This is a genomic window from Pseudomonas sp. B21-023, from assembly GCF_024749165.1.
Taxonomy (GTDB): domain Bacteria; phylum Pseudomonadota; class Gammaproteobacteria; order Pseudomonadales; family Pseudomonadaceae; genus Aquipseudomonas.
Window position 1 is genome coordinate 4,470,777 of the sequence record NZ_CP087190.1, and the last position, 54,465, is coordinate 4,525,241.

Below are 54,465 nucleotides of genomic sequence, written 5' to 3' on the forward strand. Positions count from 1 at the left end.
CGGCACCGACCGCTCCAGCCTTGAGCACCGTCAAACCCGCATTCGCCGACTCCAGAGGCACACGCCCCTGCTCCGCACTGCGCGCCTCGGGCGGATCACCCCGGGCCGGCCGTGGCGCGGTGCTCGTCCCCTCCAGCAAGGCCGCCTTGCGCTGCGCCAACGTCGGAACTGCTGATTCCTTGGCGACGGCCGCACTCGAGGCCACCACCACCGAACGCAGTTCCAACGGTTTGCGTCCAAGTGACAGATACAACCTGCGCAAGCGCTCGACCTCATTCCCCTCACGGCGCAATCGCTCGATCTGCGCCTCATGGGTTCCTGCCTGGTCGTTATCCAGCCGCCTTTCGGCCTGGTCCACCTTGTCCAGTTCGAGCCCCAGGCGGATGACCTCGCCGATCAACCGCCCGAGCCGGGTACCATCCGCTTGCCTGCGCAGGTGCTCGACCTGAACACGCAAGCGCTCGGCGGACCTGCCCAACGCCTGGTTGCTGGTGACGCCGAGGGTGAACAGCTGTGTGTTCGCCATAGGTTCCTCCTTGTCACTCCGCCAGCCACCAGACCATGTCGCTGTACGACATGGACATGATCTCGCTGGCGGAAAAGTTCAGCTCCTTGGCCAGCCGCCTGGCGGCGGCCTTCTGCCGGGCAGGGTCAAACCTCGTCGTCCTGCACCAGGCGAAAATAGCCGGTCTGCAGGCGGCTGTAGTCCTTCAGGGCCAGGCCTTCGAGGTCCTTGATGCCAACTTCGGCGAGCGAGGCGAACAGGTTCAGTTCGCGCTGCTCGTCGTCAACTGCGCCACCGGCCTGGGCATTGCGGATGTCACGCACGGTCGGTGCGCGCAGCGACAGGCTGTCGACCTGCACGCCATTGGCTTCGCTGGGGCGCGACAGGCGCACGGTCACGCGCTCGGCGTTGACGGTCAGCCATTGCGGCAGTTTCTTCGCTTGAGCCATCGAATGTTCTCCTTAAAGACCCAGGGCGGCGCGCTGGGCGGCCAGCTGGTCGACGCCGTCGATCACCCGCTTCATGCCCAGGGCATCGATTTCGTAGACCAGGCGACCATCGACTTCGAGTTTGTAGTAGGTGACGGCGACGCTGTGCTTGATCTCGGCCTTGTCGCCAGACTTCCAGTCGCCCATGTCGATCTCTTTCAGCGAACCGCGCAGGGTGACGATGACCGGGTTGATCTTGCCCTTGAGGCCCTTGAAGGCACCGCGGAAGGTGCCGTTGAAGGCGGTGCCGTCGGCCAGGCCGAAGAACTTCAGCGACTCGCGGCGCACGCCGGTGGTGGTGAAGGCGGCTTCCTGCTTCTCCATGCCCTGGTCCATCTCGACCGGCATGTCCATGCCGCCGGGGCGGTGCTCTTCCATCTTCAGGGTGAGCTTGGGCAGGGTCAGGCTGGGCACGTCGCCCTGGAAGCTGACGCCATCGACGAACAGGTTCAGGTTGGCCAGTGTTTCGGGAATCATTGCCATGTAGGTGCGCTCCTTAAGCGGCGGAATCGAGGACTTCGGTCAGCCACTGGTTGGTGACTTCGACGCGGAAATTGGGGTTTTCGGCAGGCGGTACATCGGTGAAACGGATGTTCCAGTACACCTTGCCCTGCTCCAGTTGGCTGGCGGTGTTCAGCTCCGGATCGGCGAAGACCTCGAAGTTGATGATCGCGCCCTGGTTCTTCAGGTCGCGCATGAAGGCCTGCAGGCCCTCGGTGACGTCCTTGACGTAGGTGGCGGTGATGGAGCGGTCGACGGCCCACTTGTGGCCGTAGAGGATCGCGTCCATGACGATGTCCATGGTCCGCACGCGGGTGACGAAGGCCCATTTCGGGTCGCTCGACAGGGTGCGGTTGCCCCACAGGCGGAAGCCGTCGTCGCGGATGATGGTGGCGATGTTGGCGTTGTTCAGCAGGTTGGCGCGGCAGGTGTCGTCACCATCGAGGAACTCCACGGCGCGGGTGGTGCCGGTGATGCCGACGAACTCCTTGTTCGACGGCGAGGCCCAGAAGCCGTACTCGCGGTCGGTGTAGGCGAACAGGCCGGCAACCCAGGCCGAACCCGGCGCGTCGACGGTGGCCTCTGCGGCGTTGTCCCAGTAGCGCACGCCCGGGTCGACCAGGAAGGCGCGCTTGGCGCCGAAGTTCTTGGCGTAGGCGATGGCCGCTTCGTCGGTGCTGTTGGGGCCGTCGATGATGGCGATGGCGCGCAGCTTGTCGGCCAAGGCCACCAGGGCGGTGCCAACGGCCTGGGTGGCGCTGTGCTTGGGGGTGACCAGCAGGCGCGGCTGGGCGTTGAAACGGCTCTTGCCGTCGAGCAGCGCCTGCAGGCCGGTGCGCTTGCCGTCGGCCAGCACATTGCCGATGATCGCCGAGGTCTGCTCGGCGGCGTCTTCGAGCTTGGCCACGCCGCAAGCGACGATAACCGCCTTGGCGCGGCTGTAGATGGCGCGGCAAGCCTTGGTGATCGCCGCGTCCTGGCCGAACGCCGCGACCGCTTCGCGCTCGCTGGTGATCAGAATCAGGTCATTGGCCTTGGCGGTGACGCCCGGGCCTTCGGTGAAGGTGTCGACCAGGCCGATGATCGAGGACGACGGCAGCGCGATGCTGCGGGCACCGGTGTCTACGTTGGTAACGGTTACGCCGTGGAAAAAACCACTCATAAGTACTCCTGATATGAAAAGCCCCGCTTAGCGGGGCTGAAATAGAGTGCAGCAGATAAGAAAACGCCCTGATTGACAGGGCGTTATGAAAGACCATCAGATAGCCAAGCCGGGGCGGGAGGACGATGCTCGATCAGTGGGAACTGACCAGACTCGGGCCAAGAACGGAGTGTTTTGCGATAAGCTTGCAGTTCGGTGTACTGGGCAGAGGTCACTGTAGTTTCCGTGCCACTCTCCAGTTCATCGCGGTGGCGTGATACCAAACCATCAGTTGCAGCAAGTTGCGCGTCACGCCATTCTCGCTCGGCGGATGCCAAAGCCCCTGAATTTACTCGAGGGGCCGAGATCAACGGTAAACCATTGCTATCAGGAACCAGCACGTTCCCTTCGGCTGCGGCTGATATCAGAGCCAGATACTTCTCTTCACTGATTTCCATCACATCAACCGGCATAGTCGTTCCATTGATGTCATGAACGTAAAGCCCGCCAGTTACAGCTGAATAAAAAAACATTATTCCTCCTATCTTCCGATAGCGAACCAATAAACTGTTTGATACCCGCCGACACCTACCGGCACGGCGCTTTCAACTCGGATCGTGGAAGTATTCAGATATCCAGCACCACACCGACCTGCGGCGCCCCCCAGGCCAAACGTATAGGAGCAAACAACCGTGATCCCTTGATTTGGAAAAGTAACCGGAAGTGTTACATCCAAAGTTCCGACTGCCGGTACCAAGGCAACGCCCCACTGCTGAATCAATCCATTGGGATTTTTTGCCCATCCGTTAGCTGAAAGCTGAGAGCTATAGTCAGCTGTATTTGAAAGGCCGCCAGAAATCACCGCATAGGTATGATCAGCATTACAGATCAGCATCAAGGGGGGTTCGTTGGAACGAATCGTCACAGTGTCATAGGACCTAGAACCTATGGCGATATAACCTCCAGCCACAGCGGGTTTATGAACAGTGATAGTGCCATTCCCAGAACCTACGGAGAGACAGAACACAGACCCCCTTGGGATACCCGAAGATGGAAGTACTACGCTGCCACTCCATGTCTGGGCACCTCCGCCATCCATGTACACCATTCGCCCGACCTCGGCCATGGTCAACGTGGAACCTGATGGGAAAGCGACGGAGCTGGAAGGGAACGTAAAGCCCATTTCTTTAACGAACTGGGTGGTCGCCAACTGGGTCGAGATGTTGCCACGCGCAGGTGTCGGAGCAGTTGGATTTCCGGTGAACACCGGATTATCGGTGGGTGCCAGGATTCGCCATGCGGACCACTTGGATTCATTGGACATGGATCGAATGGCGCGCAATACAGGATCGTCCGCCAGACCTGACTGCCCTGAAGTCAGTGTTTGCGTCAGATAGTTCTTATCGCTGTACCCATCCACGACCAGAGAGTAACGTCGTGATCCGCTTATCCAGCCAGCCGGAAGATTCAGCACGCCCGCCATAGGTGTCAGGAAATTACCAGGCACGGTGTATTTATTTAGGTCCACCTCTGCACTGGCAATGGCCATACCCAGGCCATAGGCACCAGACGTCACCATCCGCCCGGACACTCGGTCCAGCGGCGAATCCATTTTTGGCGTGTTGAGGCCATCCCACAGCTGTCCCCAGGCACTCCATTTACCGTTGAGCAGGCGCGACCGCTTAAAGGTAAGACCACCCGGTGTTTCGCCCACTCCACTGGTAACCGTTTCCCAGAGTTGCAATGCCGACTTCTCTGCATCGCGCTCCAAGTGAAACAGCATGCCGCCCACCAGTGACTCTCCCGCGTACACCGGAAAAGCCCCAGTGGTGACAGTAGTCGATAGGTAGAGTCCTGTTTCGGTAATCTCGTCGATATTCCCTGCCCAGATGGAGGCGACATTAGACGCCAGACCATACCGGGCAAGCACATTGCGTACAAACGCAGTAGTAGCGATAGAGGTATCGCTATCCGTTGTGGCCGGGGTCGGAGCTCGAGGGTCACCGCTAAACGAAGGACTTGCCAGTGGAGCCTTGAGCGCGAGCGCAGTATCCACTTGACCTTTGGTGTACACATCGGTCAATCCGTACCCAGCTACCGTAGTCGGGTTGGTCGCGGCAATCACTCGCCCGTACTTGTCTACCGTGACACTACGATAAGTCCCTGCCGACACTCCGCTACGACCGAAGGCCATTTCATAGTTCTGAGCACTGACACCCAAGGTCGTCGCTCCATCGCTGACCAACTGCCAAGCGCTATCGCCATTAGCCGTGCCCTTCTCGACCAGCACCAGTAGGCCAGGTGTGATCTTGGCATCACTGTCAGCATCGCTGCAGCGCGTCCATGCGCCTGCGCCCGCCAAGTAGAGACCATTGTCCTTGGCCGCCGTCTGATCCTTGACCAGCACCCGGGTGCCCGCCTGCAATGCAACACCATCGATGGTCTGCAACCCGCTCAGGGTAATGGCGGCTGTGGTCGCAACCTGCACCGAATGCTTGAAATCCTGCCGCGCCAACTCCTCGGTGACCCACTCACGAGTAGCCAGGACCACAGCCGGATCGATCTTAAGCTGCACATTGCTGGCACTGCTGACGATCAGGTTCATGCGCACCACTTGGGTACGCCCGGAGCCCTGGCTGAGCAACGGTTTGTAGGTCGGCGCGCAGTTGGCCACGGCAACCATGTCGCCATCGGCGTCGTACAGCGCGATCTCGCGGATCCACTTGCCGCCGACATCCGCCGGGATGACCTGCTCGGCGACGATGATCGCGCTGTTCTTGTCGTCCACCTTCAGCTGGTTCAGCGGCGCCCGGCGCCATTCGTTGATCAGGCTGGTCTGGGTGGCGTTGGGGGTGGGGTCGGCGCCGTTGGCGTCGCCCACGCCCATCTGGGTGATTTTCCACGGGATGCCCAAGGCATCCGCGTTGGCCTGTTTCGCCGCGCCCACGTTGGTGAGGATGGCGTAGAACTGGGAATTCTGGTCAACCATGTGCAATGTCCAAGGTATCGATTGTGTGTTCCCGGCCGCCGCGACCAATGGCGCCACTGACGATCAGGTCAGGAGGTGCCGGCGGGTAGACGTCGAGTTCGTCGCCGTCCTGCAGCGTGCAGCCGAAGTAGAGGGCGCCACGGCTTTCGAGGCTGATCGCCAGCCCCGTCATGTGGCGGCTGACCGGCCGGGCGTCGTCGATCAGCGACGACAGTTCGTTGTAGGTTTCCTCGCTGATGCCGGTGTCGGTCACCCCGACCTTCAGCGCAAAGGTGCCCGGTACTCCGGCCGGCTGGGTCTGCCACCATTCCTGCACCTCGATCAGGTAGCCGAACGGTTCGACCACCCGCCGCAGGGCGCCGAGGGTGCCCTTGTGGGCGTGGACGAAGAACGCCGAGCGGATCACCGAGCGCTTGATCGCCTCGCTCCAGCTGTCGTCCCAGCGGTCCACCGACCAGGCCCAGGCCAACTGGTAGAGCAGGTGCGCCGGGCAGGTGTCGGGGTTGTAGAGGGTGCGCAAGGCGGCCTTGAGGTCTTCGTCGGCGGCCACCTCGATGGCCCGCTCCAGTGGCGTGCGGTTGAGCGGCAGAAGACTCTGCATGTCAGCCACCCCGCCGCAGTTCGATGTCCGTACACCAGGCGGCCTGGGCCTTGCTCGGGCGGATATCGCTCCAACCGACCAGCTCGACGCGGCTCACGCCGTCGATATGCAGTTGCGCGTCGATCCCCGAACGGGCGACCTCGACGCCCAGGCGTCGGCGCGGGTTGACCCAAGCCTGGAGACGGCGTCGGCACTCGCTGAGGATCGCTTCGAACTCCGGGCCGTTATCGGCCATGTGCAGCACCGCCTCGACGCGGTATGGCAACACCTCGGCGCTGCGCACATTGACCCGGTCGGCGACCGGGCGGATATCGTCGTCGTTGAGGTAGGCGTTGACCTGCGCCAGCAGCTCTGGGCTGGCCACGCCGTCGCTGTCCAGGCTCAGCACAGTGACATCCACCACGGCCGGCGACGGGCTTTCGGCGGTCGCGTCGGCGACCCGCCCCGAAGCGTTGCGGGCATGGAGGATGTAGCTGTTGCGCGGGCCGGCGGTGGTCAGGCCTTCGTAGACCAGCTGCACCCGTTCGCGCAGGGCGTCGTCGGATTCGAGCACGGCCTCGGTCGGAGGGATCGTGCTCGGGTTCGCGACCTGGATCACCAGGCGCTGCAGGTTGACGTTGGCCGCCAGTTGGTCGAGGTCGCTGCCTTGGGCGTAGGCCAGCAGCAGCGCCTTGGCCGCGTCGTTGATGCGCGCCCGGTTGAGCAGCTTGCGGTAGGCGCCCACCTCGAGCAGCTTGGTCACCGGGTCGCTTTCCAGGTTGGCGGTCCAGCCTTCACCCATCTGGGTGCGGAAGCTAGTCAGGTCTTCCTGGTAGAGCACCTCGAAATCAAGGTCTTCGAGCAGTTGCGGCGCGGGTAGTTTCGACAGGTCGACCTGGCTCATACGGTCACCTCCACCAGGGCGTCATCGCCCAGATAACGGCCGCTCAGGGCCAGGCTGACCTGGCCGTCGAGCATGGCCACCACCTTGACCCGGTCGAGCTTCAAGCGCGGTTCCCAGCGCCCCAGGGCGCGGGCTACCTCGGCCTGCACCGCGCTCTTCCAGCCCTCGTTGACCGGCAGGTCGATGTAGCGGCGCAGCTGGCTGCCGTAGTCAGGGCGCATGCGACGGCTACCTAATGGTGTGGTGAGGATGTCTTCGATGGATTGACGCAGGTGGGCCACGCCCGACAGGGGTTGGCCGGTGCGGCGATCCATGCCGATCATGACGCACCGTCGGTCACGGGCATGGCCCGTGGAAAGGTAGGCATAGTGTTCTCCTTGATGAGAAGGCCAGTTGCGGCCTTGGGCTGCCCAGAAACCACACGGCCTTCGCGCAACAGCTACCGGATAGCAGAGTCTGGTGCGCGGGCGGCGCATTGACCGCATGTCCGTCCGCGGGGGTCAGTTGGTAATCAGCAGATCCAGGCTGGTGGCGTCACATGCATTGCTGACCTTCCTGTCGATCACCAGGTAGAGCATCGAGGTGGTGGACACCTCGATTTCGCTTGCCTTGATGACAGCACTGCCGCCGTTGGCCAGATTGCCCGACTGCAACACGCTATCCCCGAGGTTGAGTGACCATGTGATGCCATCGCCACATGCGTTGTGCAGGTCGTTCACACGGCCAAGCACGTTGATCTTGCCGGCGATCGGGCTGGCCCAGCGCACGATGCTCTGGCTTTCGGCTCCCGGATGGGTCGCCACCTCGCCTTGCTTGAAGACGAAACTGCCACCAGAGCCTGTGAACGTGAAACTCTTCTTGATAACACTCACGTAGGCACCCGTTGCATCGTCCCGCCAGCAGGTGACGTTGGCGCCGCTGCAGGAGTCTGCAACGAAGGTCGGCATCGGGGTGTAGTTGGCCGCGGCATTGACGGCGGTCTTGTTCTGCATGAACGACCAGGGCGAATCGGGTGCGGCATTCTGCGTCGCGATGTACATGTCCCGGGCCAGGTTCCACGACTGGGCAGTTGCCGCCCAGGCACCGGGGGCCATGACGCTACACAGCAGGGTGAGCGCGACTAGAGTGGGTTTGAATTTTTTCATGGTCTGATCAGATCCTTGTTCAGTGCTTGTGATTGGCGGTGTTGCCGGCCGTATCGATGATCCGGCTACCGCCATTGATATCGCCGCTGACCGTCAGCGGGCCGTTGATGGAGACGTTGCCGGAGAGGGTGATCGACGCGGCTTCGAGGGTGATGAGGTTGTCGCTGACCACCAGGGTGCTGCCGCCGACCTGGACCGTGACCTGGCCGCTGGGCAGCTGGATGTCATAGCGTTTGGCCAGCCAGTCGTAGGCCAGCGAGCCGCCGTCGTCGAAGCGCCAGACCTCGACATGGTCGCGGTTGTCCGGCGCCGTCCCGGCATTGCCGTATAACCCCGGGACGAAGGTGCCCTGGGCCGGTTCGCCGCTGGGGCTGATCAGCACACCCTGCTCGTCCAGGCTCGGTACCCGCCAGTGACGGGCCTTGCCGGCAGCCTGGGCATGCCAGCGCACCCAGGCACTGGTCCAGCCGCCGCCATCGGACACCCGCACCCGGGCTGCGACCAGGTCGACCGCGACCACCCGGCACGGAATCACCAGGCTGGCCAGCATGCGATCGTGCATGGCACTGGCGTAGCTCATGCCAGATCCTCCGGGGCCAGGTACTTGTGCTCGTTGCCGGGACCGGTGTCGGGGTACACGCCTAGCACCAAGCTGCCAGCGGGCTGGTCGGGCCAGGGCCAGCTCGGTTCGCCCAACAGCACCGGCTGCTGCCATTGCACGGCCCAGCTGCCGTCCTGATACTGCGCCCGCACGTCACGGGCGGCTTCGACGAAGTCCAGCCCCCATACCTGCTGACGCAGCAGGTCCATCAGTTGCGCGGCCAACTCGCTGCCCTGCAGGCGGCTATCCGCGCTGCCTGGGCTGGCTGCGATGTCGGCCTCGAAGGTAACTACCAACACCGAGCGGCCATCGCGCGGCGCGGTGTCGGCGATCATGCTGACAATGCCATGGCGCAAGGCCGGCAGCGCCGGTTGGCCAGCGCCCTGCGTATGCGCGGCGACCGTTGCCAGGCCAGGCATCGCCTCGCGAAGGGTCGCCGTCATGGTTGCTTGCAGAATCGACAGCTCGCTCATGCTCGCTCCTTGTCTCGTTGCGGGCCCAAGATGGATGCGGCCAAGGTCGACCGGCGTCGAAACGGCAGCACGGTCGGATCGTGGGTGGCGCTGGCGCGGGGCCAGGCCATAGCGTTTGCGCGGGCAAAAAAATACCGCCGGGTGGCGGTCGGTCGTCGAGCTCATCGGCACTATTGCGGGCGCCGCGGACGGTATTGGCGGCCAGGGAAACCCTCGGCCCCGTCCTTCCAGGCCCGCAGGGCGACCCGATAACCCCGCCAGTCGGCAACCGTAGTGCCGGGCATCGCGGCCGGGTCGTCATCGTCGAGCATCAGGATCTGTTCCGCTGCCTCTCGTAGTTGCGCGGCGACCCACAACCCCTCCTCGCCCTTGCTGACGGTCAGCGCCTGCTGGTCGATGAACTCCTGATACTCGCTGTCACTGATCGCGACCAGCCCGGGTTGCAGGTACTGGTCCACGGTTTCCTCTCTGTACGCATGGATCTGGCCGCTGTCGGGGTCTTTGTAGAACAACATGCTGGCGTTACCTCAACTCGAAGAAATGGACTAGGTTGGCAGCCCCATTGGCGGCGCTGACCGAGTAACTGGCGCCCGGGGGCACCACGGCAGTGGCGGTATTGACGTACACCCCTGCACCGCCTGCGTACTGCCCGTAGAGCCCAAGCCCATTGATGGTCAGGACCGCAGTGACGTTGGCCGCATTCGCCGGGCCGAACAACGCCGACACTTGGATTGGCCGACCGGTGTCGTTGGTGTAGGCGACCCCCGCTGCACGAGCCCCGGTCATGTTCTGCCAGGTCTGGCCCAGCCAGGCAGGCGTGCTGTTGACCCACACCCGCCACACGCCGCCCACAAGGTAACGAACCGCCGCTTCGTAGCCGGTCACCGAGTAGGCCACCTGGATGGCTTCGCTGGCGCCAGCCCGCCCCAGGTGCAGCACCGCGCCATAGGTGATTCCCGGTGGACGGTTGATGGCGTCATTGTTGAACCGGTACACCCCGCCCTTGCCCACCAGCGCGTTGAGGTCGGCTACGCTGAGCGCGTCGGCACCGATGCCATGGTCGCCTACCTTGAGTACTCGCCCCGGCGTGGCGTCCAACGCCGAAGCGGTGAGGCTGGCCGCCGCTGCCGTGCCAAGGTTCGCCGCGTTCGCATGGACGACCCAGGCAGTCCATTGGGCGTTGTTCACGTTGTATGCCCGCGTTGCGGACTTCCCGCTCACCGCCTCGATGGCCAGCTGAGTGACGAACCCGCTGGCGCTCACCGCGGTGTAGATACAGGGATAGGTGATCCCCGGCGGCAGGTTCGCCGCCGTGCCGCCTAGGGCCGACCACCAACCCGGCCCAGAGGCGTGGTTGCAGTCGGATACCTCGCGTGTCGCCGGGAAATGGCCGGTGAAGCCAGTGTTGTCCAATTCGGCGAAGTTGGCGTTGATACGGGTGAATGCGGTGCGGGCATCATCGCCATCGGTGCCGCTCGGCGGTGTGCCCAGTCTGACTGGATCGAGTGTCATGGTTGCTCCGTCGAATGCTGATGACGCGGTGATTTGGGGTACTTGTCCTTCACCCGCTTTACGTCCGAGTAAAAGGGCTCGGCCGCCGGAAGCTGGCCGCGGTGCATGGCATGCCACAACGCATCGAGCTGGTCGGCCAGCGAGGGGTACTCGGCGGCGCGCAGCGTCCTGTGGTCGGCCTTATGCGAAATCTTCATGTTCGAACCTCGCGTCCAGGTAGGGCCAGTGGGAGACAACGATCTGGTAACGCGCCGGGGATTCAAACTCGACCTCGATGGCCGGCGAACCGTCGGCGCGATACTCGACTCCGTCGATGGCGATCGTGGCACCTGCGGGCACGCCAGACAGAAACCGGCCATCGAAGGTGACCGGCATCTCGGGGCGGTCGATCACCGTGCGATCCTTGACATAGCGGCGTATGTCATCGGTATCGGTGTGCTCGGGCAGGTAGAGGCACCCCGGGTAGTACCTGGCCGCCTCCATGGGGTCCGGCCAGGTGATCGCTCGCAGGATCTGGCCGGTCGTCTTGTCGTAGTCGACGATCTTGATGGTGGAAAGCAACATCAGCGTTGGACCTCGAGAACCGTGATGGAGCGGTTGTCGCAACTCATGGACAACCCCGTGATCCCGCTGCCGTTAGGCGCGGAGAACTGCAGGCGCAGCTCGTTGTAGCCGGCATAGCCGGTAAGCAAGGCACTGGTATTGAAACTTGAGTTGGGGGTCATGGCCGGATCGCGCCCCGCCGAGCTGCAACGCCCCTGCAACCAGACCGCACCATTGAGCAGCACCCGCCAGAAACACCAGCCCGTCGACATCATCCCGACCTGGGCAGAGAAGGTGCAGAGTTTCTCCCAACCATTGCTGCTGAACCCCAGGGCCTGGACCTCGACCCAGGTGGGCGCGCCATGGTTGGCTGGGCTGTTGATCTGTGCAGCCGTGTAGGCCGAATAAGGCAAGGTGACCGAACGACCTGCGATCTTCAGGGTGTTGACCGACAGGTCGGTGATCTTCGCGGTATTGACCGACAGGTCGGCAATCTTGGCGTTGCTGACGGACAGGTCGGCGATCTTCGCCTGGGTGATCGCGGCATCGGCAATCTTGGCGCTGCCGATACTGGCGGCGCCGATCACCGAGTTGTCCATGAACACCTGGCCGTTGTTGACTGCGAACACCGACTTGGGCGTGCCACCGACCTGGTGCATCACTGCGAAACGATCAGCGAGGAACAGCACCTGGGACTGCATGCCGCCCGGGGTATTTTCCACGCCGATACCCATGCCGGCGCTGTAGTAGCGACCATTGACGTCGACGCCGACCTTGATGTTGCGGGTCGCCCGGACATCACCATCAAGCTTCACCTGCGCTTCGGAGGTGTCCTCGACCAAGGCCTTGGTCTCACCGACCCGTGCCGTCAGTGTCTGGTTGTCGCGCGCCAGCGCCGAAATGTTGTCAGACAGCGTATCGACGGTGCGCACCACGCGCGACAGGCTGCCGTCGACCTGGGCTTTGACTTCGGTGACCTGCCGGGCAATGGCTCGGTCGCCCTCACTAAAGGCGGCGTAAACCGACCACGCGCCGGCGTAGGAGCCGGTCTCACCTGCACGCCAGCCCGCCGAATCGCCCGCCATGTGCGGCTGCACCGCAGCCTCCACGCCAAGCACGCGGGTGGCCACGGCCGTCAGTTCACCCTCGATGTCCTCGACGCTTGTCTGCACCTTGTCAATGCGCGTGGCCAGGGCAGCCACCAGGTCACCCAGTGACGAGTACACACCCATGTATTCCCAGTAGCCGGCGTTGCTCACCGGCGTGGCGACGGGAACATCGGCCTTGGCCCGGTACAGTTTGCCCGCCTCCTTCACCAGCGACCCGGCGAGGTAGGCCACATCGGCCTTCCAGTCCGGCGCGCCGGCCTGGTCGGCCACCTGCGTCGACAGCGAACTGATCTGGCGCTGCAAGGCGGCGTCCGCGGCCTTGAGGCGCTCATTCACAGAACCCGGACCATCGCCATCAATCTTGCCGATCTCACTCAGCAGTTGCTGGCCAAGATGGGTTTCGCCGATCTTGCCGTCCAGGTACTCGAGAACTGCTGCGGCATCGTCGCTCGACTGGCCATGGACCCACTCGGACCATGGGCCGACGTTGCCGGTGCGATCCACCAGCCGGGCGCGGAAGTAGCGCTCCACTGCCGCCGCCATGCCCGAATGCAGGTACGTCGAGGTCGGATAGGCGAACAGGCCCAGCGCCACCGGGTTCTGCCCGCTGCTTTGCGAGGCCATTTCGATTTGCGTATAGGCCGTATCTTCGGCGCCTTGCGGGTAACCCCACTGCAAGCGAATGGCGAAGATCTCGGACGTGGCGCGCAGGAACGCCACCGCCGGTGGCAGGCCTTCCTTGCCCTTGAGTCCGGTCAGTTCCGAGTTGCGCCAGATCGACGTGATCTCGCCAACGCTGATCGCGCGCACGCGCGCCAAATAGGCGCCGGCATAAATGCCAACCACATCGACACTGGTGGTGCCCGTACGCGGCAGGCTGATCCAGTTGCCGTCGTCCTTGCGCCACTGCACCTCGTAGGCCACCGCCCCCGCCACTGCCGGCCAGGTGATGGTCATGGTGCTGACCGCCAGGCCCTGGCTGACCACATGATGGCTGCTCAGGGTAACGCTGGTCGGCGCCGGCACCAGGTTGATCGGCGTGACACTGATCGGCCGTTCCTCCAGGCGCGCGCCGGTATCGATATGGTCGAACTTGCTCGGTTCGTACTGCACCGCACCGATTTCGTAGATCCCAGGTTCTGGGCACGAAACACTGGTGACGCGGTACAGCGGGATCGCCAGCTCTGGTGCATCCAGTGCCCAGACCAGCTCGGCCCGCGGCTTGCGGGAATACGCGGTGGTGAGGGTTATCCGCCGCCCGACAACCGACTCGATGGTGCGTCCTTCGCAGGTGCCGTCCGGCAGGTTGAGAATCAACCGGTCCCCAGGCTTGGCCTGGGTGTCGCGATCCAGGGTGACCTGCCGGGCAAAGCCGGCGGCGAGGCGCCCGCCCACTGGGCGACCGGCCAGCAGTTCGTCGGCCACCGGGATGACGTAGCCAGGCAAAGGGATACGCCCGTCCATACCGACCCGGAAGCTGATGCCGCGGTCACGCGAGTTGGTCAGCAGCGCCCATTTTCCGCGCCGCTGCGCTTCGGACTCGCGGGTACAGCCAATGGCACTGAGTTCAAGTGGGTTGTCGCCATACCGGCGCAGCAGCTTGTCGTCGGCCACCACGGTGACATCGGTGTCGTAGTTGTTCAGCGGGTTGTCGTAGCTGACCAGCGCACGGCTGTAGCGGCTGCGCTCCGAGCTGCTGGAATAGGAAAACTTGCCGTCGACGACATTGGCCCGGGTGTAGGCAAAATCGAAGTCGGTGGCCCGCGGCATATCGGCCAAGCTGTACAACTGGCCCTGGGCCCAATACGTCATGCCACGGTAGATCCCGGCGATGTCGCGCAGCAGCGACCAGGCCTCGGCCTTGCCCTGCAGGTTGAGGTTGCAGGTGAAGCGCGGCTCTTCGCCACCGCGACCGTCGGGCACCAGTTGGTCGCAATACTGGGCGATGCGGTACAGCTCCCACTTGTCGACCATCCACGGTTTGATGCGCCGGCCGAGACCAAAGCGGTCGTTGGTGGTGATGCCATAGGTGACCCAGGCCGGGTTATCGGTCCAAGCCTGCTTGAAGGTACCGTCCCAGATGCCCAGGTAGCGACGGCTCTCTGGGTCGTAGTTGCTTGGCACTGGCCATTTGCGTCCCTTGCACTCGACCGTCACCGCCGGAATATTGCGAAACTGCTCGGCGGAAAACTCGATGTACAGCAGCGCGGTATTGGGATAGCGCAACTTGGCATCGATCACCTCGGTCAGGCCGGCGATCTGCATGGTGTCGGCGACCTTGTTGGTATTCTGGTTCACCGTCAGGCGCCGCACCCGCAGGCTCCAGCCACGCTCGGCCTTGGGCAGGTCGATACGGCGGGTACGCTCATAGGTGCTGGAGCTCTTGCCATGCACGGCATCCTTGAGCACCTCGACATAGGCCCCGCCGTCGGTGGCCACGTCCACCGCGTACTCGATGCGGTAACCGTTGACGTTACCCGCGCTGTCCATGGCCTGCAGCGCCGGCCAGGCAAAACGCAGGCGTACCGCCGACAGGCGGATATCGTCAAGCGCGCGTACCCAGGGCTTGTCATTGCGCAACTCGATACCTTGGGTGATCTCGTTGTCCACCGAAGGAATACCGGGGATGTGCGCCTGCTCGAGCGAACCCGGCCGCCATTCCCATTTCACCCCGGGGAAGTTGTAGTTGCCGTTGGCGTCCATAAGCGGGGTGCCGTCCAGGAAGATGTCCTGGGCGCCCGGGGTGCCCGCGAATTCACCTTCACCCACGGCGATAAGCATCTTGGCGACTGCGACAGAGCGCAGGCTGTCCGGCGCCTCGACAGGCGCCTTGGGCTGTTTCTGACCACCTTTGCGGCCGGTGATCACAGGTTTGCTGATTGCGCCCATGAGTTCCTCCAGGCGTAAAAAAACCGCCTCCAAGGCGGTTGGCTAGACAGGGCTGGATGGCCAGCGATCACGCCAGGGCGTCGATCTGGTCACGCGCATCGGCGCGCTGGCGGGCAATGTCCTCGGGCATGGCCTTGCCGGTTTCCAACTCGCGGATGACATACCAATCGGTATCGCGCAGCCAGCGGGCCAGCTCGGCACGCCGGCTGTCGTTCGCGGCCTGGCGCTGGTGAGCCTGACGCACCTCGGCACTCAGCGCTTGAGTGAAATCAATGTTCATCGCTGCTGGGCTCCTCGCATTTCGGCAACTCATAGCGTGGCAAGGCCAGCAGGCCATCCGCTTCAACCTGTATTGGCTGGGGGAAGCGCGTGGCGAGCGGTGCGCGCGCCCCGTGGGGCAACATCAGGGTCAGGTGCAGGCGCCCCTCGATGCGCCTTACATCGCCATGGAACCACGACGAGGCAATGGCGGTGCTTGGCAACGAAGCCCCTTCCGCCAGCGGGGTGAAATCGAAGGTCTGACCATTGAGTGTCAACGCGTCACCCTTGACCGCAAGTGTCAACGGCTGATCGTGGCGAATCGGAACCAGGTTGATGATCATCAGCGCCACCTCCCAGTGGCCGTGTAATGGAAGATCACGCCCGCCGTGGTCGCGTGGCGATAGGTCCAGGAGCGAAACGCCATGGAGCTGGCGGTGACCGACATATAGGTGCCGTTCATGTTGATGAGCCCGGCATCGGCTTGCGAGCCGCTGCCAGAGGCCGATACCACCGGATTGGCGACTACCCTGGGCACCTGGGCGAAGGCTGCAGCGAACACCACGTTGACAGCAGCTTCGGCGTTCAGCGGTGCGGCAGGGAGGACGAAGTCGCCCGCACACAATAAGCTGCCATCGGCGAACTTGGTGTAGCTGCCATTGGCGTTGACGCCGGACTCTATGAGGCCACCGGCAGCAATGCCGGACACCGCCCCGAGACTGTTATGGCTGGTGTAGACCCGAGCGAAAGCAGGTGCGGTCGTAGCGTTCTTGCTGATCGAGCGGTAGAACAACTCGTTGGTCGACACCCCCATCGCCAACTGGGTGCTCCATTGCGGGTCGGCATGCCATAGCGTTTCGAGCACGCTCAACGCACCGCCTGGTTCCCCCGGCCCCTGGTAATACCCGTACAAGCCAGAATGTGGCTTGTGCGTGTCGATTCCGAGGCCACCGATGTTGCCCCCGCCTGGCAGCGTCCTGCCGCCCTGGCCCGAGGCACTGATCCAGTGCCCCCAGGTGTTGTTGTTGGGGTTGAAAGTACGCACCGCCTGGTCGCCATGGATGACATCCACCGCCTCCTGGACGATGGCGCCGTAGTCGGTCGTACTGACGCGCAAAAGCACATAGGTCAGCCCTGGCGGCCGGTTGCTGGCAGTGCCGGAAGTCGCCAGCCACAGCCCCGGCGACAATGCCAGGTTGCAGTCCTGGATGGCCCTGTTGCCATCGACCGGGCCACTGACGCCCATACCGTCCAGCGTCTTGAAGTTATCGTTGATGCGGGTGAAGGCCGTGCGTGCACTATCGCCATCGACGGCGCTGGGTGGGGTGCCCAGGTTCACTTGCTGCATGGGCATGTTGCCTCCTGATGCGGAAGGTTCACTGGCGGTCCTCGGCATAGATCGCCGCACTGATGATTGCTCCGCCCCAGCGTCGCTTACCCACGCACAAGGCCACCGGATTGCCGGAGGCCGTGGTGTTGCGAGCGCTGCCAAAGGCATAGCCAGGGGTGTTTTCCGGCCCCGCGCTCATGCTCAACCCTTTGGGCTGTGGGCTGAGCAGTTGCATTACGCCGCCCATGGCCATGGAAAACCCCACGGTGGCCATCGTGCCCCAACCACCGGCAGAGAATGGCAGCGAAGCGCCGTTGGTGGCGATTGCCGCCACGGCGATCAGGACAACACCAATGATGGTCTGCAGACTCCCGGCACGCTTGCTGCCGACAACAACGGGCACAATTCGGATCTCGTCGCGCGCCTGGAAATCCAGTTCGGCCTCACCGACATTGCGCTTGTCGCTGTAGACGGCGAACTCCAGGCCGCGCGAACCGGCATTGGCAAGAAAACGCTCAAACCCCGGCAACTGGACGCACAGCGCCTTGATTGCCTCGCGCGGGGTGCGCACCGCCAGTTCGAAGGTCTTGCCGAACCGACGCAATTGGCCGCTGAGCCGAATGGTGGTCAGCGGTGAAGGGATGATGGCTGCAGCTGACATCGCAACTCCTTGTGCAAGAAGCGGCCGCCTCGAGGCCGCGAAAAATGGACCTGTCGCGCCGTCTCAGTCCGCCGCGGCGGCATCGCGATGACGCAGGACCAGGCGGGTACGGTCGAGCCAAGGGCCACCGAAGACGATGATCTCCGAGGGCCGGCCATAAAGGTGGTGTAGCAGGAACGGGCCCATGCCACATGCTGGCCAGCGCTCATCCGGCAAACGCGTATCGCCGCCCAGGTAGATGCCCGCGTGATTAGGGTGTGCGGTGCGACCGATGGCCATGACGATCAGGTCACCACGCTGCGGTGCCTGGACCCTGACGAAGCCGGCGGCCGCATAGGCCTGCTCGTACAGGCTCGGACCATTGGCATCCTCCCACCAGCCGTCCTCGCGGTCGTAGGCGGGGAAGGTCAACCCCCACTCGCGCCGGTACCAGTCGGCGCAGACCTGCCAGCAGTCCCATAGCCCGTGGACGAACGGGCGCCCGAGCAAAGGTGTTTCGCCCTGGGGCTGCAAGGTACGCAGATCACCCTCGGGCCAGGACAGGATGTGCCACGGCAAGCCAGTGGCTTCGCACATGGCCAGGTCCCGGTTGGAGGGGCGGCTGCTGGCATCGGGATGCGAATGCACCACCGCGACGATCTCGCCCAGGTCTTCCGCCGCCGCATAGTCGCGCGGATCGATGCGGAACTCTTCACCGGGCTCGGCGGCGGTGTTGCGGCAGCGCTGGTAGCATTGCCGTCCAGCCCGCTCCACCACCAGGCCGCAGGCCTCCCTCGGGTAGTCGTCTGCGGCATGCTGGCGGAATGCTTCAAGCAAGTAGCCGTTCATGGCTCAGTTCCGGGCGATCAGCGAGACCGCAGGGAAACCGCCATGGGGCAGCTCGGCGGCCGCGCCGAAGCGCAGCTTGCATGAGGCAAGGCCGCCCTTGCAGCGATCCTTGGCAGGGTCGTCCACCGGCCGGTCCTCATCATCGAACAGACGATTGCCGGTATAACCGCAGTTCGGCCCACGGTAGCCATTGGTCATCGCCCAGTGGCAATAGGCGGTCATCTGCCTGCCGGGCAAGCCGTGGCTGTCGATCTCGCCGGGCGACGAAAGCTCCCACTGCACCCGCTCATCGTCCTCCTCGATTTTCTGGTCGATGAACCAGACTTCAAGTGCTTCCTGGGTCGGATCTGCCTGCGGGTTACCTGCGGCGAAGTTGCGGGCGTCCAGGTACTGGCCAAGGGTTTGGCGCAGGGTCAGTTTGAACTTGAGCAAATCCTCGAAGGCCAGGCACAGCGCGGTGATACGCCCATCGACATTGCCTGCGGTGAATTTTGGTCGGGTCGCCCGACCATTGCTGTTGGCGCCAATGCCGTCGATCTGCACGGGCCAGGCCTTGTACTCCAGGCCTTGCCACCAGATAGAACGGGCCGGCAGCTGGGTGGTGTCGCCCACCGTTGCCAACTCGCCAGGCTCATGGGCGATGGCATGCCCGTGAAAGCGCAACGTGTCGGCATCGAACTCGCTGCCGTCGATCTCGAACAGGACAATCTCCGCGCCGGGTTCGAGGGTCTGGATATCAGTGATCAACGCCATGGCTGAAGCCCTCCTGGATCATGGGTGGAACGCCTGCTCGAAGGTGGCGCTCAGGCTGTACAGGCCACCGCCCTTGGCGGTTGGCTGATAGCCCTTGCAACGGAACAGCGCAGGCTCGCCAAGAGGCGCGGTCCAGCGGAAAGCCCGGCTGCCAGAATGGCGGTCGAGGAAGGCGGCGATGGCGCGGATCTTCGCTTCGTCGCCGGTAAACATCAGTGGCCAGGATTGGCTGCGGTTGTTGATGCCGTCGCTCACCGCCTGTTGATAGCCATCGCCGAACTGCACCGTGCGCACACGGTATTCGACCTGGCCCATCGGTTCGGTCCTGGGGCTCCAGTTGAAGGTTTCCATGTAAGTTCTCCTTGATCAGCGGCCGTGAATCGCGGCCCAGATCTGCCCACCGGGCATCAGCTCGCGGGAAATCTGTTCGCTGGCGCCTTGGCGAGCGGCGCCAGCATAGGCGCTGGCCAGGCGCTGTGCATTAGCCTGGCCGGCCACCGCGCTACCCTCGCCGGCGGCGACGTTGATGGTCTGCTGGATCACCACTTCGCTGCTGTGGCGGGTACCTGCGCCGTCACCCACCGCGCGCACCCCCAAGGCACCATCGGCACCACGGCTCAGGGGCATGATCGCCTCCGGGCCGGCCTCGCCGAACAACGCCATGGGCGCCAGGGTCGGAGTGGTGGCGATGCCGTTGGTGAAGGCGCCGCCCTTGGCAAAGGTGGAAGCCCCGTAGGACAGGCCGGCAGTGTTCAGTTGCGGGTTGAAGACGGTGGTGGTGCCGCCGACGGACATGCTGCTCGCCGCTGGCGCGGCGCCGTTGCCCAGCCAGGCACCGACCAGATTCATACCGAACCCGAACAGGCTGCTCAGTGCCTTGGACGCGGCCGTCTTGGCGGCCAGCGCAGCCATGTCGGCCAGCACCGACCTGGCAAAATCGGAGAACGACAACTTGCCGGTGGTGGCAAAGGTCTGCACCGCGGTGCCCATGCGCTCGAACACACTTGCGAACACCGCCTGCGACTGCCCGGCGACATTGCTGGAAGCATCCAGGTACTCGTCCCACGCGGCCGTCGCGCCGACCGTCCAGTCGCCACGGGCCTGCTCCATCATCTGGTAGTCGTTGAGCACCTGGTTGGTCAGGTCGGCATGACGTGTGCGCAACGCTTCCACTTTCTGCAGATACTCGTCGCTGCCTTGATCCGCCGGGTTGTCTTCCTCGAGCTTGCGCTTGGCGGTGTAGTACGCCTCTTCGTAGCCATTGAGCTTGGCCGCCAGCGCGCCCTTGCGCTGACCCATGCCGAGTTGCGCCACCTGCAAAGCAGCGGCGTTGTGCATCGAACGCAATTCATCGCTGTATGGCCTGACCGGGTCGGGCTGCTGCGCCTGGCTCCAGTCTGGCGGCTTGTAGGCTGCCTTGAAGCGGTCGAGGGCTTTTGTCGAAACGTCCAGGCTCGCGTCGGCGACTCCCGCTGCGTTCTTCAGGTACTGGTTGTTGAACGCCTCGACATTCTTCTGCATCTGGCGCAGGGTGCGGTCACTGAGGGCCGAAGCCCTGGCCAGTGCTCGCTCGAGGCTGGACAGATCGATGGTCGGGCTGAAACTGGCAAGGTTGGTTGCCATGGGCCTACTCCCTGATCATGAAAAAACCCGCCGTGGCGGGTTTCGTGAAGAAGGTGGTGCCGGTCATCAGCACCACTGCTGCATCGCACACTCGAGCGACACCCCCTGGCGTCGCTCGTGCGGCATGAAATCGATCAACTCGGCGGTACCCCCGGCGTGATGGTTGGCCTGCAGCGCCAGCATGGCGATGCAGGCTTCCAGTCGGCGACCGCCGTGCAGTGACCCATGGCGCTGGATGTACAGCGCCCAGTCCCTGGCCTCTGCATAGCTCACCCGCTCCTTGGCCTCGCTGATCGTGCGGCCGCCGATGCCGTTGAGCACCAGTTCGTGCCAGAACTCATCGGCGGCCGTCAGCTCTTTGCCGGGGTGTTACCCGTGCCGTTGACTTCATTGATGGCATTGAGCAGCAGGAACCCCAGCGACGGCTCGAGGTTGAAAGCGTCCTCGACGCTCAGCGACTCCTCGCCGTCCTCGCCAAGACCGATTGACGCAGCCAGGTAATGGGCATTTCGGCTATGGGATGAACCCTGCTCATCAAACAGGCGCTCGATCACCCCGAACGAATGGCGGCGCACGTGCACCACCAGCGTCTGGGCAAGCATCTCGCCGGTCAATGGGTCCGGGCGGCTCCAGGCCACTTCCTTGCGCACGCGCTGGCTATCGACGATGCCGCCCAACGCCTTGAGTTGATGGATGTTCATTCAGTCCTCCGCGCTCAGGCCTTTTTCGCCCAGGTGGAACCGCCGGTACGCTGGATGCTCACCGAGGTGGTGACCACCGAGTTGAGGGCGAAGTTGAACGGGAAGTCGGCGACGTAGCCTTCGAAGGCGAACCAGGTACGGGTGGCCGGCAACTCGAAGCCATCACCTTTGCTGTTGAGGGTGGGCGCGATGTCCTTGCCATCGGACCAACCCACCACCCATTTCACAGTGGTGTTGCCGCTGGCTTCGGACAGCTGGTGCAGGCGCACGTGGCTGGCGTTGGCCGGGTCGGCGTTGAGGCCAAGGGTGGCGGTGCCTGGGGTACGCAGGCCCTTCTTGTAGGTGCGCTCGGCGGCATCGAGGGAGGTGTCCTCGATCTGCTCAGCCGGGGCGCCGCCCGGTTCGAACGAGGTCACATGCTCGACTTCCAGCACGCTGAGCGGGCCAGTGCCGGAGACCGGTGGAACCAGCGCGTAGATCTGGGTGCCTTGGGTAAGAATCGACATAGGGGTGTTCTCCTTGAACATGATGAAAGCCGTCGCGGGGAATCCCGGACGGTCGGTGCTGCAGATGAAGGTGCAGGAAGGGGGTCAGGCTGGGTTGGAACCATCGAGGTAGGGTGGTGCGTCCGGGTCCGGTTCACGGCTCTTCAGGTAGGCCACCAATTGCTCGTTGCTCAACGCCAGGCGCTCAATCGACTGCCCCAGCACGGTCTGCACCGAGGCTTGGTTTGCCAGTGCGGCCAGTAGAGCTTCCAGCTGTGTTTCGTTCATGCAAGGCTCCTTGCTCAGCGCCCGCGCTCATCGGCGTCGGTGCCGGCATCCGGTTGCTCGATGCCCAGGCGGCGGGCCGCCCAGCGTTCATAAAGGCCGATGGCGACATCGGCGCCAGCCATGGCGGTGAGGCAGCCGAAGGCACTGGCGCTCCAAATGGACATGCCGCTGGCATACAGCAGCATCACCGTGGAAACACCGCAGACCATGCACGCGCCGGAGCGCAATGCCAGCCGGCGCAGCAACGCCCAGCCCCGTGCCCCGGCCTTGTCGGCCCGCCACATCTCGCCAGATAGGCCACCCAGCAACGCCAGGACGATCACCAGCCAGAGCGGCATGTCGAGCAATGCCTGTTGTTCACTTGTCAAAGTCCTGTCTCCTTGAAATATGGCCATGTTCAGCCCTCCATTGACTGAATGACCGGCATGTCGGGAAGGTCGGCGACCAAGACATGCAGCATCAGCGTGCTGACCAACCGGTACGGCCGATCATCACGGGTCACGCTCACCAGGAGCTCGCCGGATTCGTCGTACTCGATCGCCACATCGGCCTTGCTATCCATCTGGCTCAGTGAATAGCCCCAGCCCACGCTCACTGGCGGGAATGGCACCAGCCCCTGACTGCCGGTAATCCGGAAAACCCCTTCGCTGACCAGCGCCGATGCGAGGGCGACACCTGGGGGCGTGATGTCGTAAGTGCTGCCGTCATTGAGCAGCGTGATGATTGCGCGCATTCAGGCCACCTTGATCGTGCCGTCGTTGCCGACCTTGCAGTTGGCTGTATTGAGGGTGGTGGTCAGCTTGAACGCCGCCTGGACCAGGGAAGCCGCCGGCGCCGGGGCGTCGAAGGCCACTTCCCAACCGGTTTCCGTACCTGCGGCCATGGGCAACGCCCCGGTATGCAGGCAACTGACTGCCAGGCGGGGGTAATAGACCGCCTTGGGGAACTTGATGTACAGGTTCGCCATCCCGCCTTCGGCATACAGCACCACTTGCAGGGCAGTGGCCGATGCCAGCGTGGCGATCGCTGGCGACGCACTGTCGAGCAGGCCGAACGCCGAATTGACCACACCGTTGTAGAAGTACCAGCTGAGGTCGAGGGTGACCGGCGCGGTGTAGGTGTCCAGGCACCCCTGCAATCTGACCACCGGGGCGATGCCGCTGACCACCGGGACCTGGGTGCGAATGGTCAGGGATGTAACGTTGGCCGACGACGACGCAACGCCGACCTCCCTGTACAGCTGGCCGGCCAGCGCTGAATAGTTTGCTTGCAGCGCTCGATCCTTGATCTGGGCCAGGTTGCGATTGATTTTCTCGAAGGCCGAACGTGCCGTATCGCCGCCCAGCCCGCTGGGCAAGGTGCCCAGACTGATGGTTTCGAAAGCCATTTCACCTCCGTTGCGATGAATTCGCATGAATGATGCCGACGATGACCACAGGCCTTCGCATTTGCCTCGGCATTCCAAAAAGCCCGCTTCGCAGGCTTTTCAGTAATGCGTTGTCGAACCGCCGGCCACGACTGGTGACGCCGCACGGCTCCGCTTCAAATTAGTGACTCCGACCGCGGCCGCCTGCCCGCCGGATAACTGATCGTGGTGCTTTACGCTGCACACCCGGGCCAGTTGCCAACCCTCTGAACAGTCGAGGCCTGTTCATCGCTGCCTGTGTAACAACCGGTTGCTGACCGGCTTGAGACACAGATTATGCATGCATGCATATGCAGTCAATGCATTTTTAGAAATATTTATGCACTGGCATTTGCCGAAATGCATGAAGGCCTTATCGGATGCGGCGTGTAGGGTTTTTCTGAGGACGAAAAAAAACCCGCCGAGGCGGGTTTTTATCGAGGATCGGTATCAACGAGCGTACATGCCCCACCAGAAGACGTGGCCGAGGAGGCTGATCTGCTCTTCCTGCATCTGCTGGAAGCTGTAGTCTTCGTCAGGGTGTTCGTCGCGGTTGAAGCTGCGCAGGCGAATGCCGGTAGGCAGGCGGTACACCTGTTTCACCCGCAGCTGCCCGTTGTGGTTGATGGCATAGAGGTCGCCGTCGATGATGTCACCGATGGTGCATTTGCCGGTGTTGACCCCGACCGTGGCGCCGTCGCGCAGCACCGGCAACATGCTGTTGCCACGCACCGTCACGCACTTGGCATGGTCGAACTGCACGCCATTGTGGCGCAGGCTGCGTTTGCCGAAGCGCAAGCGAGCATTCTCGCTTTCCTCGATGACGAATCTTCCTGATCCTGCTGCCAACTCGACCTCACGAAGAAAAGGCACGGACACCTCGTCGTCCTCGACGGGTGTTTCATCGTCCCACAAGCTGATGTCGCTCAGGGCCGCATGGCCTTGAGTGAGAGGGGCCGCGTCACGCGATTCGCCCAGTTCGACGCGGCCGCGCAACTGGTCGGTGCTCACGCCGAAGTACTCGGCGATCTTCGAGATGTGCTTGTCCGAAGGATCGACGATCTTCTCGCTGAGAATCCGCGACAGGGTGGATTGAGGTACACCCGTGCGCCGATGCAGCTCTGTGGGGGACAGGCCGTGGCGGGCGAGCAGTTCTCTGAGTACGGAGGCTACGTTGCGTTTTTGCATAATACGCATAATGCATCCGTGGCAGCGCAAATGCAATGGCCAGGCAAGCAGAAAACAAAGGTTGCCCCTCCCCCGGGCCATCGCTATCGTCGCGATTTCTCACCATGGATCGGAAAACGGCATGGACCTTTCGCCGCGACGCCGCTGGCCCACCTACCTGTTTGTCGGGTTGATCATTGCGTTGATGGGAGCCCTGAACATACAGGACTGGCCGTCCTTTGAACGGCCACGACGGGTCTTTAGCCGAGGCTTCGTGATGTTCTGCGTACTGGTGGTGATCATGGAACTGCTCCTCCTCAACCAGTTCTTTGGCCACCCGGGCTGAGGCCAACGCCTGACAGCCCGCGCAGATTTGCCCCCCCCATCCAACCTGCGCCCAGCGGAAAAAGCCTGTACCATTGACGGTTTCGAAATTTGCCACCAGACCACCCGCTGTAAGGCCCTGAATGTCTGATCTCTCCGCACACACCCCGATTGTGCTGGAGTATTGACATAGCAAGCGCCCAGCCCCTGTGAACAAAGGGCTGGGCGCCTATTCATACTTGCTGACAGAGCCCGCAAAGGGCATGGGATGGCATAGAACGGCGCTCGGTTTGCCCCATTTTTGCCCCATCCGATCCTGCCACCTCCCCCAAGAAGAATCGACAACAAACCTTACGCCCGATGATGGATTCGTACCCCCTATTTCTTAAAACTCGATGACGACCTAATCACCCGCAGCTTGACAACACCAACATTATTAGGTAAACGAAAATAAAATATCGTTTTGACATCACCCCAATCGCTGGTACGACGTGAGTCTTCGATACTACTTATTCAATTAAGTTTCGAAATGGAACCTCGATGAACGTAAATGATTTGAAAAAGCAAGTCTACGGCCTTATTCAAGCTGGCACCCTTTCCGAAACCGTATTGAAGCTCCTAATACCAGACAATAACGTAACCCCCTTCGAGTGCGAGCTTTGGGACTATAAAGAAGCATATGCAGAAAGCTCCCACGACTACACTAAGACCGCGCGCGCCATAGCAAGCCTATACAATACTTATGGTGGATATTTACTTTATGGAATCAAAGAAACCATAAAAGATACCCAATATGAATTAATAGGTGTCAAGGAAGGCACAATTGACATCCAAAAACTAAAAGGTCAGCTTGATAAATATTTCGGCCATCGCCTCAATATAAATATCATTGAGTTATCTTATGGTTCGCCAGTAGTCACTATAGGTCTCTTGCACGTCCCTAAGCGGCCTGAGCAGCTACACACTATCTCGGCAAATAAAATTGCAAACGATTCAAAAAACAAAGTAATCTTTACCGAAGGAGCGACCTTATATCGCGATGGCGATAAATGCAAGCAAGCAGTAACTCACGCTGACTTTGAGTTTTTGACTAGCAGTCGCGACCTGCTTGCATTACTTGATGGTAAATTCGTAAAAAAAATTAATTTGCTTGATCATAATCTTCCAGACAGGAACTTCATTTGCCCCAACTTCGTAGGTCGCGTCGAAATTATCCAGAAATTGTGGGCATGGCTTTCAGATGAATTCCAGTACGCAAAGGTACTAGCTGGCGAAGGAGGAAAGGGCAAGACGTCAATCGCGTATGAATTCTGTCAACTTATAACTTCAACCGGCGCCCCCATATTTGACCAAATCATCTGGCTGACTGCGAAAACGCAGCAATTCAAAGCCGGAGCAGACGATTTTATAAACACCCCCGAAACTCATTACAATGACCTTGAGTCTCTCCTCATAACAATATGCCAAAAAACCGGCACCTTGGATGCCGAACTTGATGACCTTGGAATCACACAACTAAAGAGACTGGCTAGGCAAAATTTAGAGAACTACCCTTCGTTCATAGTAATTGATGACGTCGACTCGACCGATGTCGATGAACAAAAGCGCATCATGGAGACTGCACGGGAGATCGGCGGCAGCAAATCAAAAATACTTTTAACAACACGATCAAACGTAAGCTACTCTTCCGATACTGCTATCGAAGTGCCTGGCTTAGCCGGCGAGGAGTACGAGCAATATATTGACGAACTCAAATCGTCGATGCGCTTCGATGATATAACCTCGAAAACCGTCCGAAAACTTGAAAAAGCCTCTGAAGGTTCACCTCTTTTCACGGAGTCCATATTGAGGCTCTGTCGTGTTGGGTACTCGATTGATGATGCTATATCTGAATGGCACGGTAAAAAAGGCGAGGCTGTTAGAAGTGCCGCACTTAGACGTGAAATACACCAACTCAGCCCAGAAGCGCGAAGAGTACTTTTAACCATTGCCTTCATCGGCTCTTGCTCACTATCTGAACTTAGGCATTATACAGAGCTCGAGCAGCCATTGATCGAAGATGCCATTCCAGAACTAGGAAGGCTTTTCCTATTACAGTCTGCCTCTTTCATCGAGAGCGAGCCTCGATTTAAATGCTCGCAATCAATTTCCAACCTTACGATTTCTTTAAAGGATGAGATCGTACCTAACGCCGAAAGATATCTAGGGACCTTAAAAGGTCGAGCGCAAGCTTTAAAAGCTAACTCATCGAGAAACAATCAAGTATCTGTAGGCGAGGCCATACGTCAATCAGTTGCACTACTCAAAGAGAAAGAATACAGCAAGGCTAGAGCAACGATTAAATCAGTCCTCAAGAAGCAGCAATACAAAAACAACCCAGACCTTCTTTTAGCATACGCTCAAATTGAGTCAATGGACCCACTCGCAGATATAAATTCAGTCCGAAGCTCCTTCAGAGATGCTTATACACACGGGCAACGGAAAGAGCTCCTCTTTGATCTTTGGTTCCAAGTGGAAGCAAGGACAGGCAGCAAATCCGAATTAGTTGACGTTTGCCGCTCTGCTGTTATTGATGCCAAACTACAAACTCCGAAATGGCTAAATAGATCCGCAGAAGCTAAATTTCTGCTCGCTCATAAAATGGGCTCTGCTGCTCGAAAACACGAACTTCTTGCTAGCTCCTATGATGACATATCGCAAGCAATTAAGAAAAGCCATGGTGAGCTCAAACATCAACTGAAAGATCTTTCTATAAAAATCCTCGACGCTTTATGGGGATCACTACAAATAGATCGCGAAGACTTTAAAGCCTTTAAAGCCATGCACAAAGCTATACGCGCCGGAGACATCCGGAGTATAAATTATTACAGATTATCGGAAGCTGCCTGCGCGATCCATACGATTTATCACTCCGAAAACACGACAGCTAGGCGTAAGAAAGAAATTCTTCCAGATTATCTGGAATGCCAGCGAGCCATTGCTGACGTCATTGAATTAATAGATGATACCCGATATGACGTTCTAAATACTTTAGGAGATACCAAAAATCGATTCATACTCTCCGCCTAGCTCTAAACACACCCCTTGTGCTGGAGAGCTGACGAAAATAGTGCCCAAGCCCCATGCATAATGGGCTTGGGCGCTTTTCTGTACCTACTGGCGATGAGCAGAAAGGGCATAAAGGGGCATGGAGTGGCGCTCGGCTCTCCCATTTTTGTCCAATAATCCGGACCGCCTTTCTATCGGACTCGCCATAATTGATCGATCCGCGTGGTATACGAACGACTCATCATCTCGCGCCGCATCGCCCAGTCAGGGGTGCCGGGGACGCTGGCCGTACGCATCGTCCCTCGGCCATACTTGCCATTGATTTCGTCCAGCGTCGACATCAGCCGATCGCAAGCCGCCGGCTGCGTCACGGCGAACAGATCATCGCTGAACTCCCCCGGCTGCCGCAGATCCATCAACAGAACCTCGGCTTTGCTGTAACGGAAGCCCGAGCGGTAGACCTGCCCCACTGCTTCGGTAGCTGCTCTGGTGAGTAGTAGCGTATCGTTGGTTGGGTATGGCAGCTCGACCAGGGCGCCCTTGGCATACTTCGCTTCGTCCGGATTGAACATCCCGGTACGGATGCTGACCCGCATGCGCTTGCATACCGATCCCTGGGCGCGCAGCTTCTCCGCCGCTCGCGCAGTGTAGGTGGCCACCGCCTGCTTGATCGGTGCCAGCTCCGTCAGCCGCTTGCCAAACATCCGACTGCAGCAGATCTCCTGCTTCGGCGGGTCCGCCTCATCCAGCTCGAGGCACGGTGTGCCGGCAAGCTCGCGCGCGGTCTTCTCCACCACCACGCTGAATTTGTCGCGCAACATCCGCGGATCTGCCTTCGCCAGGTCCATGGCTGTGCGGATGCCCATTGCCTCGAGGTGCGCCGTCATCCGCCGGCCGATGCCCCACACCTCTTTCACCTCCGTGTTGCGTAATACCCAGTCGCGTTTGAAGTCATCGGTGATATCGACCACCCCACCCGTATGCGCCTGCAGGCGCTTGGCAGTGTGGTTGGCGAGCTTTGCCAGAGTCTTGGTGCGGGCGATCCCCACACCCACAGGGATGCCGGTACAGCGCAGCACCTTGGCGCGCACATCCCGGCCGAACTTGGTCAGGCTCCCCTGCACGCCCGTGAGGTCAGCGAAGCATTCGTCGATCGAATAGACCTCGGCCGCCGGCACCATCGACTCGATCAGCGACATAACCCGCTCGCTCATGTCGCCATACAGCGCATAGTTGGATGAGAACGCCACGATGCCATGCCGACGGAGCTTCTCCTTGGCCTGGAAATAGGGCTCGCCCATCTTCACGTGCGGCTTGGCATCGTATGACCTGGCGATCACACAACCATCGTTGTTGCTCAGCACCACGATAGGCGTCTTGGCCAGATCTGGCCGGAACACGCGCTCGCAGCTCGCGTAAAACGAGTTGCAGTCGATCAGCGCGAACACCTGGTCACTGGGCATGATCGCGCACGCTGTAGCGAACCACACCCCAGATGACCAGGTCGTCGCCTTCCATGACATGCCGCAGCGGGTAGGCGGGGTTCTCCGACTGCAAGACCAGCACGCCGTCGCGCCGATACAGGCGCTTGCAGACGGGCTCGGCGTTGATCGCGGCGATCACGATGTCGCCGTGCTCGGCCTCCTTGCTGCGGTCTACGATAAGAAGGTCGCCCGAGAAGATCCCGGCGCCCTGCATGCTGTCGCCCTCCACCTGTACCAGGTACACGTGCGGGGCACGCAGGTCGAACAGCTCGTCGAGGGAGATATGCCGCTCCAGATGATCCGCCGCCGGCGAAGGGAATCCGGCCGGCACACGGAACGAATACACCGGCAGCAGCGCAGGGCCGCCCGTCGGCGCGCCCAGGAAGGTGATGGTCATGGCAGATCAACTCAAATGAATGACTGTATATTCATACAGTAAACTATCAGACCGTTCCTACGTCAATGCGCGGACGCGAGGCAGCCGACAAACGAGCGAGGTGTAGTATGTGCGGGAGGTACTCGATCTACGAGAGCATGGACGACTACCTGAGGCAGTTGGCCCTCGATCTGGTGGTCATCAATGGGTACGACCATGAGCGGATCAACCGGTACAACGTTGCGCCCTCTACCCGTGTAGAGCTGATAAGGCCAGTGCCTGGAGGGTTGAGCGTCGATCGAGTGAAGTGGGGATGGTCGCCATTCTGGGCGAAGGGGAAGCGGCCCGACCCGATCAATGCGCGGGCCGAGACGGTGATGACGGGGAAGTTCTTCAAGTCGCTTTGGCCGAATGGCCGAGCCTTGGCGCCGGCGAATGGCTGGTTCGAGTGGATACCCGATCCTGCGGACCCGAAGCGCAAGCAACCCTACTACATCCATGCAGCGGACGAGGCCCCGCTGTTCTTTGCTGCGCTGGCTGAAGTCCACCCCGGTATCGGGACAGACGAGCGCGATGGTTTCGTGATCATCACCGCAGCAGCTGACCAAGGCCTCGTCGATATACACGACCGCAAACCGCTTGTGCTCACGCCCGAGGTTGCCTGTGAGTGGATCTCGCCAGACACCTCGATTGAGCACGCAGAAGAGATAGTGCGAACCGGTTGCCGAGCCGCCGGTGATTTCAAGTGGCATGCAGTTCGTAAGGAGGTGGGCAATGTCCGTAACCAAGGACCTGAATTGATACTACCTACGGATTTAAAAAGCCGCAGCTAGTATTCGGGCAAGCAATTTTAGTGGCTAAAAACCATGAACCCTCCTACCTTCTAGCGAAGTGTTTAGCTAAAGAAATCTTCAGATGTAGAAATCTACATATCTACCAATGTTCAAATGAACAAAACCGCTTTTGCGCTAAAACGCTAAAACGCTAAAACGCTAAAACGCTAAAACGCTAAAACGTACGCAGCCCTTGGGCTGGGGGCCACCTCAAGCCCCCGAATTAATGCCACAAAAAGAACTATTGACAAGATTTTAAAAACTCATATTAAATTCACCACCAACGTAGGACAAAAGCCAACTCACACAACCGCCGAGCGCTTGAGCTCATCTCGGAGAAAGTATGTCGACCTTCAATTTGTTTCTTATTCTCTGTATTGAAGTTGTGCGATGGATTCACCTACTACAACTAGAAAAGTTGCTCCAGTACTGAAGGCCGCCAATTCATGATCACCAGCTCGCCGGTCACATCAGCTTTGCCCTGCCGCTGGTTGGTGTTGCTGTAGCGGATGTCCAGGGACTCGAAGTGGAAGCCGTCGAAGACTCGCCGGATGTCAGGGTGATCGTTGATGCTGACCATCACCCTGCCTTTGCAGCGGCGCATGAAGTCGGCCATACGCTCGTACTCCTCGAACGGGAAGTCGACGCCGTAGCCGGCGGTCTGCCAGTAAGGCGGGTCCATGTAGAAGAACGTGTGCGCCCGATCATATCGCTCGGCGCAATCGAGCCAGGACAGGTTCTCGACGTATGTGCCGGCCAGGCGCTGCCATGCGGCCGAGAGGTTCTCCTCGATGCGCAGCAGGTTAATGGCCGGTCCGGTGGTGGCGGTACCGAACGTCTGCCCGGTGACCTTGCCACCGAAGGCGTGCTGCTGCAGGTAGAAGAAACGGGCTGCACGCTGGATGTCGGTCAGCGTCTCGGGGCGGGTCATCTTCTGCCACTCGAAGATCTGGCGTGAACTGAGCGCCCACTTGAACTGGCGAACGAACTCCTCGAGGTGGTTCTGCACCACCCGGTACAGCGTCACCAGGTCGCCGTTGAGGTCGTTGAGCACCTCCACGGGAGCGGCCTGGGGACGCATGAAGTACAACGCGGCACCGCCAGCGAAGACTTCGACATAGCATTCATGAGGGGGAAAGAGGGGGATCAAGCGGTCGGCCAGGCGGCGTTTGCCGCCCATCCAGGGGATGATGGGAGAGGTCATAGGTTTGCAAGTCTTTACTGTATGAATAAACAGGTGTTAGGCTCGCCGGGCTTTGTGCACAAGGCAGGGGCCACGGCTGGACTTGCAGGAAGGGTCTGCGGGTCCGGCGGGCCGGGCTGGATGTTGACGCATCCGCCCGGCTCGCCTCTTTACTACTTCGTGACTTCGCGCACGTAGGCCTGGCAGGCCTTGAGCGCGATCAATCCTCGATCGCCTTCGTCGGTGATGGCGATAATTCGTCGAGCATGCGCTGGGTCAAGTTGGGCGCGTAGGGCTCCATCCACCACGCCTCCGGTGCCGGCGGGCGCTCGCACCCCACCGCCACAACCCTGGGCGGCAAAGGATCCGGCGTCGACCAGGACTGACAGCCGCAGATCAGCAGTAGCAAGCCGATCGCGCAGGCGAGCCTGAGCTTGTTGAGCATCGTTCATCTCCTTCCAGTGGGTTTGGTCCTGAACCTGCAGGCGATCTTCCAACTCGCGCCTTGCTGCCTGCAGCTGCTCAAGCTGGCCGAGCGCCGCCACCGCAGCACCCTCCCGCTCTCGGCTGTGCTCCAGTTCCTTTGCCGCAAGCTGCTGCTCATAGCCTGCCGCCTGCGTGGCCAGCTCGTTGGCCTGCCACAACCAGGCAAGCCGCGCGCCGACCACCGCCCCGAACACCAGGGCCAGCAGCGCAAGCCGCGACTCCAGGCCCATCAGATCAGCACCTCTTCGGCACGCTCATAGATCTCCAAGCGATCGGCCTGCCCATTGAGCCCGCCATTAATGCGGCGCGTGATGGCTTCGAACGCCGACGGCCCCTTGTCGGCCAGCGAGTTAAGGCCCGCCTGGTGCCAGAACCACCCGGCCGAGTCAGCAGCATGCTCGGGGCGCTCGAGGAGTTCCGGGTGGGCCAGCAGGTTCAGGCCCAGGGCCTCGCCGCAGCGCTTGTAGTTGTCGTGGCCAGTGATCTGAATCAGGCCTCGGCCGCGGTACTTCTGGCCGTCACCGTCGGCCTCGGGCGTGTTGCCCAAGCGGGCGGCGAGCTTGCCGGTGTCGTACCTGCTCAGGTACTGATCGCTGCCCAGCTCGCGGACGTAACGCAGCTGGCCAGATTCGTGGCCGACCTGGGCGAGCCAAGCACGCTTGCGAAAGGGAGTGACGATCCCCCACTTCACCATCGCCGCGTTCAAGACAGGAAGAAAAACGCCGGCTTGGGTACCGGCGTTGGGAAGGATCTGCTGCAGCTGCTTGAGGGTGACTGTCATCTTGAATCTCCTGTTGTGGCCGCTCAGGCCGGGTTCACCGCGACCACCTTCAGTGGCTTGTCGGATTTGGTTTTTTTGCCCCTGCCCTTGCCTTTGGCCTTGGCCTTGCCCTTCTTCCCGCCGTTGCACTCCACCGCGGTCGACCAGCCAGAGGCATCGAACGTCTGCTCGACGCTGTCCACCAGGTACTGGCCATCCAGCCCATCCTTGAAGCCCTGGGCGTTCATGACCCGTTCAGCGAAGAGGTCGGTTCGACCGGCCATCTGCAGGCGCACGCCGGCCGTGCTGCGGTTGAATGCGGCGAGCTTGGCTTTGGCGGCCTGCTGGGCGGCCGACTTGTTCGGGTAGATGTGTCGATCGGTATGCACACCCGGCAGGCCGGTGGGTGCGTCCTCGTTGCCCAGCTCGATGACAGCCAGCGCTCCAGTCTTCTTGTTCTGGTGCGTGGTCTTCACCGCCGCCTGCGCGTTGCGATCGCCTAGTCGGAACTGCCATCGGCTCACATCCGCCGGGGTGATCGTTACCGTGCCAAAGGCCTTGCCGCTGGCACTCAAGCTGGCTTCACGCGGCATGACCAGCAACTTGCCGTCGGCCACCTTCGCCGTGCAGTCGTACTGCTTGGCCTGGCGGGTGATGAAGTTGAAGTCGGATTCGTTGCGTTGGTCGACGCGATCGACCTTCGTCTGCACCGGACAGACCGGCGTCCAGCCATTACGCGCGGCGATGTCGCTGACGATCTGCGACAGCGGCACGCCTTCCCAACTGCCATTGCGCGTGGTCTTGCCGGTGCCGCGCATGTCGCTGGCCTTGCCCCTGATCACCATGGTGCGGGGCGGCGCCGAGACCTCGATCTCGTCGACGGTGTATCGCCCCAGGCGAGCCAGCGCCTGGCCAACGTATCCCAGGTGGACCTCAATCCGCGCACCACGCGCAGGCAAAGCCACTGCGGCGTCGCGGTCATCGATCCGCAGTTCGAACTCGTCGGAGTCCATGCCGGGCTTATCGGTGGTTCTCAGCAGGATCAGCCGGTCGTTGATCAGCGTCGTGATGTCCCTGCCATCAGCGACGATGCGGAAAGTGGGTTGCATAGCCCCTCCAGAATGAAAGAGCCCCGCACTGGGCGGGGCTCGGAGTGTGGCGGTGGGTCATCCCCACAGCTCGATTGTCTCGATCGACGGTGCTGCCAGCTCGGGCAGCACGATGATCACCCCGGCGCGGTAGGGCTGCGGCTCATCCGCCAGCCCAGGGTTCTCCTGCAGCACCAGCTCGACGGTGCCGTTGAGGTGCCCATAATGCTGGTAGCACAGCGTGTCCAGCAGATCCCCGTCAGACGTTCTGCATGTCATTGCCATAACTCACGAACTCCAGTGAGAAACCCTGTTTGCGCGGGATGCCGCCGGCCAGCAGCGCGCCCTGTTCTTCGTCCAGGTTGGTCAAACACCAGGTGCCCAGCACGTCGCCGTAACCGGTCACCAGGCTGACCGGTTGCAGTCGGCGGACGATGGTGCGCAGCGCATCCAGCTGCTTGATCCCGCCCCTGCTGGTGAAGATCACCCCCTTGAGCGTGATCTTGTCCTCGCCCTGCCCGACCGCCTGCTGCGCAATGGTTCGCGTCAGGCGCTCCTGGCCGGCCCAGCGCGCCGAGGTCTGCCGCCGCAGCTCGTCAAAGGCCGCAGTATCGAGGTTGAAGTAGTACGGCTGCTGCTTGGCATCGAGCGGCTGCAGGATCAGCAGGTGCGGGAATGGCTTGATGGCATCGGCTGCCGGCGTGGCCAGCGGCGCGAACGCACTGGTCGGCAGGATATTGGCCAGCGTAGGGCTTGCCTGCCCAGCGATGCGGCTGATCGCCGCCGAGGCCCTGCCGGCCTGCTCCTTCAGGGAGCCGATGCGGTCTTGCACCGCTGCCGCTCCGCTAACTACCTGGCTATAGGTTGATGCGACCTGCCCCACTGAGGACTGGGCCGCGTTGATGGCTCGCATCGTGCGCTGCAGCTTCTGGCCGAGGGCCGGGCCAAGGACTGGCAGGCTCTCAAGCTCCGAAGCGGCGCCGGTCATATCGCCAACGGCACCCGTCAGCGGGCCGAGCATCCCGTCGAGGCTGGTACGGCCAGCCTCCCCCGCCGCAATCAACGACGACAGCGTCGACTGCATGGACGCCATGTAGGCCATGGCACCTCCTTAAACGTGAGGTTGATCGAAGAGCTGACCAGCGGCCTGACGAGCCAGGCTTTCCCGTGACCAGGTTTCCCAGCTGTTGCGGATCATCCCCTCGAGCGAGCGGAACACCTGCTGCGGGTCCTTGACGTCACCCTGCACCGTGATCGGCATGTTGGGCATGTAGGAGAACTGCTGGTCAACCTTGGGCGGGTCCGCTTTCGGCTTGGCCTGCTCGAGCGCCTGGGCCACGACGGGCGCCGTGGGAGCGGGCGCTGCAGCTGCGATCGATCGCGCGACATCCCCTGGCGCGGCCTTGTCCTTGTCGACCTTCGCCGGCTGCTCGTCCTCGCCGAACAGCTTCTTGCCCAACCAGCCCCCCAGGCCCTCACCGCCGAGGCCACCGATCGCGGCACCGATGGCACCACCAATCGCCGTCCCCAAGACCGGTACAACCGAACCGAGCGCCGCACCTGCAGCACCACCCGCCAGCGCGCCGGCCAACCCGCCCGCCGCACTGCCGTAGCCCTCGGCCTTCTCATCCTGGGTTTTCGCGTTCATGGCCGTCTCGACCACGGTCATGCCCGCATCGAGCACCTTCCCGCCTGGGAGCCTGCCGACCACCTTCGACACCTTGCCAACGACCCCCATCATCCGACCTATGCGCCCGACCTCGGCTGCAGCCGTCGCAGCGCCTACGGCCGCCGCACCTGTCGCAGCCCCGGCTCGAGCGACTCGGCCGACAGCCCCCGTAGAAGCAGATCGACGCGGCCCAGGCCCACCCCGGCCCCTGCGCTGCCGGCGGCGCCGTCGACCACCCGGCTCACCCACGCCGGTCGATGAGCCAAACCCGCCGAGGTCCTTGGCGTTGACGACAAACACACGCTGCGGCTCGCTCGTGAGGCCACCACGATCATCGTTCGCAGCACCCGCGCCAAACACCTTGCCTAACGCGCCGAGCCCTGCATCGACCACCAGATTGCCCGTCTCCGGCAGCTCCCCCTCGCCACTGGCGCCACGCCCCACCCTGCGGCCCCGCGCGAGGTTGAACACCCCGCGCCCAACCTTGATCGCGCTGCGGGCTGTGAGAAACGCCATGACCGCCGCAGCAACGCCGGAGATGCCCATGACCAACGCAGGCAGCTTGTCCGACAGGTAGGTGATGCCATGAGCGATCTTGGTCAGCCCCGCCGCCAGCAGATCAGTGGCCGGGCGGATCGCATCGCCAATGCTGCGCATCGAGTCATCCACGGCTTGGCCCAACTCACTCCAGCGTTGCTTAGACGTTTCCCGACGCTCGGCCAAGTTCTTGTCGAGGATGCCCCCTACCTTCTTCGCATCAGCCGAATCGGCCTTGAGTGTGTTGTACAGACCTCGGTTCTGCGCGTAGGCCGTGAGTGCCGCCTTGACTTGCATGTCGGCGAACACATCACCGGTGCGCAGGCTTCTCTCAAGCGCCTCAAGCGACGCCTTGACCTTCTCCGGGTTAGCCTCCTTATCGATGTTGGCCTGGGCGTCCTTCATCGCCTGGGCCTTCTTCGGGTCGGTCTTTTCGACGTACTGCATGGCCAGGCCCATGGACGCCTCGATGACGTTCATACCCTTTTGCAGGCCGGTGTTCAGCGACTTCTGGTAGTCAATCCCGGCCTTTGCATAGTTCTTCTGGATATCACTGGCGCCGATCTTCTCAATCCAGTTCTTGAAGTTGTTCGCTGCCTCGTCTGCACTACCAGCGGTCTTCATCTGGACTTGCAGCATCGAGCCCAGCGACGTCACCGCGTCCAACCCGGTGACACCGTTCTTCTCCATACCGGCCAACAATTGCGGGAACCACCTGGCCATGTCGGACGCTTCGAAACTACCCGCCTGCCCCTGATACGCGATGGCCTCCAGAGCCTGCTGCATGACCTTCGGGTCAGTGATCTTCGCGTTCTGCTGCAGCGCTTGGATCATCGCCGCCGTGTCGACGCCCGAGGAGCCTTGGCCCACGGCGAATTTCGCCGCCGTCGGCGCATAGGCCATGGCCTTGTCCACCTCCATACCGGCGCCGACAAGCTGGTTGATCAGGTCCGCTACGTCGTTCCGCGACATCCCGGTATCACGTGCGGTATCGATTACCGCCCGGCTGAGCTGAGCCTCTTGCGGCTGGTTGACGATATCCGACTTGATTGCAATGTCGCGGATGATCGCTTGATAATCCGCACTGATCTTCGTCGGGATCGCAGCCAGACCGGCGCCGACCACGGTGGCACCGATGTTGGACTTGAGCGACGACTTACCCGCATCGATCTGCTGCCGACCTTTGTGCTGCAGATCTGCAGCTTTTGCCTCGCGCCCGAGTCGCTGGTACTCCTTGGACAGCCGGCCGACCTCGACGCCCTGTTTCTTCAGCGCAGCGAGATTGCCATCGAGGCGCCGCAGCAACCCAGAGGCCGCCGCCGAGCCACTGTCGTGCGCTTTCTTCCATTCCTCTCGGAGCTTGATCGTCTCGCCGATGGTGTTCTTCAACACCTTCGCGCGGCTGCCGCTCTCCTCGAGCTTTTTGATATGCCCCTTGGCAGTGCCGAATGCCGAACCAAGCGATGCAGCAACGGCCCCGCCGATTTCCAGCGCGATCGCCAGCTTTGCCATGCACTACCCTCCTGCAGGCTCAATCCGTGAGCCACCAGACGATGTCCATCCACGACATCGCCGAGATCTCGACCGCCGAAAAACCCAGCTCCTTCGCCAGCTGCTTGGCCAGCCGCTTCTGGGATCGTGGGTCAAAGTTCGTCGTCTTGCACCAAGCGAAAATAGCCGGCCTGCAGGCGGGTGTAGTCCTTCAGGGTCAGGCCTTCGAGGTCCTTCACACCGACCTCGGCTAGGGAGGCGAACAGGTTCAGTTCACGTTGCTCGTCATCACCGTTGGTGAGCTGCTGTGCAGCACGGATGTCGCGCACCGTCGGCGCCCGCAGGCTCAGCTTGTCCACCTGCACGCCATTGCATTCGGCTGGCTTGCTCAAGGTGACGATGACGCGGTCTGCTTCAACCTGCAGGTAAGCGGGGATTTTCTTGCTCATGGGGTGTTGTCCTTGTCTGTGAGGAAGTTACAGGCCCAGGGCCTGGCGTTGCTGGGCAAGCTGGTCGACGCCGTCGATCACCCGCTTCATGCCCAGCGCATCGATCTCGTAGATCAGGCGCCCGTCGACCTCGAGCTTGTAATAAGTCACCGCGACGTTGTGTTTGATCTCGGCCTTGTCGCCCGGCTTCCAGTCGCCCATGTCGACCTCCTTCAGCGCGCCGCGCAGGGTGACGATCACCGGGGTGATCTTGCCCTTGAAGCCCTTGAAGGCGCCGCGGAAGGTGCCGTTGAAGGCGGTGCCATCGGCCAGGCCGAAGAACTTCAGCGCCTCCCGGCGAATGCCGGTGGTGGTGAAGGCGGCCTCTTGTTTCTCCATGCCCTGCTCCATCTCGATCGGCATATCCATGCCGCCCGGGCGGTGCTCTTCCATCTTCAGGGTGAGCTTGGGCAGGGTCAGGCTGGGCACGTCGCCCTGGAAGCTGACGCCGTCGACGAACAGGTTCAGGTTGGCCAGTGTTTCGGGAATCATCGCCATGGGGGTCGCTCCTTATGCGTTGGCGTCGAGGACTTCGGTCAGCCACTGGTTCGTGACCTCGACGCGGAAGTTGGGGTTTTCGGCAGGCGGGACATCGGTGAAGCGGATGTTCCAATGCACCTTGCCCTGCTCCAGCTGGCTGGCAGTGTTCAGCTCCGGGTCAGCGAACACCTCGAAGTTGATGATTGCCCCCTGGTTCTTCAGGTCGCGCATGAACGCCTGCAGGCCCTCGGTGACGTCCTTGACGTAGGTCGCCGTGATCGAGCGGTCGACGGCCCACTTGTGGCCGTAGAGGATCGCGTCCATGACGATGTCCATGGTTCGCACGCGGGTGACGAAGGCCCACTTCGGATCGCTCGACAGGGTGCGGTTGCCCCACAGGCGGTAACCGTCGTCGCGGATGATCGTGGCGATGTTGGCGTTGTTCAGCAGGTTGGCGCGGCAGGTCTCGTCGCCGTCGAGGAACTCGATCGGCCGCGAGGTGCCAGTGATGCCGACGAACTCCTTGTTCGACGGCGAGGCCCAGAAGCCGTACTCGCGGTCGGTCCAGGCGAACAGGCCGGCGACCCAGGCCGAGCTGGGGGCATTCACCGTCATGCTTGCGTCGGTGTCCCAGTACTGCACACCGGGATCAACCAGGAACGCGCGCTTGGCGCCGAACTCGCCAGCATAGGCCGTAGCCGCTTCGTCAGTGGTGTTAGGCCCGTCGAGGATGGCGATGCCACGCAGCTTGTCGGCCAGGGCCACCAGGGCGGTACCGACAGCGTGGGTGGCACTATGCTTGGGCGCGACCAGCAGCCGCGGCTGAGCGTTGAAGCGGCTCTTGCCGTCGAGCAGCGCCTGCAGGCCGGTGCGCTGGCCGCCCGCCTTGGTCCCGCCGATGATCGCCGAGGTCTGCTCGGCAGCGTCCTCGACCTTGGCCACGCCGCACGCCACGATGACCGCCTTGGCACGGGTGTAGATAGCGCGGCAGGCCTTGGTGATCGCCGCGCCCTCGCCGAAGGCAGCCACGGCCTCGCGCTCGCTGGTGATCAGCACCAGGTCATTGGCCTTGGCCGTGGCGCCTGCGCCTTCGGTGAAGGTGTCGACCAGGCCGATGATCGAGGACGACGGCAGCGCAATGTTGCGCGCGCCGGTGTCGACGTTCGTTACGGTGACGCCGTGAAAGAAACCGCTCATAGGTTCTCCAGAAACAAGAAGGCCCCGCGTCAGCGAGGCCTGGGGGGTGGGCAAAGGAAAGCCCCGACAAGGCGGGGCTTGGGGTGGAGTTTAATCAGCCGGCCAGGGGTAGCTGGCCTGGATCTCGGCGAACCGCTGCAGGCCGGAACGCTTGGCAGCATCGGCCGCCTCGCCGTGCCCCAGCAGGGTCTCGCGCTGTGCCTCCGCAAAGAAGCGATCGGAGCCGGTCAGCGGGTTGGCATAGGCGGCCAGGCGCAACGCCTCCACCTGCTCCCGCGTTCGCGGTGTCAGCGGTGGGTTGAGGTGCGCATAGAGCTGCGCGTCATTCATTGGCTTAAGGTCGTCGGTAAGAAAAGAGTCGTCCGAGCCATCGGCCGCGAGGGCGATAACATCGCCGGTCCTGCTGTTGGTGTAGTACTTCATGCTCTCAGCTCCGCCCAGGTAACAATTGCGTCGTTGGAATCGTCGCGCTGTAACTGATACAACGCGCCCGGCGGCACGACGCCATACAGCGTGGTCTGGCTGCCGCCGACCATGTAGCAGCTGCCGACAATCACCCCACCGGCGTATAAACGCGCCGACAGGTTGCCCGAGCCACCCGCCGTGTCGCGGACGGTGATCGCCGCCATGATTGGCTTGCCAGTTGAGTTAGGGTAATTCGTGCCCCATGTACGGCTTGCTGTGACGTCCTGCCAAGTCTGCCCCACCCCGAACGACACTTGATTCGACGGGGTCACCAGCTCTTGCTCCTGCCAGCTCGCGCCATCGAAGGTGCGGATAGCGATACGCCCCCGGTTAGCCCCCAAGCCCGTGATGACCTGAGTGCAGTAACTGGACCCGCCCGTCACGTCGACCGAATGACGCCCTTGCGCCCAGCCGCTGGGCAGGCCCACAAGGCCAGACCCCGGCGTAATGTACTTGCCGCCGCCCAGGTACTTGTTCAAGTCCGTTTCCGTCGAGACGTGCTGGCCGCCGATCCCGTAGTCACCGAACCGCAAGCCCGTGCTCCAAAGGGTCCATGTTGCACCGCCGTCATAACTACCGCGCTGGGCCAAGTAGTTTCCTTGCGTGTACTGCAACTGCGCGACGACTTGCTCGCCACGACAGAACACCAGCAACGGCGAATACACATCGGCGAAGTTCTGGGCACCCACTCCGCCCGCGCCGTAAAACCCAGTCGTCACCGCGCTGTTGGCATTCATCACGTAGGCCGGCGTCTTCTGGCCGAGCCCCCAACCACCGCTCGCTACAAAGTCACTCAGCAGCTTTGCCAAGGGCTGGGCATCGGTGATGCCGTAGCCGGCCAGCGTGGTAGCCTTTGTGGCCTTTGTGGCTATAAGGCTAGTCATCGTTGCGGCGAAATTCGGGTCATTTCCCAGCGCCGCAGCCAGCTCATAAACCGTGTCCAATGCACCAGGCGCACCACCGACCAGGGCGCGAAGTGCCGCAAGCACGAAAGCTGTAGTAGCCAACTGGTTGGTATCGGTCCCGGCCGGTGCCGTGGCCGCAGTCGGCACGCCGGTAAAGTTCGGGCTTGCCAGTGGCGCCTTGCCAGCCAACGCCTGATCGACCTGGGCTTTGGTGTACACGTCGGTCAGGCCGTAGCCCTCGACCGTGGTCGGGTTCGTGGCACCGAGCACCCGACCGTAGCGGTCGACCGTGACGCTACGGTAAGTCCCCGCCGTGACGCCGGTGCGGCCCCAGGCCATTTCGAAAGCCAACCCGGTAACGCCCAAGGCGATCGGGCCATCGGTGACCAGTTGCCACGCGCTGTCACCGTTGGCCACCCCGCGCTCGATCAACACCAGCATCCCCGGCGTGACCTTGGCACTTGCGTCCGCGTCGGCACAACGCACCCACGGGCCAGCGTCGACCAGATACAAACCGTTGTCCTTGGCCGCCGCCTGGTTCCTGACCAGCACTCGCGCGCCGGCCTCCAGCGCTACGCCGTCAACCGTCTGCAGGCCACTCAGGACAATCGCGGCAGTCGTCGCAGCTACCGCCGAGTGCTTGAAATCCTGGCGGGCCAGCTCCTCGGTGACCCACTCGCGGGTGGCCAGCACCACGCTCGGGTCGATCTTGAGCTGCACGCTGCTGGAGCTGCTCACGATCAGGTTCATCCGCACCACCTGGGTGCGGCCCGAGCCCTGGGACAGCAGGGGCTTGTAGGTCGGCGCGCAATTGGCCACCGCGATCAAGTCACCGTCGGCGTCGTACAGACCGATCTCCCGGATCCAGCGGCCACCGACGTCTGCCGGGATGACCTGCTCCGCGACGATGATCGACGGGTCTTTGTCATCAACTTTCAACTGGTTCAGCGGCGCCCGGCGCCACTCGTTTACCAGGGCGATCTGGGTGGCATTGGGGGTCGGGTCGGTGCCATTGGCATCGCCCACGCCCATCTGAGTAATGCGCCAGGGGATGCCCAGGGCATCCGCGTTGGCCTGCTTCGCCGCCCCCACGTTGGTGAGGATGGCGTAAAACTGTGAGTTCTGGTCAACCATGAGCAATGTCCAGGGTGTCGATTGTGTGTTCCCGGCCACCGCGCCCAATGGAGCCGGTGACGACAATGTCGCGCTGCACGGGCGGATAGACGTCCAGTACGTCGCCTTCGCTCAGCGAGCCCGCCACGTAGAAGGCACCGCTGGTTTCCAGGCTGATCTGCAGGGCGGTCAGGTGGCGGCTTACAGGGCGCGCGTCATCCAGCAGCAACCCCAGTTCGCGGTAGGTTTCCTCATCGATGCCGCCGTTCGAGACGCCGATCTTCAGCCCGAAGGTGCCCGGCGTCCCGGGTGGCACCTGCTCCCACCACTCGTTGATTTCGATCAGGTAGCCGAACGGCTCCACGACGCGGCGAAGCGCACCGATGGTGCCCTTGTGCGCATGCACGAAGAACGCGGAACGGATCACCGAGCGCTTGACTGCCTCCGACCAGGTGTCGTCCCAGCGGTCCACAGACCAGGCCCACGCCAGCTGGTACAGCAGGTGTGCTGGGCAGGTGTCAGGGTTGTACAGTGTCCGCAGGGGGATGTCGGTCAGCTCGTCCGTGGCGACCTCGACGGCGCGTTCCAGCTGGGTGCTGTTCACGGGGAGCAGGCTTTTCATGTCAGCCACCCCATGCCACGTTGATCTCCTCGCACCATGCCGCCTGTTCCTTGGTGGGGCGTATGTCCGTCCACCCCACCAGTTCCACCCGGCTCACGCCGTCGATGTGCAACTGCGCATCGATCCCGGACCGCGAGACCTCCAGGCCCAGCCGGCGACGGGGATTCACCCAGGCCTGCAGCCGAGCCTTGCATGCAGCCAGGATGGCTTCGTTCTCTGGTCCCGTGCCGGCCTTGTAAAGCAGGGCCTCGACCCGGTACGGCAGGATCTCGGCGGCCTGGACCGTGAGCCGATCGGCCACCGGGCGCACATCGTCGTCGCTCAGGTAAGCACGTACCGTTTCCAGCAGCTCCGGCGGCGCGAGGCCCTCGCCCTCCAGGTCCAGCACCGTAACCACTACCTCGGCCGGGGCCGGGCTCTCGGCTGTTGCGTCCGCCACCCGCCCGGAGGCGTTGCGTGCATGCAGGATGTAGCTGTTGCGCGGTCCTGCGGTGGTCAGCCCCTCATAGACCAACTGCACGCGCTCACGCAGCGCATCGTCCGCCTCGAGGACGCGCTCGACCGGAGGCACCGCATTGAGATCCTCGGCCTGCACTATCAGCCGCTGAAGGTTCACATTGGCGGCCAGCTGGTCCAGATCCGCACCGCGGGCATAGGCCAGCATCAGGGCCTTGGCCGCGTCGTTGACCCGCGCCCGGTTCTGCATGCGCCGGTATGCGCCCAGCTCGAGGAGCTTTGTGATCGGGTCGCTCTCGAGCAGCGCGTCCCATTTGTCCCCCATGTACTGACGAAAGCGTTGCAGCTCTTCGCCGTACACCCCTTCGAAATCAAGGCTCTCCAGCACCTGCGGCGCCGGGAGCTGCGATAGATCCACTGCGCTCATGCACTCACCTCCAAGACTGCGCTGTCACCCAGGTACGTGCCGGTCAACTGCAGGTCGATCTTGCCGTCGATAACCGCAAGCACCCGCACCCGCTCCAGCTGCAGCCGCGGTTCCCAACGGCCCAAGGCACGGGCCACCTCGGCCTGCACCGCACTTTTCCAGCCTTCGTTCACCGGCAGGTCGACGTAGCGCCGCAACTGGCAACCGTACTCAGGACGCATCCGGCGACTGCCCACCGTGGTAGTGAGGATGTCCTCGATGGACTGCCGCAGATGCCCCAGGCCGGAGACTGGCTGGCCCGTTCGACGATCCATGCCGATCACGGTCAGGCTTCCTTGAAGTCGGACCGGTGGCGCATGTAGGCCAGGCCCACCGCGTCCTCGCCGCTGATCGTGACCTGGCCCTGCACAACCTCAAGCTCAACCCAGTCGGGCAGGATCAACTTGCGGCGGGTGTACTCCTGATCGATGAAGGTCACCGGCCCGCGCGGTACAGGCGCCGCTTCGCTACCCTCATCAGGCACTTGCTGTGTTCTGGCCATGCTTTCCTCCAGGCATGAAAAAGCCCGCACTCGGCGGGCTGTGGTCAGTGTTTGTGGTTTGCCGTGTTGCCGGCGGTGTCGATGATCCTACCCCCGCCGTTGATGTCGCCCGTGACCATCAGTGTTCCGTTGACCGTGACCGCGCCGGTCAGCGTGATCGTGTCGGCCTGGGCGGTGATGCTCGAGGACAGGGCCGTGATGGCGTCGTCTGTCAGCACTGCCTGGGAGGCTCCGACCTTCACCGTAACCGTGCCGCTGGGCAGCTCGATCGTGTAGCTCTTGGCCTGCCAGTCGTAGACCAGGGAGCCACCGTCGTCGAAACGCCAGACCTCGACATGGTCGCGGTTGTCCGGCGCCGGGCCGGCGTTGCCGTACAGCCCTGGAACGAACGTGCCCTGGGCAGGCTCGCCACTGGGACTGATCAGTGCGCCCTGCTCATCCAGGCTTGGCGCTCGCCAGTGGCGAGCCTTGCCGGCGGCCTGGCTGTGCCAGCGTACCCAGGCGCTGGTCCAGCCGCTGCCGTCCGACACCCGTACCATCGCGGCGGCCAGGTCGACGGCGACCACCCGGCAGGGAATCACCAGGCTGGCCAGCATCCGGTCGTGCATTGCGGATGCGTAACTCATGACAGATCCTCCGGGCTGACGGGCTCAGCGTCGGGGCCGACCTTTAGCACCAGCGAGCCGGGGGGCTGGATCGGCCATGGCCACTCCTCCTCGCCCAGGTAGATGATCTGGGTCCACTCCACCACCCAGACCGCGTATCCATCTAACTCAGGCCGCGTCCAGTCCTGTGCTGCTCGAACGAACTTGGCCGGTTCGACCTCGATACCCCAGGTCTGCATGCGCAGCAAAACAGTCAACTGGGCCGCTGAGAACGCGGCGATACGGAGGCTGTAGTCCTCCTCCCCCGCCACAATCACACGCGCCTCGAAACGCGCCTCTACTCCAACCTCGCCCGTGCCGAGGTCCGGCCCTGGCTCCCACTCGACCAACTCGATCAACACGGCGGGAATTGCAATGCGATCAAGCCGGTCAGGCATGGTGCCGACGTATTCCAACGCAGGTAGCGTGCGAACGATATGCTCCTCGATCGCAGCGTACAGGCGATCAAGCGGGATCGGATCGTCAGCCATTGCCAACCCTCCCCAACAGTTTCTGCAGCTCGTAGTTGAGCTCTTGCCTCATGACCTCCAGCAGCCGCTGGTGGGCCTTCTGTGTCCACGACTCGAAGTGCGGCTTCACGTCTTCCAGGGAGATCATCGCCTTGGCCAACGGGAAGCGACTGCCGTTCTCGGCGATCCAGCCGGAGCTGGCCCCACCGGCCCCTGATACTTCGCTGGCCGGGTAGTCGCTCGCCTTGAAATGCTCGCTGGCCGTGCGGATCCAGATATCGGGGTTGCTCCCGTAGACCGCTTTGAAGAACGCGCCCTGGTAGCGGCGCCCAGCCACCGAGACCCCATTGCGGGTTTGCCGTGGCCGCCCCGCGCGACTTGCCGCGATCGGATCAAGGCCGAACCACAGCTTGCCGCGACCATCACCGCCCACCGGATAGGCCCGCAGGCGCTGACGAACCGAGGCCACAGCGATCCGCTCCTGCACAGCGACCGCCCTGCCCACGTGGGTACGCAGCCAGCGCAGGGTCTTGTTGATCGCTCGACGCTGAGCTTTGGCGATGGCCTTGGGAGCCAACGCCACAAACTCATCGAACCGTGCGACCTGCTGGGGCACCGCCTGCAGGGTGATCATCCCGGTGCTGAAGGACACCTTGTGATAGCTGCCGACGCTCATGGCGCCTTCCTCAGCACCAGGGCAACCAGTCCGTCACCGCCTGGCTCGACGCTAGCGATCGTGTACGCGCCGCCGCCGTCCTCCGCCGACAGGTCGATTTCTACCCGCTGCCGGGCTTCGACCCCGGCGTTGTCCTTCACACGGATAACCAGGTGCGGCTCCCGCAGCGACGTAGTGATGCGGCCGAGCTTCGGCTGCAGCCACGGTGCAGAGAACATCCCCTGCACTTCGCGCCCATCGATCAGGGCGCGATCGCCCAGGACATCGAACACCGTATCGTCCACTTCATCGATCAGGTCCCGGAACGCCATGATCAGAGCGTCAGGCGGATGACGGTACGGGGGCGGGTGCAGATGTGCAGCGGGTTGGACTGCGCCTCACCGTCGATACCTTTGCCGAAAGGCATCTCCTCGATCTTGCTGTAGTACGGCAGGCCCTCGGTGTTGACGGTCTCGATGTAGTCCGCCGGGGCGTAGATCGACAGAAACAGATCCGAGACGCCTTCGGGCACCAGGCGGGCTTCGTCATCGGACACGTAGGCCTTGCCGCCCACTTTGCCGCGATAGCGCTCCCAGCTGATGCCGCCGAACTCGAAACCCTCTCGCCCATCACCCCGCAGGGCTGCAGCTTGTTGGCTGCCCTTGTAAGTCTCGACCACCGAAGGATGAGCGATCAGCTTCTTCCAGAACGTCTTGCCACAGAACGCTCGCGCGCCAGTCGTGGTGACATTGCCGAGCGCGTCTTCCTGCATATCCAACGCGTCGACGCACTGAGCCTGGATGTTGGTGTTCGGATCGTTGAGGCCCATCGACAGCGTCTGTCGGGAGACGCCAAAGGTTTTATAGATGTCCAGCAGCACCGACGAGCCATCGGCGTCCAGCACCTGGCCATTGACTGCCCCCATGCGGTGATATTCGTGGGTGGCGTCTAGCTGGCTCCGGGCCTTGCCCAGGCGCTTGTTCACTACCGCTTGAACAGCCTGCAGCTCGGTGGTGGTGCCGAACGCACGAATGCCTTGAATCTCGTCGGCCTTGATCGAGAAGCGCTGCGGCAGGTGGATGGTGTTGAACGGGATCAGCTTGCGCTTGCTGCCGCCGACCACAAGGCCAGAGGTCCCACGTTCACCTGCAGGAACCAAGGCCAGCGTATCGCCGTCCTTTTCGATCTGAACGGTCAGGGTCGGTACGCCCTCCTCGCGGAACAGGCCGAGGGCGGCCAGACGGCCCGGCACGTACTCCTGCTCGTTGATGGCGGCGGTCAGGGCCGCAACGCTGAAGGCATCGTCTTGAAAAATGGCAATCTCAGCCATGGGGTACTCCAGAAAGTAAGAACCCCGCACAAGGCGGGGCTGGGAGAAAGAGAGGGTTGGGTCAGCGCAGGATGATGAACTGTTTCGCCAAGGACTTTTCGGCATCAGCATCGACGCCCGTCAGCAACGCCTCGGTAACCTCGGCCAGCCGCACGACAGCGCGCCCCCGGCGCGAGATGTCCGACTCACCGAGCGGGGCGAAGAGGATGCAAACGGCGTTTTCAGTACCGTCTTCAGCCGCTGGAGCGTAGGGCGCGAACTCGCCGGTTGCCGTGACCAGGCCGAGCAACTGCCCAGCGACCAAGGCCGGGCCGGCTGCGATGTTGATGGCTTCCCGGGAGATCTTCCCCGCGCCCTCAGAAAGCAGGAACTCACCGGCGTGGACCGGTTCCTGTTGGATGTTGCTCATGGTCGTGCTCCTTTGTTGGCGGCCTGCCGGCGGGCAGCCCAGATGCTGGATGGGTTGGGGAGTTGCGCCTTGACCTTCTCCGGCTCGTCGTCGGCCGGTGGCAGGCTGTTGTCGATCTCAAAGCCTTTGCCGGTGCTGACCAGCTTTTCGAACAGGCGCGCTCGCACCGCTTCAGGCTCCAGGCCGGCGTTGACGTACTCCGCTGTAAGCTCGGGCAAACGCGCCGCGACGCAGAGGTCGTGGACACCCTTGGCCCGTGTCAGCGCGGCCTGCACCGTGGCCTGGTCGGTCAGTTTTGTGGAGGCGATCAGGGTCTCGGCCAGGTTGCTGATACCGGCCTTGGCACAGCCCTGGGTGATCATCAGCGCCAGCGCCGTGGAGGCTGCTGGATCTAACGGGGTTACTTCAGGTGGAGTTGCTGGGTCATCGTCCGGCGTCTGATCGGCCAGCTGATCCAGCAGCGCCTGCGGCGTCTGGCGGTACCGCTTCATCGCTGCGCCTTGCGCGAGGCAGGCTTTGACCTCGACCCCGGTGCCCACCTCATCAGCCAGGCCCAGCGCCAGGGCTTCCTGAGCCGTCAGCCAGGTCTCATCGTTGACCATGCGCCGCAGCTCGACGTCGTCGATGTCCGGGGCCTTGGCCCGGTATGCCGCGATGATGGCTTCGAAGGTCTGGTCGAGAACGTCAGCGACGCGGCGCAGGTCCTCGGCATCGCCGCTGGTCCAGGTCCAGGGGTTGTGCACCATCAGCATGGCGTTGGAAGCCATGACCAGGCGGTGGGCGCCACAGGCCGCGACACTGCCGGCACTGGCGGCCAGCGCATCGATACGCGCGGTGCAGCGCTCGCCAAGGCGATTCAGCGCGTTGTGAATGGCCAGGCCGTCGAACAGGTCACCACCAATGGTGTTGAACGCCACCACGACCGGCGACACGCCGTCGTCGATCGCCTTCAAGTCCTTGATGAACTCGTTCGCAGTGATGCCCCAGCCACCAATCTCTCCGTAGATGTAGATCTCGATGGGGGCTGGCTCGGTGTTGGCTGCGCCTTCGGCCGCTGCGCTGATCTTGTACCAGTGCTGGTCTTCGACCTTCAGCGCCGAAGGCACCTTGTTGAAGATGCGGAATGGCATCAAAGGCTTCAAGGGTTTCATGGTTTCTCCTTCTCGTCGGAATCGTCATCGATCGCCGACAACGTGCTGTAGGTGAGGCCCAAGATCTTCGCCCGGGCGAGATCGGCGGCGTTCTCTTCGTCCACCACTTCGGCATCGGTACCGCCTCGCAGGCAAACCTCGCTGCGTGACGCGAAGCCCGCGGCGATTTCCATGGTGCGCGACTGGACGTCCTGGACCGGGTGGATGTAGGCCCAGCCCTGGGGCACCCACCGGGTACGCTGGTAATCGCGGCGGCGCTGCGAGTAGTCCGGCAGGTCGAGCGCACCGGCGAGTACCGCCATGTCCATCCAGGCTTTACGCACCGGCCGACACAGCTGATGGACGTAGACCTGGAACTGCAGTTGCTCCAGCCTGCGACGGAACTCGGTCAGCACCACGCGGATCGCGCGGTCGTTCACACCCTGCATGTCACCGGTCATCAGCTCGTAAGGCAGCCCCGAGCCGGCGGCAGCGGCCATCAGCTGCTGCCGCATGAAGTCGGGGTAGTTGTTACCGGCATCGGGCGGGTCCGAGAACTCGACCTGCTCACCGGGTAACAGCTCCTGCATCGTGCCGGGCTCCAGCCCCACCATCGGCGTGAAACCGTCACGGTCGTACTTCACCGGTGCGCCAGTGAGTGGGTCTATCTGCGGCGGACCGTCCGGGGTGGGTTTGCGAACGAAGCCTGCGAAGAGGTTGGCCACCTCTTGGCGGAACAGCACCGCATCGTCGAAGTTGTCCAGGCTGCGCAGACGCTTCAGCACCGGCGCCAGGCGCGGTACGCCACGCAGTTGCCCCGGCTCCAGCGGCTCGAAGACATGCAGCATCTGCTCGGCCGGTATGCGCACCAGCTGGTTGTAGCCGACGTTCAGCGCCGACTTGTCGCTGGGATGGTTGCGGTAGCACCAGTACGCCACCCGCCGACCCATGCCGTTGAACTCGATCCCGGCGCGGATAACGTTGCCGAAGCGGGTCAACTCGAACTTGTCGTGGGGAACGAACTCCGGCGCCAGGCACTGCAACTGAAGCGGCACCGCGTAGCCATCCTCCAACCGCCGCGGGCGCAAGCGGATGAAGCATTCGCCCGACTGCTCGACCGTCCGCGCCACCAGCGCCTGCAGGCCGTAGAAGTCGGTGAGCTGATCGGCGTCAGCTTCATCGACCCAGTCTTCCCACAGCACCTGCATCGCCTTGCGCACTGCCTTGTCGAGCAGTTGCGGATGCGGCGTAATACCGGTGCCGATCAGGTTACTGACGCGCTTGTCGATCACGTTGGCTGCATAGGGGTCATTACGCACCGCGCTGCGCGAGCGTGAACGCAGGTTGCGCAAGGCCGGCATGATCAAGCTGTTCACGCCGGTGTCCGGCGCATCCCAGTTCGATGAGCGCCGTCCCTCGGCGGCACCTTCGTAGCTGGCCTTGATCCGCTCGGGCACCAGAATTCCCGAGCGGCCGAGGGTCAGATAACGCCCGCTCACAGGCCTTTGCCCCCGTGGTAGACGCGCACGACGCGCGAACGCGGCCCGGCGGCTTTCACCAGTTCGGACTGGATCAGGTCGCGGGCCTTGATCAACTCGTCGACGGTTCGATACTCAACGGTGCGGTCCGAGTAACGGACGATCTTTTCGCCGCGCGCGATCGCCCGCTCGACAGTCGCGAGGTCTGCTTTTGTATAGGCCATGTCAGCGTCTCTTCAGGTAGCCGCTGCTGGAGCTGCGGCGTTGCATGGGTTGGGGTGCGGGCCGCGGTGCCGGCGTTGGTGGCGGATCGTTGCGCCTGCCCGGTACCGGCGCTGGGGGCGATGGCAGATCGTCATCGTCCTGATCGTCGGCGTCGGGCTCGCTGGCCTGGGGCCGGGCTGGGGGCTGTTCGCTCTGATCGAACAGGCTGGCCTGCGCGAGCGCCTGCCGCAGCTTGTCCCATTCGTGCTCGCCGTAGCGGTGCAGGCCGAGGAAGTTGGCCATGGCGAGGTTGTACACCATCAGGTCCAACGCCTCGTTGCGTTCAGCCTTGCTCTTGACCCACTCGATCCGCTTGTAGCCCTTCACGTAGCGGGCGATCTTGCGTTCGGCCACGCACTGCTGGAAGAACTCGTCGGGTAGGTCCTTGGCGAAGTGCAGCGCACCAGGGCCTTTCTCGAAGCTGTAGCGGTTGTAGATCCAGTCCTTGGCGGTGTCAGTGCCGACGATCCACAACTCGGCGCCGTTGCGTTCGGTCTGGCCCTTCCAGGTGACGTCCACCTGCGACGGACGCTGGGCGATCACTGGCCTGCCCGGCTTGCTTGCGCCCTTGAGTGCAAACACGTTGCGCCAGCGGCGCACTCGGGTGAACTGGTAGACCTCATGGGTGTGGTGACCGCCGGAGTCGATGCCGGTGGCCAGGATCGCCAGGCTGACGCCGCAGGGGTGGTGGTACCGGACTTTGAGGCGGTCGTCGAGCAGCGCCCAGGTGCGCTCGTCTGCAGGGTCGCCGGGGATGACTTGATGGTCGACAACCCAGCGCTCCATGCCGGCTCCCCAGGCCATGACCATCAGCTCCAGGCGGTTGGCCTGGACGTCGACAGAGGCCGTCAGCGCGAGCGCCCCCACGGGCAATGTGCCGAGTACGTAGTCTTCTTGCAGCGCACGGGCCTGCAGCACCTCGGCCTTGGTCTGCTCGATTGCACTATCCCAGACCTCAGCCAGGCGAGTGTTGTAGAACACCTGCATCGGTTCAAGGTCGCCACGGTCCTGGGCGCGCTTGGCCTCTTCGAACTCGCGGGCCAGCATGGCCCAAGAGTGCCAGCCGAGCGGGGCGTACAGTGCATTGAGGTGGAACCCCACCGTTTCGCCGTCGCCTTCGGAATGGGAGCGCCATTCTCCTTTGGCCAGCATCTCACCCTTGTGATGTTCCTCTATCACTACGTCGCACTCAGGCCCCGCGCACTGGTAATGCACGTTGGCGAAATCAGCCGAGTACATCAGGCGATCCCACTTCAACGTCTGCATGTGCCCGCAGGTCGGACAGGGCACGTAGTAGAAACGCTGGTCGCTCATCTCGAAGAGGTCTGCAATCCGCGAGGCGCCCTTGATCGTTGGCGAGCTGGAGAAATAGAACTTGGCGTTGCGGCCGAAGGTACTGCCGCGCGCCTCAGCCAATTTGATGGGATCACCTTCCTGGTCAACATCCACATCCCAGCGGTCTATCTCGTCGCCGTAGACATACCTTGCAGACAGTTCAGCAAGGTTGGCGGCCGAGCCGGCTGTGGTCGCGTAAAGCGTGCCGCCCTCGAACTCCTTGGTGTCCATCGTGTTGCGGGCATCTCTGGAGCGGGATGCAGCCACACGTGATTTCAACTCCGGGATAACCGCTAAGGTTTTGCCGATCCGCGACGACACCCGTTTCGCCAGCCCCAGGCTAGGTAGCAGGGTCAGGATGTTAGATGGCGCCATATGAATCAGAGCGCCGATCCAGTTCAGGGCGATCTGCGTTTTCATCAATTGCGACGCGACCATCGTGACAACCCGCTTGGACGGATGGGCTGGAGACAGGCATCGCATAGGTTCGCGCGCATACGGCGTGCGCGCCGTTCGGTACTTACCAGGTTCGGCGGCACCGGTGTCACGCGGGATACGCATGTAGCCATCGGCCCATTCATCGACCCAAAGTTCAGGGTCAGGTTTCAGGCCTCGCGTATACGCAGCATGGTGGACCGCCGCCCCATCTGCGTATGGAAACTGCATAGGTTCAGCTCTGTGAGTGAATGGCTTGCTCAAACTCGGCAGCGGTCATGGAGGCGGCGTCGTCCAGAACTCGCCGCAAGGCGCTCGCGATGATCCGTTCGATTTGCCACGGATCGGAGATTGCCGAGATTTCGGGAGCCAACTGCGCGGGAAGAGCCAGCACCTGGTCGCGAATCATCCGGCCAGCAGAAAACGCCGCTTGATCCACGACCTCCACTTCAACCAGTGCGCCGTTTGTTTTACGCAAGTTGGTTTCTGTCAGTTCGGCCTGCGCCAGCGCCAGCCGAGCTTTGGATTGCTGATAACCCGGATGAACGACCTGATGTTGGACTTCAGCCGTTCGAAGCGGCACCGCCGCTGGAGGAACGGGGGCCGGCTCCACGTTCGAATTACGCCTGCCCGGCTCGCTGGTCATTGCCAGGTATTGCTCGCTGGCGTCTACATCTACCAACCCATCGGCTGTGAGAATCAAGCGACCCTGCTGAACGAGCTTTCCCACGTACTGCCGCGACCAGCTTTTGCTTTTCGCGTATTCGGTTCGGGTGAGATATGTCATGTAAACCTCTGTCAACTTGGGCTGTAAACCTGTCAACCAATGTCAACCAACGTGGGAAAACCAGCCGCTAACAAAGAATCGCGGGTTCCCGGTCCCGTACCCCGGCCATATCGCCAGGGTCCCCGGCCCCACCCAGGATTCGGGGCGGGTCACTGGCCCGGCTCAGTGCCTGCTGGCGACACCTGGGTCAGCCCCAGCCGCTTGGCGGCCCAGCGCTCGTAGAGGTTGATCGCCACATCGGCGCCGGCCATCGCGGTCAAGCAACCGACCGCCGCCGCCATCCACACCGATGCGCCAAGGGCATACAACAGCATGTTGGCCGACAGCCCGCAGGTAACGCAGGCACCCGAGCGCAGAGCGAGCCGGCGCACCAGCCCCCAACCTCGAGCACCCGCCTTGTCGGCCCGCCACATTTCACCCGACACCCCGCCGACCAGGGACAGTACGATCACCATCCAGATCGGCATCTCGACTAACGCTTGTTGCTCGCTGTTCATGCAGGCCTCAATTGGCAAAGCACGGCGCCGGAAAAAGAAAACCCCGCCAAGTGGCAGGGTTCTCGATGCGCCGACAGGTCGGAGCGGGTTGCACAGCACAGTGCTTGTTGGGGAAGCGCCTAAGCGCACTTTTGATATCGTGGCGCCTTTTTACATGCCACCGGAAAAACCGAAAAGGG

The 54,465-nt window shown here is 62.4% G+C and carries 65 protein-coding genes and 1 pseudogene (1 of these 66 cut by a window edge); 3 read left to right on the plus strand and 63 right to left on the minus strand.

Going from position 1 to position 54,465, the window contains the following annotated elements; translation table 11 throughout:
* From LOY42_RS20075 to LOY42_RS20235, 33 genes and pseudogenes are all read right to left on the minus strand, one after another.
* Positions 1-526 carry the 5' end (the start) of a hypothetical protein gene (locus LOY42_RS20075; RefSeq protein ID WP_139669603.1) on the minus strand. Its footprint begins 1,769 nt before the window's first position, so 526 of the gene's 2,295 nt are visible here — the first part of the coding sequence; the start codon lies at positions 524-526; the stop codon falls past the left edge of the window.
* Between the two features lie 125 nt (positions 527-651).
* Positions 652-954, minus strand: coding sequence for a phage tail assembly protein (locus tag LOY42_RS20080; RefSeq protein ID WP_023628886.1), 303 nt, complete (start codon positions 952-954; stop codon positions 652-654).
* A gap of 12 nt (positions 955-966) precedes the next feature.
* A complete protein-coding gene (locus LOY42_RS20085; protein WP_023628885.1) occupies positions 967-1,476 on the minus strand; it encodes a phage major tail tube protein in 510 nt (169 codons plus the stop codon).
* A 13-nt stretch (positions 1,477-1,489) separates the two neighbouring features.
* Positions 1,490-2,656, minus strand: coding sequence for a phage tail sheath family protein (locus tag LOY42_RS20090; RefSeq protein WP_258598962.1), 1,167 nt, complete (start codon positions 2,654-2,656; stop codon positions 1,490-1,492).
* A gap of 83 nt (positions 2,657-2,739) precedes the next feature.
* Entirely contained in the window at positions 2,740-3,168 is a 429-nt protein-coding gene (locus LOY42_RS20095) for a phage tail assembly chaperone (RefSeq protein ID WP_198754687.1), read from the minus strand.
* Positions 3,169-4,844: 1,676 nt separating this feature from the next.
* Positions 4,845-5,624, minus strand: a pseudogene (locus LOY42_RS20100) (phage tail protein); the annotation flags it as partial.
* Entirely contained in the window at positions 5,617-6,225 is a 609-nt protein-coding gene (locus tag LOY42_RS20105) for a phage tail protein I (protein ID WP_046856796.1), read from the minus strand. The pseudogene LOY42_RS20100 and the gene LOY42_RS20105, both read right to left, overlap by 8 nt.
* Position 6,226: 1 nt before the next feature.
* On the minus strand, positions 6,227-7,108 hold the full coding sequence (locus tag LOY42_RS20110) for a baseplate J/gp47 family protein (protein WP_258598965.1): 882 nt from the start codon (positions 7,106-7,108) through the stop codon (positions 6,227-6,229).
* The gene (locus LOY42_RS20115) at positions 7,105-7,431 is read right to left on the minus strand and encodes a GPW/gp25 family protein (protein WP_198754663.1); all 327 of its coding nucleotides are present in this window, start codon (positions 7,429-7,431) and stop codon (positions 7,105-7,107) included. The genes LOY42_RS20110 and LOY42_RS20115 overlap by 4 nt, the downstream gene beginning before the upstream one ends.
* 177 nt (positions 7,432-7,608) lie before the next feature.
* Positions 7,609-8,253: a hypothetical protein gene (locus LOY42_RS20120; protein WP_139669591.1), complete on the minus strand. Its 645-nt coding sequence runs from the start codon at positions 8,251-8,253 to the stop codon at positions 7,609-7,611.
* Positions 8,254-8,272: 19 nt separating this feature from the next.
* Positions 8,273-8,833 carry a phage baseplate assembly protein V gene (locus LOY42_RS20125; RefSeq protein WP_258598968.1) on the minus strand — a complete coding sequence of 187 codons (561 nt, stop codon included), beginning with the start codon at positions 8,831-8,833 and terminating at the stop codon, positions 8,273-8,275.
* On the minus strand, positions 8,830-9,327 hold the full coding sequence (locus tag LOY42_RS20130; RefSeq protein WP_139669588.1) for a hypothetical protein: 498 nt from the start codon (positions 9,325-9,327) through the stop codon (positions 8,830-8,832). Before LOY42_RS20130 ends, LOY42_RS20125 begins: the two co-directional genes overlap by 4 nt.
* A gap of 170 nt (positions 9,328-9,497) precedes the next feature.
* Complete coding sequence (locus LOY42_RS20135; RefSeq protein WP_258598971.1) at positions 9,498-9,842, minus strand: hypothetical protein; 345 nt, start codon at positions 9,840-9,842, stop codon at positions 9,498-9,500.
* A 7-nt stretch (positions 9,843-9,849) separates the two neighbouring features.
* On the minus strand, positions 9,850-10,839 hold the full coding sequence (locus LOY42_RS20140; protein ID WP_139669584.1) for a hypothetical protein: 990 nt from the start codon (positions 10,837-10,839) through the stop codon (positions 9,850-9,852).
* Positions 10,836-11,036: a hypothetical protein gene (locus LOY42_RS20145; RefSeq protein WP_139669582.1), complete on the minus strand. Its 201-nt coding sequence runs from the start codon at positions 11,034-11,036 to the stop codon at positions 10,836-10,838. Before LOY42_RS20145 ends, LOY42_RS20140 begins: the two co-directional genes overlap by 4 nt.
* Positions 11,020-11,403: a hypothetical protein gene (locus LOY42_RS20150; RefSeq protein ID WP_139669580.1), complete on the minus strand. Its 384-nt coding sequence runs from the start codon at positions 11,401-11,403 to the stop codon at positions 11,020-11,022. Before LOY42_RS20150 ends, LOY42_RS20145 begins: the two co-directional genes overlap by 17 nt.
* The gene (locus tag LOY42_RS20155; protein ID WP_258598973.1) at positions 11,403-15,380 is read right to left on the minus strand and encodes a phage tail protein; all 3,978 of its coding nucleotides are present in this window, start codon (positions 15,378-15,380) and stop codon (positions 11,403-11,405) included. Before LOY42_RS20155 ends, LOY42_RS20150 begins: the two co-directional genes overlap by 1 nt.
* A gap of 67 nt (positions 15,381-15,447) precedes the next feature.
* Positions 15,448-15,660, minus strand: a complete 213-nt coding sequence (locus LOY42_RS20160) for a hypothetical protein (protein WP_232968013.1) — start codon at positions 15,658-15,660, stop codon at positions 15,448-15,450.
* The gene (locus tag LOY42_RS20165; RefSeq protein ID WP_139669575.1) at positions 15,650-15,982 is read right to left on the minus strand and encodes a hypothetical protein; all 333 of its coding nucleotides are present in this window, start codon (positions 15,980-15,982) and stop codon (positions 15,650-15,652) included. The genes LOY42_RS20160 and LOY42_RS20165 overlap by 11 nt, the downstream gene beginning before the upstream one ends.
* A complete protein-coding gene (locus LOY42_RS20170; RefSeq protein ID WP_258598975.1) occupies positions 15,982-16,992 on the minus strand; it encodes a hypothetical protein in 1,011 nt (336 codons plus the stop codon). Before LOY42_RS20170 ends, LOY42_RS20165 begins: the two co-directional genes overlap by 1 nt.
* 22 nt (positions 16,993-17,014) lie before the next feature.
* Positions 17,015-17,629: a tail assembly protein gene (locus LOY42_RS20175; protein ID WP_139669571.1), complete on the minus strand. Its 615-nt coding sequence runs from the start codon at positions 17,627-17,629 to the stop codon at positions 17,015-17,017.
* A gap of 63 nt (positions 17,630-17,692) precedes the next feature.
* Positions 17,693-18,457 carry a C40 family peptidase gene (locus LOY42_RS20180; RefSeq protein WP_139669569.1) on the minus strand — a complete coding sequence of 255 codons (765 nt, stop codon included), beginning with the start codon at positions 18,455-18,457 and terminating at the stop codon, positions 17,693-17,695.
* 3 nt (positions 18,458-18,460) lie between these two features.
* Positions 18,461-19,210 carry a phage minor tail protein L gene (locus LOY42_RS20185; RefSeq protein ID WP_139669567.1) on the minus strand — a complete coding sequence of 250 codons (750 nt, stop codon included), beginning with the start codon at positions 19,208-19,210 and terminating at the stop codon, positions 18,461-18,463.
* Positions 19,211-19,228: 18 nt separating this feature from the next.
* Complete coding sequence (locus LOY42_RS20190; protein WP_258598978.1) at positions 19,229-19,561, minus strand: phage tail protein; 333 nt, start codon at positions 19,559-19,561, stop codon at positions 19,229-19,231.
* Positions 19,562-19,576: 15 nt separating this feature from the next.
* Entirely contained in the window at positions 19,577-20,833 is a 1,257-nt protein-coding gene (locus LOY42_RS20195) for a phage tail tape measure protein (RefSeq protein ID WP_139669563.1), read from the minus strand.
* A 66-nt stretch (positions 20,834-20,899) separates the two neighbouring features.
* Positions 20,900-21,154, minus strand: a complete 255-nt coding sequence (locus LOY42_RS20200; RefSeq protein ID WP_139669561.1) for a hypothetical protein — start codon at positions 21,152-21,154, stop codon at positions 20,900-20,902.
* A 29-nt stretch (positions 21,155-21,183) separates the two neighbouring features.
* Positions 21,184-21,534 carry a phage tail assembly chaperone family protein, TAC gene (locus LOY42_RS20205; protein WP_139669559.1) on the minus strand — a complete coding sequence of 117 codons (351 nt, stop codon included), beginning with the start codon at positions 21,532-21,534 and terminating at the stop codon, positions 21,184-21,186.
* Between the two features lie 14 nt (positions 21,535-21,548).
* The gene (locus LOY42_RS20210; RefSeq protein ID WP_139669557.1) at positions 21,549-22,040 is read right to left on the minus strand and encodes a phage tail tube protein; all 492 of its coding nucleotides are present in this window, start codon (positions 22,038-22,040) and stop codon (positions 21,549-21,551) included.
* Between the two features lie 84 nt (positions 22,041-22,124).
* Positions 22,125-22,307, minus strand: a complete 183-nt coding sequence (locus LOY42_RS20215; protein ID WP_139669556.1) for a hypothetical protein — start codon at positions 22,305-22,307, stop codon at positions 22,125-22,127.
* Between the two features lie 14 nt (positions 22,308-22,321).
* Complete coding sequence (locus LOY42_RS20220; protein ID WP_139669554.1) at positions 22,322-22,675, minus strand: phage holin family protein; 354 nt, start codon at positions 22,673-22,675, stop codon at positions 22,322-22,324.
* 29 nt (positions 22,676-22,704) lie between these two features.
* Positions 22,705-23,040, minus strand: coding sequence for a hypothetical protein (locus LOY42_RS20225; RefSeq protein ID WP_139669552.1), 336 nt, complete (start codon positions 23,038-23,040; stop codon positions 22,705-22,707).
* Positions 23,041-23,694, minus strand: coding sequence for a hypothetical protein (locus LOY42_RS20230; RefSeq protein ID WP_258598983.1), 654 nt, complete (start codon positions 23,692-23,694; stop codon positions 23,041-23,043).
* 468 nt (positions 23,695-24,162) lie between these two features.
* Positions 24,163-24,909 carry an XRE family transcriptional regulator gene (locus LOY42_RS20235; RefSeq protein WP_139669548.1) on the minus strand — a complete coding sequence of 249 codons (747 nt, stop codon included), beginning with the start codon at positions 24,907-24,909 and terminating at the stop codon, positions 24,163-24,165.
* 112 nt (positions 24,910-25,021) lie between these two features.
* Here LOY42_RS20235 and LOY42_RS20240 point away from each other — a divergent pair, with 112 nt between their 5' ends.
* Both LOY42_RS20240 and LOY42_RS20245 read left to right on the plus strand, forming a co-directional pair.
* Positions 25,022-25,225, plus strand: a complete 204-nt coding sequence (locus LOY42_RS20240) for a hypothetical protein (protein ID WP_139669546.1) — start codon at positions 25,022-25,024, stop codon at positions 25,223-25,225.
* A gap of 518 nt (positions 25,226-25,743) precedes the next feature.
* Positions 25,744-28,272 (plus strand): RNA-binding domain-containing protein, encoded by a 2,529-nt coding sequence (locus tag LOY42_RS20245; protein ID WP_258598986.1) that lies wholly within the window; start codon positions 25,744-25,746, stop codon positions 28,270-28,272.
* A 170-nt stretch (positions 28,273-28,442) separates the two neighbouring features.
* On the opposite strand, the gene umuC is transcribed toward LOY42_RS20245, so the two are convergent.
* Both umuC and LOY42_RS20255 read right to left on the minus strand, forming a co-directional pair.
* Entirely contained in the window at positions 28,443-29,714 is a 1,272-nt protein-coding gene (umuC, locus tag LOY42_RS20250) for a translesion error-prone DNA polymerase V subunit UmuC (protein WP_258598988.1), read from the minus strand.
* The gene (locus LOY42_RS20255) at positions 29,704-30,132 is read right to left on the minus strand and encodes a LexA family transcriptional regulator (protein WP_258598990.1); all 429 of its coding nucleotides are present in this window, start codon (positions 30,130-30,132) and stop codon (positions 29,704-29,706) included. The genes umuC and LOY42_RS20255 overlap by 11 nt, the downstream gene beginning before the upstream one ends.
* Before the next feature lie 107 nt (positions 30,133-30,239).
* On the opposite strand from LOY42_RS20255, the gene LOY42_RS20260 reads away from it, so the two are divergent.
* Positions 30,240-30,944: an SOS response-associated peptidase family protein gene (locus LOY42_RS20260; RefSeq protein ID WP_258598992.1), complete on the plus strand. Its 705-nt coding sequence runs from the start codon at positions 30,240-30,242 to the stop codon at positions 30,942-30,944.
* Positions 30,945-31,353: 409 nt separating this feature from the next.
* Here the strand turns inward: LOY42_RS20260 and LOY42_RS20265 are convergent, their stop codons facing one another.
* The 28 genes from LOY42_RS20265 to LOY42_RS20400 form a co-directional block, all read right to left on the minus strand.
* Positions 31,354-32,148, minus strand: coding sequence for a DNA adenine methylase (locus tag LOY42_RS20265; RefSeq protein ID WP_258598994.1), 795 nt, complete (start codon positions 32,146-32,148; stop codon positions 31,354-31,356).
* Positions 32,149-32,300: 152 nt separating this feature from the next.
* Positions 32,301-32,843, minus strand: coding sequence for a lysis protein (locus LOY42_RS20270; protein ID WP_258598996.1), 543 nt, complete (start codon positions 32,841-32,843; stop codon positions 32,301-32,303).
* Positions 32,843-33,394, minus strand: a complete 552-nt coding sequence (locus LOY42_RS20275) for a glycoside hydrolase family 19 protein (protein ID WP_258598998.1) — start codon at positions 33,392-33,394, stop codon at positions 32,843-32,845. The genes LOY42_RS20270 and LOY42_RS20275 overlap by 1 nt, the downstream gene beginning before the upstream one ends.
* Positions 33,395-33,417: 23 nt before the next feature.
* Positions 33,418-34,482: a phage late control D family protein gene (locus LOY42_RS20280; RefSeq protein WP_258598999.1), complete on the minus strand. Its 1,065-nt coding sequence runs from the start codon at positions 34,480-34,482 to the stop codon at positions 33,418-33,420.
* Positions 34,483-34,539: 57 nt separating this feature from the next.
* On the minus strand, positions 34,540-34,746 hold the full coding sequence (locus tag LOY42_RS20285) for a tail protein X (protein WP_186713635.1): 207 nt from the start codon (positions 34,744-34,746) through the stop codon (positions 34,540-34,542).
* Positions 34,721-35,563 (minus strand): phage tail protein, encoded by an 843-nt coding sequence (locus tag LOY42_RS20290; RefSeq protein ID WP_258599000.1) that lies wholly within the window; start codon positions 35,561-35,563, stop codon positions 34,721-34,723. The genes LOY42_RS20285 and LOY42_RS20290 overlap by 26 nt, the downstream gene beginning before the upstream one ends.
* Positions 35,564-35,572: 9 nt before the next feature.
* The gene (locus LOY42_RS20295; RefSeq protein ID WP_258599002.1) at positions 35,573-38,179 is read right to left on the minus strand and encodes a phage tail tape measure protein; all 2,607 of its coding nucleotides are present in this window, start codon (positions 38,177-38,179) and stop codon (positions 35,573-35,575) included.
* 131 nt (positions 38,180-38,310) lie between these two features.
* Complete coding sequence (locus LOY42_RS20300; RefSeq protein ID WP_258599004.1) at positions 38,311-38,607, minus strand: phage tail assembly protein; 297 nt, start codon at positions 38,605-38,607, stop codon at positions 38,311-38,313.
* 27 nt (positions 38,608-38,634) lie between these two features.
* Complete coding sequence (locus LOY42_RS20305) at positions 38,635-39,144, minus strand: phage major tail tube protein (protein ID WP_258599005.1); 510 nt, start codon at positions 39,142-39,144, stop codon at positions 38,635-38,637.
* A 12-nt stretch (positions 39,145-39,156) separates the two neighbouring features.
* Entirely contained in the window at positions 39,157-40,323 is a 1,167-nt protein-coding gene (locus tag LOY42_RS20310) for a phage tail sheath family protein (protein ID WP_258599007.1), read from the minus strand.
* A 90-nt stretch (positions 40,324-40,413) separates the two neighbouring features.
* Positions 40,414-40,746, minus strand: coding sequence for a hypothetical protein (locus LOY42_RS20315; RefSeq protein ID WP_258599009.1), 333 nt, complete (start codon positions 40,744-40,746; stop codon positions 40,414-40,416).
* The gene (locus LOY42_RS26485; RefSeq protein ID WP_309475686.1) at positions 40,743-42,827 is read right to left on the minus strand and encodes a phage tail protein; all 2,085 of its coding nucleotides are present in this window, start codon (positions 42,825-42,827) and stop codon (positions 40,743-40,745) included. The genes LOY42_RS20315 and LOY42_RS26485 overlap by 4 nt, the downstream gene beginning before the upstream one ends.
* On the minus strand, positions 42,820-43,428 hold the full coding sequence (locus LOY42_RS20325; protein WP_258599011.1) for a phage tail protein I: 609 nt from the start codon (positions 43,426-43,428) through the stop codon (positions 42,820-42,822). The genes LOY42_RS26485 and LOY42_RS20325 overlap by 8 nt, the downstream gene beginning before the upstream one ends.
* 1 nt (position 43,429) lies before the next feature.
* A complete protein-coding gene (locus LOY42_RS20330) occupies positions 43,430-44,311 on the minus strand; it encodes a baseplate J/gp47 family protein (RefSeq protein WP_258599013.1) in 882 nt (293 codons plus the stop codon).
* The gene (locus LOY42_RS20335) at positions 44,308-44,634 is read right to left on the minus strand and encodes a GPW/gp25 family protein (protein WP_110604271.1); all 327 of its coding nucleotides are present in this window, start codon (positions 44,632-44,634) and stop codon (positions 44,308-44,310) included. The genes LOY42_RS20330 and LOY42_RS20335 overlap by 4 nt, the downstream gene beginning before the upstream one ends.
* 2 nt (positions 44,635-44,636) lie before the next feature.
* Entirely contained in the window at positions 44,637-44,852 is a 216-nt protein-coding gene (locus LOY42_RS20340) for a hypothetical protein (RefSeq protein WP_258599016.1), read from the minus strand.
* Between the two features lie 44 nt (positions 44,853-44,896).
* Positions 44,897-45,478, minus strand: coding sequence for a phage baseplate assembly protein V (locus tag LOY42_RS20345; RefSeq protein WP_258599018.1), 582 nt, complete (start codon positions 45,476-45,478; stop codon positions 44,897-44,899).
* On the minus strand, positions 45,475-45,987 hold the full coding sequence (locus LOY42_RS20350; protein WP_258599020.1) for a hypothetical protein: 513 nt from the start codon (positions 45,985-45,987) through the stop codon (positions 45,475-45,477). Before LOY42_RS20350 ends, LOY42_RS20345 begins: the two co-directional genes overlap by 4 nt.
* The gene (locus LOY42_RS20355; RefSeq protein ID WP_258599021.1) at positions 45,980-46,642 is read right to left on the minus strand and encodes a hypothetical protein; all 663 of its coding nucleotides are present in this window, start codon (positions 46,640-46,642) and stop codon (positions 45,980-45,982) included. The genes LOY42_RS20350 and LOY42_RS20355 overlap by 8 nt, the downstream gene beginning before the upstream one ends.
* Complete coding sequence (locus LOY42_RS20360) at positions 46,639-46,953, minus strand: hypothetical protein (protein ID WP_258599023.1); 315 nt, start codon at positions 46,951-46,953, stop codon at positions 46,639-46,641. The genes LOY42_RS20355 and LOY42_RS20360 overlap by 4 nt, the downstream gene beginning before the upstream one ends.
* A gap of 2 nt (positions 46,954-46,955) precedes the next feature.
* On the minus strand, positions 46,956-47,951 hold the full coding sequence (locus LOY42_RS20365; RefSeq protein ID WP_258599025.1) for a major capsid protein: 996 nt from the start codon (positions 47,949-47,951) through the stop codon (positions 46,956-46,958).
* A 61-nt stretch (positions 47,952-48,012) separates the two neighbouring features.
* Positions 48,013-48,360: a head decoration protein gene (locus LOY42_RS20370; protein ID WP_258599027.1), complete on the minus strand. Its 348-nt coding sequence runs from the start codon at positions 48,358-48,360 to the stop codon at positions 48,013-48,015.
* Positions 48,357-49,502: a head maturation protease, ClpP-related gene (locus tag LOY42_RS20375; protein WP_258601306.1), complete on the minus strand. Its 1,146-nt coding sequence runs from the start codon at positions 49,500-49,502 to the stop codon at positions 48,357-48,359. Before LOY42_RS20375 ends, LOY42_RS20370 begins: the two co-directional genes overlap by 4 nt.
* Before the next feature lie 5 nt (positions 49,503-49,507).
* Positions 49,508-50,989 (minus strand): phage portal protein, encoded by a 1,482-nt coding sequence (locus LOY42_RS20380; protein WP_258599028.1) that lies wholly within the window; start codon positions 50,987-50,989, stop codon positions 49,508-49,510.
* Entirely contained in the window at positions 50,986-51,192 is a 207-nt protein-coding gene (locus LOY42_RS20385; protein WP_197865791.1) for a phage head-tail joining protein, read from the minus strand. The genes LOY42_RS20380 and LOY42_RS20385 overlap by 4 nt, the downstream gene beginning before the upstream one ends.
* Before the next feature lies 1 nt (position 51,193).
* Positions 51,194-53,233: a phage terminase large subunit family protein gene (locus LOY42_RS20390; protein ID WP_258599032.1), complete on the minus strand. Its 2,040-nt coding sequence runs from the start codon at positions 53,231-53,233 to the stop codon at positions 51,194-51,196.
* A 4-nt stretch (positions 53,234-53,237) separates the two neighbouring features.
* Positions 53,238-53,789, minus strand: a complete 552-nt coding sequence (locus tag LOY42_RS20395) for a hypothetical protein (RefSeq protein ID WP_258599037.1) — start codon at positions 53,787-53,789, stop codon at positions 53,238-53,240.
* A 149-nt stretch (positions 53,790-53,938) separates the two neighbouring features.
* Positions 53,939-54,286 carry a phage holin family protein gene (locus LOY42_RS20400; protein WP_258599039.1) on the minus strand — a complete coding sequence of 116 codons (348 nt, stop codon included), beginning with the start codon at positions 54,284-54,286 and terminating at the stop codon, positions 53,939-53,941.
* Between the last annotated feature and the right edge of the window lie 179 nt (positions 54,287-54,465).

Bases quoted from the DNA above. Each gene is read 5' to 3' on its own strand.
- LOY42_RS20080 (WP_023628886.1), bottom strand. From the start codon at position 954: ATGGCTCAAGCGAAGAAACTGCCGCAATGGCTGACCGTCAACGCCGAG.
- LOY42_RS20085 (WP_023628885.1), bottom strand. From the start codon at position 1,476: ATGGCAATGATTCCCGAAACACTGGCCAACCTGAACCTGTTCGTCGAT.
- LOY42_RS20090 (WP_258598962.1), bottom strand. From the start codon at position 2,656: ATGAGTGGTTTTTTCCACGGCGTAACCGTTACCAACGTAGACACCGGT.
- LOY42_RS20095 (WP_198754687.1), bottom strand. From the start codon at position 3,168: ATGTTTTTTTATTCAGCTGTAACTGGCGGGCTTTACGTTCATGACATC.
- LOY42_RS20105 (WP_046856796.1), bottom strand. From the start codon at position 6,225: ATGCAGAGTCTTCTGCCGCTCAACCGCACGCCACTGGAGCGGGCCATC.
- LOY42_RS20110 (WP_258598965.1), bottom strand. From the start codon at position 7,108: ATGAGCCAGGTCGACCTGTCGAAACTACCCGCGCCGCAACTGCTCGAA.
- LOY42_RS20115 (WP_198754663.1), bottom strand. From the start codon at position 7,431: ATGATCGGCATGGATCGCCGCACCGGCCAACCCCTGTCGGGCGTGGCC.
- LOY42_RS20120 (WP_139669591.1), bottom strand. From the start codon at position 8,253: ATGAAAAAATTCAAACCCACTCTAGTCGCGCTCACCCTGCTGTGTAGC.
- LOY42_RS20125 (WP_258598968.1), bottom strand. From the start codon at position 8,833: ATGAGCTACGCCAGTGCCATGCACGATCGCATGCTGGCCAGCCTGGTG.
- LOY42_RS20130 (WP_139669588.1), bottom strand. From the start codon at position 9,327: ATGAGCGAGCTGTCGATTCTGCAAGCAACCATGACGGCGACCCTTCGC.
- LOY42_RS20135 (WP_258598971.1), bottom strand. From the start codon at position 9,842: ATGTTGTTCTACAAAGACCCCGACAGCGGCCAGATCCATGCGTACAGA.
- LOY42_RS20140 (WP_139669584.1), bottom strand. From the start codon at position 10,839: ATGACACTCGATCCAGTCAGACTGGGCACACCGCCGAGCGGCACCGAT.
- LOY42_RS20145 (WP_139669582.1), bottom strand. From the start codon at position 11,036: ATGAAGATTTCGCATAAGGCCGACCACAGGACGCTGCGCGCCGCCGAG.
- LOY42_RS20150 (WP_139669580.1), bottom strand. From the start codon at position 11,403: ATGTTGCTTTCCACCATCAAGATCGTCGACTACGACAAGACGACCGGC.
- LOY42_RS20155 (WP_258598973.1), bottom strand. From the start codon at position 15,380: ATGGGCGCAATCAGCAAACCTGTGATCACCGGCCGCAAAGGTGGTCAG.
- LOY42_RS20160 (WP_232968013.1), bottom strand. From the start codon at position 15,660: ATGAACATTGATTTCACTCAAGCGCTGAGTGCCGAGGTGCGTCAGGCT.
- LOY42_RS20165 (WP_139669575.1), bottom strand. From the start codon at position 15,982: ATGATCATCAACCTGGTTCCGATTCGCCACGATCAGCCGTTGACACTT.
- LOY42_RS20170 (WP_258598975.1), bottom strand. From the start codon at position 16,992: ATGCCCATGCAGCAAGTGAACCTGGGCACCCCACCCAGCGCCGTCGAT.
- LOY42_RS20175 (WP_139669571.1), bottom strand. From the start codon at position 17,629: ATGTCAGCTGCAGCCATCATCCCTTCACCGCTGACCACCATTCGGCTC.
- LOY42_RS20180 (WP_139669569.1), bottom strand. From the start codon at position 18,457: ATGAACGGCTACTTGCTTGAAGCATTCCGCCAGCATGCCGCAGACGAC.
- LOY42_RS20185 (WP_139669567.1), bottom strand. From the start codon at position 19,210: ATGGCGTTGATCACTGATATCCAGACCCTCGAACCCGGCGCGGAGATT.
- LOY42_RS20190 (WP_258598978.1), bottom strand. From the start codon at position 19,561: ATGGAAACCTTCAACTGGAGCCCCAGGACCGAACCGATGGGCCAGGTC.
- LOY42_RS20195 (WP_139669563.1), bottom strand. From the start codon at position 20,833: ATGGCAACCAACCTTGCCAGTTTCAGCCCGACCATCGATCTGTCCAGC.
- LOY42_RS20205 (WP_139669559.1), bottom strand. From the start codon at position 21,534: ATGAACATCCATCAACTCAAGGCGTTGGGCGGCATCGTCGATAGCCAG.
- LOY42_RS20210 (WP_139669557.1), bottom strand. From the start codon at position 22,040: ATGTCGATTCTTACCCAAGGCACCCAGATCTACGCGCTGGTTCCACCG.
- LOY42_RS20215 (WP_139669556.1), bottom strand. From the start codon at position 22,307: ATGAACGAAACACAGCTGGAAGCTCTACTGGCCGCACTGGCAAACCAA.
- LOY42_RS20225 (WP_139669552.1), bottom strand. From the start codon at position 23,040: ATGCGCGCAATCATCACGCTGCTCAATGACGGCAGCACTTACGACATC.
- LOY42_RS20230 (WP_258598983.1), bottom strand. From the start codon at position 23,694: ATGGCTTTCGAAACCATCAGTCTGGGCACCTTGCCCAGCGGGCTGGGC.
- LOY42_RS20235 (WP_139669548.1), bottom strand. From the start codon at position 24,909: ATGCGTATTATGCAAAAACGCAACGTAGCCTCCGTACTCAGAGAACTG.
- LOY42_RS20240 (WP_139669546.1), top strand. From the start codon at position 25,022: ATGGACCTTTCGCCGCGACGCCGCTGGCCCACCTACCTGTTTGTCGGG.
- LOY42_RS20245 (WP_258598986.1), top strand. From the start codon at position 25,744: ATGAACGTAAATGATTTGAAAAAGCAAGTCTACGGCCTTATTCAAGCT.
- umuC (WP_258598988.1), bottom strand. From the start codon at position 29,714: ATGCCCAGTGACCAGGTGTTCGCGCTGATCGACTGCAACTCGTTTTAC.
- LOY42_RS20255 (WP_258598990.1), bottom strand. From the start codon at position 30,132: ATGACCATCACCTTCCTGGGCGCGCCGACGGGCGGCCCTGCGCTGCTG.
- LOY42_RS20260 (WP_258598992.1), top strand. From the start codon at position 30,240: ATGTGCGGGAGGTACTCGATCTACGAGAGCATGGACGACTACCTGAGG.
- LOY42_RS20265 (WP_258598994.1), bottom strand. From the start codon at position 32,148: ATGACCTCTCCCATCATCCCCTGGATGGGCGGCAAACGCCGCCTGGCC.
- LOY42_RS20270 (WP_258598996.1), bottom strand. From the start codon at position 32,843: ATGGGCCTGGAGTCGCGGCTTGCGCTGCTGGCCCTGGTGTTCGGGGCG.
- LOY42_RS20275 (WP_258598998.1), bottom strand. From the start codon at position 33,394: ATGACAGTCACCCTCAAGCAGCTGCAGCAGATCCTTCCCAACGCCGGT.
- LOY42_RS20280 (WP_258598999.1), bottom strand. From the start codon at position 34,482: ATGCAACCCACTTTCCGCATCGTCGCTGATGGCAGGGACATCACGACG.
- LOY42_RS20285 (WP_186713635.1), bottom strand. From the start codon at position 34,746: ATGGCAATGACATGCAGAACGTCTGACGGGGATCTGCTGGACACGCTG.
- LOY42_RS20290 (WP_258599000.1), bottom strand. From the start codon at position 35,563: ATGGCCTACATGGCGTCCATGCAGTCGACGCTGTCGTCGTTGATTGCG.
- LOY42_RS20295 (WP_258599002.1), bottom strand. From the start codon at position 38,179: ATGGCAAAGCTGGCGATCGCGCTGGAAATCGGCGGGGCCGTTGCTGCA.
- LOY42_RS20300 (WP_258599004.1), bottom strand. From the start codon at position 38,607: ATGAGCAAGAAAATCCCCGCTTACCTGCAGGTTGAAGCAGACCGCGTC.
- LOY42_RS20305 (WP_258599005.1), bottom strand. From the start codon at position 39,144: ATGGCGATGATTCCCGAAACACTGGCCAACCTGAACCTGTTCGTCGAC.
- LOY42_RS20310 (WP_258599007.1), bottom strand. From the start codon at position 40,323: ATGAGCGGTTTCTTTCACGGCGTCACCGTAACGAACGTCGACACCGGC.
- LOY42_RS20315 (WP_258599009.1), bottom strand. From the start codon at position 40,746: ATGAAGTACTACACCAACAGCAGGACCGGCGATGTTATCGCCCTCGCG.
- LOY42_RS26485 (WP_309475686.1), bottom strand. From the start codon at position 42,827: ATGGTTGACCAGAACTCACAGTTTTACGCCATCCTCACCAACGTGGGG.
- LOY42_RS20325 (WP_258599011.1), bottom strand. From the start codon at position 43,428: ATGAAAAGCCTGCTCCCCGTGAACAGCACCCAGCTGGAACGCGCCGTC.
- LOY42_RS20330 (WP_258599013.1), bottom strand. From the start codon at position 44,311: ATGAGCGCAGTGGATCTATCGCAGCTCCCGGCGCCGCAGGTGCTGGAG.
- LOY42_RS20340 (WP_258599016.1), bottom strand. From the start codon at position 44,852: ATGGCCAGAACACAGCAAGTGCCTGATGAGGGTAGCGAAGCGGCGCCT.
- LOY42_RS20345 (WP_258599018.1), bottom strand. From the start codon at position 45,478: ATGAGTTACGCATCCGCAATGCACGACCGGATGCTGGCCAGCCTGGTG.
- LOY42_RS20350 (WP_258599020.1), bottom strand. From the start codon at position 45,987: ATGGCTGACGATCCGATCCCGCTTGATCGCCTGTACGCTGCGATCGAG.
- LOY42_RS20355 (WP_258599021.1), bottom strand. From the start codon at position 46,642: ATGAGCGTCGGCAGCTATCACAAGGTGTCCTTCAGCACCGGGATGATC.
- LOY42_RS20360 (WP_258599023.1), bottom strand. From the start codon at position 46,953: ATGGCGTTCCGGGACCTGATCGATGAAGTGGACGATACGGTGTTCGAT.
- LOY42_RS20365 (WP_258599025.1), bottom strand. From the start codon at position 47,951: ATGGCTGAGATTGCCATTTTTCAAGACGATGCCTTCAGCGTTGCGGCC.
- LOY42_RS20370 (WP_258599027.1), bottom strand. From the start codon at position 48,360: ATGAGCAACATCCAACAGGAACCGGTCCACGCCGGTGAGTTCCTGCTT.
- LOY42_RS20385 (WP_197865791.1), bottom strand. From the start codon at position 51,192: ATGGCCTATACAAAAGCAGACCTCGCGACTGTCGAGCGGGCGATCGCG.
- LOY42_RS20390 (WP_258599032.1), bottom strand. From the start codon at position 53,233: ATGCAGTTTCCATACGCAGATGGGGCGGCGGTCCACCATGCTGCGTAT.
- LOY42_RS20395 (WP_258599037.1), bottom strand. From the start codon at position 53,789: ATGACATATCTCACCCGAACCGAATACGCGAAAAGCAAAAGCTGGTCG.
- LOY42_RS20400 (WP_258599039.1), bottom strand. From the start codon at position 54,286: ATGAACAGCGAGCAACAAGCGTTAGTCGAGATGCCGATCTGGATGGTG.